This window comes from Vibrio sp. 1-2 (7-a), assembly GCF_013048515.1.
Classification (GTDB): Bacteria; Pseudomonadota; Gammaproteobacteria; order Enterobacterales; family Vibrionaceae; genus Vibrio; species Vibrio diabolicus.
In genome coordinates this window covers 287824-345494 of record NZ_VHSQ01000004.1, presented here as the reverse complement: position 1 = coordinate 345494, position 57671 = coordinate 287824, and the positions used below count along the sequence as shown (strand labels likewise).

Genomic DNA, 57671 nt, shown 5'->3' with positions numbered 1-57671 from the left:
AGTCAAAACCAAATTCATTGTTGGTTCCGTATAGAATGTCAGCTTGGTACGCTTCTTTTTTCTCTTGAGGAGGCATGTTTGGCACGTTTACGCCAACGGTCATACCTAAAAATTCAAATAGAGGGCGGTTCGTCTCAGCATCACGTTTAGCTAGATAATCGTTCACTGTTACGATGTGAACGCCTTTACCAGCAAGAGCATTTAAGTAAGCAGGAAGCGTTGCAGTCAGCGTTTTACCTTCACCTGTACGCATCTCCGCAATTTGACCCGCATTTAGAACCATACCACCGATAAGCTGAACGTCGAAGTGACGCATGCCGTAGACACGCTTAGATGCTTCACGAACCGTAGCAAAAGCTTCAGGAAGTAGTTTATCAAGAGTTTCACCTTTCTCTAGGCGCTCACGGAACTCAACCGTCTTTGCTTTTAACTCTTCATCACTTAGAGCTTCGAATGTTGGCTCGTAGTTATTAATTTCTTTTACAATTTTTCTAAGGCGGCGCAGTGTTCGGTCGTTGCGACTGCCAATCACTTTTGTCAGTAGCTTAGTTATCATTTTTCGTGAATCTCTCTTTAATCAGACCGTTCCCGATCTACTCATAATGCCTTCAGTCTCTGCCAGTTTGGAACTAAGAATACTGAGATAAATCATTTATCAAAGATATTGAGTTCAAACATCCATATTTCAAGGCTAAGTTTCGAAACAATGTGGCTTAGTGTAAGGATTTTTCATCGATACAACCATAAATAGACGTATTTGTTTGAAGCACTCTGAAGTTTTTACTTAAAGTGGTGACTGATTAGACGATATTGCATACCACAATATGTGTAATCTATTCAGAGCAGACTTTGCTTTTTACCTTGCTACATTGTAAAACTGAAGCGAAAGACGTTAATGTAAACTATACCTTGATAGAAAGCTGCTCTAGAATAGCTGATATCTCAACAAAATTAGATTTTACCTATGCGTGATCACCGTCCAACCTCGACTGAAGATGTTATTGCTGAATCACAGTTCAAGCAGATTCAAGAACATGCTGGAGAAATCTTACAGCTTAACCAAGCTTTGCAAGAGATCTTACCCACAGGGACAGCCGATCATTGCCGGGTGGCGAATGTTCGTAACAGCCACCTATTGATCGATGTTTCTAGTGCCGCGATCAAAATGAAGATCGATTACGATCGCCTCATGATCCTAAATAAACTTCGTACTCAAGGCTTTGCCAAACTGATGAGCGTTGAAGTGAGGATCAATCCATCATTATACAGAAATCGTTTCGAACAAGACGACAGACCTAAACGTCCACCATTAACAAAATCTGCAGCAAAGTCATTGATGACGATTGCCGACATGGCACCGCCTAAAATTCAAGAGCGTTTAAAGCGATTGGCCGATATGGCAGAAAAGAAAGACCGTAAGTGATCGTTATTTCAATATGCTGAAAAGCTCGAATGCTATTAATAAGCCCAAGATTAAAGCCAAATAGCAAAAAACCAGGCATAAGCCTGGTTTTTATTAATTTTAATGCCGAGTATTTACGCAAGCACCATATTTGGTTCAGCGAATGCTACTGGTGAGCCGACTTCTTCTTCGAATGTAGTCCACTCCCACGCTTCCTGATCAGCAAGAACTGCTCGCAGAAGTTGGTTGTTCAAACCGTGACCCGATTTAAAGGCGCGAAATTCACCGATGATTGGGTGACCACACATGTAAAGATCACCAATCGCATCCAACACTTTGTGAGTCACAAACTCATTTTCAAAGCGTAGACCTTCTTCGTTAAGAATACGGTAATCATCCAATACGATAGCATTGTCGAAACTACCACCCAATACTAGGTTTTGAGATTGTAGATATTCGATATCACGCATAAAGCCAAACGTACGTGCACGAGAAATTTCACGAACGAAGCCTTTTGAAGAGAAATCAAACAGCAAGCGCTGTTCGTCTGACTCAATAGCAGGGTGATTAAATTCAATTTCGAAGTCCATGCGGAAGCCGTTAAATGGTACAAACTCTGCCCATTTATCGCCATCTTCAAAACGAACTGGCTTTTTAATACGGATGAAACGTTTTGGCGCATTTTGCGTTTCGATACCTGCTTGTTGTAGCAAGTATACAAATGGGCTAGCACTGCCATCCATAATTGGAATTTCAGGTGCGTCTACTTCGACAACAATGTTGTCGATGCCCATACCAGCAAGTGCCGCATTCAAGTGCTCTACAGTTGAAATACGCACACCTTCGTCGTTTACCAAAGCAGTACATAGCATGGTGTCACGAACAGAAGCTGGGTCAGCTGGAAAATCTACAGGTGGGTTTACATCTGTACGACGGTAAATGATACCTGTATTTGCAGCAGCCGGGCGCAGAGTAAGCGTGACTTTACGACCAGAGTGGAGGCCCACACCAGTTGTTTTCACTATTTCTTTCAGAGTACGTTGTCTGATCATCTGCTTGCCTCTCAAAAATTTGCTACAAAACACGGCCGTCTGTAACGTCGACCGTGAATGCTACCATAATTTTGAGCCATGTCAAATTTATGGATTAAAGATTAATCAGCCTGACGACGCAAAAATGCCGGGATATCTAAATAACCACTTTCCTTCTCTTGCTTCGGAGCCGCAGAGCTTTGGCTCGACGATGCTGGAGAAGAAGAAACTGTATTTGTAGGCTGAGGAGTTACCTGTGGCTTCTCTTGCACTTGATTATTTTGCAAGGTTTGTGCCGGTTTCTCTTCAGCTTGCGTTGCCGCCGCTTGCTGTTGTGGTTGAGCCTGCGGCGTCGGAGCCACTTTCGCTTTACCACCCGCAACTAGCGTGATATCTGGTTTTTTCTCATTGCCAATACCTGTCGCTACAACTGTTACGCGGATTTCGTCCGTCATATCTGGGTCTAGAGAAGTACCGATAACAACAGTTGCATTGTCAGAAGCAAATGCTTTCACTGTATTACCAACCGTCTCAAACTCGTCAAGACGCATATCCAGACCTGCAGTAATATTGACAAGAACACCACGAGCGCCCGCTAGATCGATGTCTTCCAGAAGTGGGCTAGAAATTGCCATTTCAGCCGCTTCTTCAGCACGATCTTCGCCTTTAGCAATACCGCTGCCCATCATCGCGTGACCCATTTCAGACATTACTGTTCTTACGTCCGCAAAGTCGACGTTGATCATGCCAGGGCGAGTAATTAGCTCTGCAATGCCTTGAACTGCGTTCTTAAGAACGTCGTTCGCACTTGCAAAAGCTTCTAGTAGCGTGACACCACGGCCAAGTACTTTAAGCAGCTTTTCGTTTGGAATCGTAATCAAAGAGTCAACGTGCTTAGACAGCTCATCGATACCTTGCTCAGCGAACGCCAAACGCTTTTTGCCTTCAAAGCTGAACGGTTTTGTCACTACCGCGACAGTTAGAATGCCAAGCTCTTTAGCTACTTCAGCAATAACAGGTGCTGCACCAGTACCTGTACCGCCACCCATACCAGCTGCGATAAACACCATATCGGCGCCAGTTAGGGAATCTTTAATTCTATCTCTGTCTTCGAGAGCTGCGTCACGGCCAACCTGTGGATTAGCACCTGCACCCAGACCTTTGGTGATATCGCCACCGATCTGAATAACATTGCCAACGCTTGTCTTACGAAGTGCTTGCGCATCAGTGTTGACGCTGATGAATTCCACACCTTCGATGGATTCACGCACCATGTGTTCAACGGCGTTACCACCGCCGCCACCAACCCCAACGACCTTGATTACTGCATCGTCAGACATTTCCATCATCGGTTCAAACATGTGTTGTCTCCGTTTATCCTGCAACTCAGGTTAAAACTCTTTTTGTATCCAGTTACGCAATTTATCGAAAAAGCCAGTAACAGATGAGCGTTTAGGTTCATTATAATCGCTATCGTCGCTAGACTGCATGTCTCTTGCGTAATGAAGTAATCCAACTGCCGTAGAATGGTACGGCTCTTTTACATAGTCAGTTAATCCGCTGACTTCGAGCGGTTTGCCGACCCTTACTTGATTGCGGAATACGCGTTCCGCACATTCTATCACTCCGTCCATTTGCGCAGCACCGCCGGTGAGTACAACTCCCGCAGCTAGATGGTGCTTTATACCCTCTTCGCGCAATTTCGCTTGTACAGAGTCAATAGTTTGGTTAACCAGTCCCATAAGCTCAGAGTAGCGTGGCTCAATCACTTCTGACAACGTTTGACGTTGCAGACTACGTGATGGTCGCCCACCTACGCTTGGTACATTAACCGTGTCATCCTTACTGACCAGTTCACTCAAAGCACAGCCATATTTGACTTTTATTTCTTCAGCATCGCTCACTGGCGTACCAAAAGCAAAAGCAATATCGCTGGTTACAGCATTTCCTGCGTACGAAAATACTTCTGTGTGACGTAACGCACCGCCAGTCCAGATGGCCACATCCATCGTGCCGGCGCCAATATCCACCACACAAACTCCAAGCTCTCTTTCATCCTCGGTGATTACTGCATTACTTGCAGCAAGCCCAGAAAATACGAGTTGCTCTACTTTAAGGCCGCATCGTTCTACCGCCTTAATAATATTGCGTGCCATGTCATTATGGCATGAGATAAGGTGGACACTTACTTCCATTCTTACCCCAGATAAACCAAGCGGATTTTTGATTCCCTCTTGGTAATCAATGGTGAACTCTTGCGGAATCACATGAAGGATTCGCTGTTCATCACCGATTTTAATCGATTTTGCGGTATGGATAGCGCGATCCATGTCTTCTTGAGACACTTCTTCATCTGAAATCGTGCCCATACCTTTTTCAATTCGGCTTGCGATATGCTTACCAGACAACGAAATGAAGACTCGGCTGATCTGGCACTCGGCCATCAATTCAGCTTGATCAATTGCACGTTGTACTGATTTTACAACCGACTCCAAGTCATTCACGCCACCTTTATCCATGCCACGTGAAGGGCTACTACCTGCGCCAATAATATTAATTTGACCGTCTGGTAGAACCTCACCCACTAGAGCCGATACGGTTGCAGTGCCTATATCAAGACCAACAATAATGTTGTCATCAGCGGCCTTAGTCATCTGTACTCTCTTCTAACTCTTGTTCAGGAAACCAACCAACTGCGGCTCCTGTATCGTACCTAAGATCGATATAACTGATTCTTTGCGTGTCACTGCCAAGCTTGTTATAGAGCTTAAAAAATCGCTCTATACGCTCAAGAAGAGACTCTTTACCGAGCTCTAATCGAATACCGTTATCAAGGATGATTTGCCAAGCTCGTCGCTCGTTTAATACCAGAGACGATATCGCTAAACCCAATTGCTGAAACTTAGGACTCAAATCACGGTAAGTCTGTAAGACTTCTGGCCCGCTGTCTTTGGGTCCGTACAGTTTCACTTTTTCTTCTTGTAACAGAGCCACATCGCCATCAAAAACAAACCCATTTTTATCTAACAGTTCGTTGCCATTCCAAATGGCTTCAGGTTGATGCTCTGTCAAAAAAACTTTTACTGTATCCGGCCACTGCTTTCGGATTGCGGCATGCGCCACCCATGGCAGAGCTTCGACACTTTGCTGTAATACATCAATATCCTGAGACATAAATGTACCGATGTGATCTATTCTACTAAATGCAGCCTGCACATCGTCAGCTTGGACATACTCCAGTTTTCCCTGAAGTACTATTTTGGAGAGAGGTAACCTTTGGTCATCCCACATCCAACTGATCGCCGAGTACAAAACAGAACTAATTAAGGTCACAACCACAACGAAAAATAACGCACCCAAGATTTTCTCTTGGCGACCACGGTTATTATCCGTGTTTGGTCGCTCGTCATTCAGTGCAATATTCAACAACGTCTTCGTTTCCTGACTTTTGTCGTGTACTTTTTACCCACATAATTACGCAGAGGTAAAAGTCTTGACTTTAACCTTGGGATTATACTGAGCTCTTGTAAACTATCAAACACTGATAGCAATAAATCACAATGATATTGACGCAAAATCGAGATCTGAGTCTTTATCTGTCCTTCGCGCCAACAATCTGTGTTAACCAAGCATCTTGTTTATATTTAATTCAAGACCTGCCAGTTGTTTCGCCACTTTACCAACATCACCCGCACCTTGCGTTAAGATTAGGTCGCCGTCTTGTATAACGTTAGCTAAAACTGAAGGTAATTGCTCGATTTCTGGAACAAAAATCGGATCTACCTTACCTCGGCTGCGAATTGTGCGACACAATGAACGCCCATCAGCTCCTGCAATTGGCTTTTCACCTGCGGCATAAACATCCAACATGATTAATACATCAACTTGCTCTAGCACATTCGCAAAGTCATCGTACAGATCACGAGTACGGCTATAACGGTGTGGTTGGAAAATCATAACGAGACGTTTATCTTGCCAACCGCTTCGCGCAGCATTAATGGTCACATCAACTTCTGTTGGGTGGTGTCCGTAATCATCCACTAACATGGCATGACCATTACCAGTATCAAACTCGCCAAGGTGATCAAAACGTCGTCCCGTGCCTTGCGTACCGGCCATTGCTTTTAGAATTGCATCGTCTTCAATGTCATCTTCAGTAGCCACTGCAATCGCAGCCGACGCATTAAGTGCATTGTGACGACCTGGAATGTTCAGAGTGATATCTAGGTTGGCACGCCCTTTACGTACTACCGTAAATTTGCCTTGCTGACCTTCTTGACGATAGTTTTCAATGCGTACGTCAGCATCTGCGGAGAAGCCGTAAGTAATCACTTGACGACTAATACGTGGGATTAACTCTCGAACCACAGGATCATCAATACAAACAATAGCTTGGCCGTAGAACGGTAGATTGTGTAGAAAATCAATGAAGGTTTGCTTTAACGTTTCAAAGTCACCACCATAAGTATCCATATGATCGGCTTCGATATTGGTGACAATACTTACCATTGGTTGCAGGTGCAGGAATGACGCGTCGCTCTCATCCGCCTCGGCAATTAGAATACGACTCGAGCCTAAACGAGCATTTGTACCAGCGCTTTTCACCAAGCCGCCGTTTACAAACGTTGGATCAAGGCCTGCTTCAGAATAGATTTGTGTCACGAGTGCCGTCGTCGTCGTTTTACCGTGCGTGCCCGCAACGGCAATACCATGACGGAAGCGCATCAACTCAGCGAGCATCTCAGCACGACGTACAATAGGGATACGTAACTCCCGCGCAGCTATCACTTCTGGGTTTTCTTCGTTGATAGCGGTTGAAACCACAACCACACTGGCTTTTTCAACATTGCTAGCTTGGTGCCCGATAAATACCGTCGCACCTTTTGATACTAAACGCTCTGTCACAGGGTTTTCTGATAGGTCAGAACCCGTGATTTGATAGCCTTCATTCAACAGCACTTCTGCAATGCCGCTCATGCCCGCACCACCAATACCGATGAAGTGGATGGATTTCACGCGGCGCATCTCTGGCACCATGGCGCAAATCTGAGCTAAGTCTTGTGTATGTTGGATTGTCATCAATTCTATTCTCAATAATTCGTTAACGCTTTTCGGTCAAAGCGACAATGGCTTGTGCGACAACTCGGTCGGCATTCAATTTAGCAGCGCCACGCGCTTGCTCAGCCATCGTAAGTAAAGCTTGGCGATCCAATTGTTGGATCTGCTGAGTCAAAGACTCAACGGTTAAATCTGGTTGTTCAATCATTTTCGCTGCGCCGCATTCTACTAGATGATCGGCATTCAGTGCTTGTTGGCGATCTTTATGCATAAAAGGAATAAAGATCGCACCAACGCCAGCAGCAGAAACTTCAGAAACGGTTAACGCCCCTGAACGACAAACTAAAAGGTCAGCCCATGCATAAGCCTCTGCTACGTCGTCAATGAACTCTGTGACTTCTGCATTTACCACACCATTAGCTTGGTATGCGGCGTTCACTTCTTCGGCGGAACCTTTGCCCGCTTGATGACGAATACAGTAATCACCGCCCAACTTTGCCATCACTTCTGGCAGAGTTTGGTTAAGAATGCGTGCACCTTGGCTACCGCCCATCACCAGAATACGAATTGGGCCTTGGCGATCTTGCATTCGCTCTGCAGGCGCTTCTAATCTTGTTAGGTCTTCACGAACTGGGTTACCGACTACCTCAGCATTAGGGAACGCGCCAGGAAAGGCCTGAAAGACTTTCTTAGCAATTTTTGATAGCCATTGGTTTGTCAAACCCGCAACCGCGTTTTGTTCGTGCAGAACAACAGGAATACCGCTCAACCAAGCCGCAATACCACCGGGACCACTCACATAACCACCCATACCTAACACGGCATCGGGCTTCCAATGCTTCATGTGCGCCCGAGCTTGCATGATGGCATTAATAATTTGAAATGGAGCTGCAAGCAGACGCTTTACGCCTTGACCTCGTAACCCTTTCACTTTGATAAAATCGATTTCAATGCCATGTTTTGGCACCAAATCCGCTTCCATTCGATCCGCCGTACCTAACCAACGGATCTCCCAGCCTTGCTCTTGAAGCTGTTTTGCTACCGCCAAACCTGGGAATACGTGACCGCCAGTACCACCAGCCATCACCATCAAACGTTTATTTTGTTTCATTAGCTTGTTGTTCTGATTGTTGTTGCTCGCGTTTCAAGCGGCATTCGTAATCGATACGCAGTAATATGGACACTGCGACGGACATAATTATTAGACTGGAACCACCATAACTGATGAGTGGGAGTGTTAAACCTTTAGTTGGAACAATACCGGCGGCAGCTCCAACATTAACCAAGGTTTGAAACGCAAACCAAATACCAATTCCGAAAGCCAGATAACCACCGAACATTTCGCCTTCTTCAAATGCACGCTTGCCGATGTAAACCGCTTTTAGCACCAAGCTAAAAATCAGCATTAAGACCAACACTACGCCCACGAAACCAAGCTCTTCAGCAAGTACGGCAAACACAAAGTCGGTATGTGCTTCCGGTAGATATTCCAGTTTTTGAATTGAATTACCGAGACCTTGACCGAACCATTCACCACGACCAAACGCCATCAAAGACTGAGTCAACTGATAGCCACTGCCAAATGGGTCTTCCCACGGGTCAAGGAAAGAGGTGACACGTCGCATACGGTATGGCTCGACGAGAATCAAACCAACGACAGCACCGATACCTGCCACCATCAAGGCGAGAAACTGGGTTAGTTTTGCACCCGCGATAAAAAGCATGCCAAACAGTGTTACTAGCATCACGACGACCGTACCCAAGTCTGGCTGACCAAGCAGTAATACTGCGAAGAAAGCAAACACCATGATTGGCTTCATAAAGCCACCAAAGAAGGTTTGTCGTACTTCGTCTTGCTTTCGAACTAAGTAACCAGACATGAAGATAAACAGTGATAGCTTCGCGACCTCTGCTGGCTGAAGGTTAAACAGTCCAAGAGGTATCCAACGAGACGCACCATTGACCGACTTACCCGCCAAGAGCACGATGATTAACAGTGCGAAAGAAGCCCAAAGTAAGTAGTGGCTTTTCTTAAACCACTCTTGCAAAGGCACTTGCAAAATAACAGCGGATGTCCCTAGCGCCAGCACAAGAAACGTCGCGTGACGAAACATAAAGTGAAACGGCTGTTCGGTTAATCGTGAGCTGATTGGAAATGATGCAGAGGTTACCATCACCAACCCCGTCAACATCAAACCCAGTGCAATCCACACTAGCTGACGATCAAACATCGCCTCTGGGGCTGGATGCTTGAGCCAATTGCCAATACTGCGTTTAACGTTACCTAAACCCACGAAGTGTGTAACCTTTAATTATGCATATTTCTGAGCAAGAGCAGCGAAGGCATCGCCCCTTGCCATAAAGTTGTCGAATTGATCAAAGCTAGCACATGCTGGAGACAGCATCACCATATCGCCTGGTTTTAACTGCGAAGATACTTGTTGAATCACATCTTCCATGGTGTCGAAACGTATTGCAGATTCATGCAGTGGCATAAAGTCATCGCCATCAGCGCCAAAGCAGCACAGTTGCAAGTTAAGCGTCGCGAAGATCGGTTTTAATGGCGAGAAGTCAGCACCTTTGCCAACACCACCAACGAGCAAGTAGAGCTTACCTGTCGACTCCAAACCAGATAGCGCAGCCATAGTGCTGGCTATATTAGTTGCTTTAGAGTCATTCACCCATTTTACGCCTTGATTATCCGCAACCACCTGGCATCGGTGTGTCAGTCCCGTGTAATTTTTAAGTGCATTCAATGCGTTGTGATAATCAACGCCCGCAGCCTTTAAGAGCGCTAAAACGACCAATGCATTGGATAAGTTGTGTTTACCAACCAACTTAAGCTCATCACTTGCGACGACTCGTTGACCGTGATCGAGCAGCCAAGTACGGTTGCCATCCACCTCGAGACCAAAGTCCTGATTGTCGCTGCCAAATGTCACCAATGGCACCTCTGCATCTGGGAAGGTTTCTTTATCATCACGGTTCACTACCGCGAGATCAGCATGATCAAAAATACGCAACTTGGCTTGTCGATAGTCAGACATGCCTTGATAACGGTCCATATGATCTTCAGAAAGATTCAGAAACGCAGCGGCTTTGAGCTTTAAGCTTGACGTTGTTTCCAACTGGAAGCTTGAGAGTTCAAGCACATATAGGTCTGCGTCATGTTCTAGTAAATCCAAGGCAGGAATGCCGATATTGCCACCAACGCCAACATCCAAACCCGCGGCCTTGGCCATCACGCCTGTGAGATCGGTGACAGTGCTCTTACCGTTTGAGCCCGTAATCGCAATCACTGGTTTCTGCACCGCCCAGGCGAATAACTCAATATCACCAACTACTGTCGTGCCTTTTGCTAATACGGCTTGGATCTCTGGTGTCGCTAGCGCAATACCAGGGTTGGTCACGATAAGATCCGCGTCAGAAAGCCAGTCTGTATTCCAACCACCACTATGCAGTTGAACATCTTCCGGCAAGCGCTCTGCACCCGGAGGGTTTACGCGAGTATCAATGACTTTGACCACAAGCTGTGGCTGATTTTTTCTTAGGTGTTTAACGACAGAGAGCCCGGTAATACCGAGCCCTACGACGACAACACTATGTATGTTTTGCCAACGTTCCATATTTGATCACACTGTAAATCTTGTTCTTGGAAAGTGCGATTAACGCACTTTCAATGTCGCAAGACCAATCAGAACAAGAACCATAGAAATAATCCAGAAGCGCACGATTACGCGCGGTTCTGGCCAACCTTTCAATTCGTAGTGGTGGTGAATCGGTGCCATACGGAATATCCGCTGACCACGCAGTTTGTATGAACCCACCTGTAGAATTACCGACAGCGTTTCCATCACAAATACACCGCCCATGATCACCAACACCAACTCTTGGCGAACGAGAACAGCAATGGTGCCTAATGCACCGCCAAGCGCTAGTGAGCCAACATCACCCATGAACACTTGTGCTGGATACGTGTTAAACCACAAGAAACCAAGGCCTGCACCGACGATTGCTGTACATACGACAACCAACTCAGAAGCATGTGGTAGGTATGGAATATGAAGGTATTCAGAGAAGTTAACGTTACCCGTCGCCCATGCAATAACCGCGAAGCCTGCAGCAACAAGAACCGTTGGCATGATTGCCAAACCGTCTAGACCATCGGTCAGGTTAACCGCGTTACTCGTACCGACAATCACAAAGTAAGTCAGGATAATGTACATCAAACCAAGTTGCGGCATAATGTCTTTAAAGAATGGCACCACGAGCTGAGTGGCTGCAGTGTCTTTACCGTAAGCGTACAATGCAAAAGCCACGACAAACGCGATCAACGATTGCCAGAAGTACTTCCAACGCGCGATCAAACCATCGGTATTTTTGCGCACCACTTTACGATAATCATCAACAAATCCGACTGCACCGTAGCCAAGCAAGACCGTCAATACCGCCCATACATATGGGTTGGATAAGTCAGTCCAAAGCAAGATTGTGATTGAGATGGCCGCTAAGATCATGATACCGCCCATCGTTGGAGTACCACGCTTACTAAAGTGAGATTCAGGACCTTCGTTACGTACTACCTGACCAATTTGCAGCATTTGCAAACGCTTGATCATGATTGGTCCCATCCATAATGACAGACCCAGAGCGGTTAATACGCTTAGAATTGCTCGAAAAGACAAGTATTCAAACAATCGGAAAAAAGACAGGTATGGCTGTAGCAGCTCGGCAAGCCAAATAATCATTAATAATACTCCTTCAAAGCAGCAGCGACTTCAAACATACGTGCACCGTTCGCTCCTTTCACCAAAATCGTATGGTTTTCAGGAACGGCTTGGTCTAGATGCTGCTTGATGTATTCAATCATCTCTTGGTGCGTCTCAAAATGAATGCCTTGGCAAAGCTCACTGATCACCTTGGCGTCTGCACCATATGTGAGAACATGTTCAAATTTTTGTGGGGCAGCATGTTCCCCGACTTGACGATGAAGTGCAAGACTTTCCTCGCCCAATTCCGCCATATTACCTAAAATCAGCCAGCGCTGACCTGGGAAAGCAGCTAATAAGTCAACCGCCGCTTTCATGGCTGGCACGCTTGCGTTGTAGCTGTCATCAATCAATTTGATTTTTTCGCTCAGCGCTTCAACCTCGACGCGACCTTTCACTTTGTTTAAATGTTTAAGGCCAGCGCGAACCTCTTCTAATGTGGCACCCATTTGTAACGCAATAATAGAAGCAGCGATTGCATTCGCCACGTTGTGTTGACCTATAATACCCAGAGACAGTTCAATTTCTTGTGAGCTTGCTGCGATATGTAGGTTAAAGCTGGCCTCTCCCGCGGCATTCATCACGATATTTGATGCATAGTAATCAGCCGCAGAATTACTTTGTGAGAAGGTGATAACTTCCTTATCCGCCAGCACGCTTTCCCACTTTGTTTCGCCATTGCTGTCTAAATTGACAATCGCAATACTACCTGCAGCAAGACCTTGGTAAATTTCACCTTTGGCTTGTTTCACGCCATCAATAGAACCAAAGCCTTCAAGGTGCGCGGCGGCTACATTATTCACTAACGCGATATCAGGTTTTACTAACTGCGTTGTGTAAGCAATTTCACCGATATGATTAGCACCAAGCTCAATCACGGCATAATCGTCATCCTGCTGTGAGCGCAATAACGTCAACGGAACACCAATATCATTATTGAAGTTACCTGCAGTAAACAGCACTTTGCCTTTCAATTGCAGAATGCTCGCGACCATTTCTTTGACGGTCGTTTTACCACAACTGCCTGTGATGGCAACGGTAGGTGTTTGGCAAGTTTGATGCACCCAAGAGGCTAACTCACCCAGTGCCATTTTGGTGTCCGACACCACGACTTGTGGCACATTCACATCTAGACGTTTTTGTACGAGTAAAGCACCAGCGCCTGCATCCACCGCTTGCTGGCAAAAGTTGTGCGCATCAAAGCGCTCACCCACCAGCGCAACAAATAAAGCACCGTTGTCAATCGCTCGTGTATCAGTAGAAACCGCGTCGATAAGTAGATCATCGCCGAATAGCTCACCGCGGGTGATGTTGGCAATTTGAGATAACGTTACTTTGATCATAAGGACAATCCTAAAAGTTGCATAGCGGATTCGCGGTCGGAGTAATGAATCGTTTCGCCATTCCGAATCTGATAATCTTCATGGCCCTTCCCAGCTAACAAGATAATGTCGTTTGGCGAAGCATTCTCAATGGCATAAGACAGTGCTTTGAAGCGGTCATGCTGCACAATCGCTTCGGCAGGTTTTGACAGCCCAGCTAACATGTCTTTTACAATCTTAGCCGGCTCTTCGCTGCGTGGGTTATCGTCAGTCAACACCACTCTGTCGCCTAGACGCTCTGCAATTTCCGCCATCATTGGGCGCTTACCTGCATCGCGATCGCCACCGCAGCCAAAAATAGCCCATAGCTGGCCTTCACAATGAACTCGTAAAGCTTGCAGCGCTTTTTCTAGTGCATCAGGAGTATGGGCATAATCGACCACGACTTTGGCACGGTCCTCTGTCTGGAATAACTCCATTCGGCCGAGTACAGGTTGCAACTGACCTGCGGTTTCGAGTAACGCTTGTTTATCCTTACCCAAGCTTAATAAGGTCGCAAAAGCGAGCATTATGTTGGTTGCGTTAAACTCACCAATCAGTGGCGCGTGCAATTGACCTGAGCCAAATTTACCATCAAATTGGATAGTAATCCCCGACTCCGCGTAACGGACATCTGTCGCCCAAATTGCGCTTTCAAATTCAGTGTTCGGTTTGAGTGACACCGCAATCGCATTGCTTAACTGCGACGCCCATGCATGACCGACTTCATCATCGATATTGATAATGGCACGTTCACATTGATGTTGTGTAAACAACCCCAGCTTTGCATTGGCGTACTCTTCCATCGTGCCATGATAATCTAGGTGATCACGACTTAGATTAGTAAACACACCCGCCGCAAACGACAACGCCTTGACACGGCCTTGCGTTAAGCCATGAGAAGAGACTTCTAGTGCGGTGTATGCGGCTTGTTGATTTTCGAGAGAAGAGAGCGTTTTCTGAATTTCTACAGCATTCCCTGTTGTATTCGCGGCTTGCTGTAAATTGTCGAGAAAACCATTTCCCGTCGTGCCCATCACTGCCGCTTTGTGGCCAAGTAGCTCTAGCCATTGTGCAATTAGCTGAGTAATGGTGGTTTTTCCGTTGGTGCCGGTGACACCAATCAAATCCATATCTGGGTAAGCATAGAGCTTTCCAGCAATTGCAGATAAACGTTGATCCAACGTATCGAGGTAAATAACGGGAACGTCATCGATGATTTCCACCGTGCCGTGTGCTTTTACATCACAGGCTTGCGCTAGAACCGCATTGGCGCCTTGCTCAATGGCAGAAGCAATGAAGTTACGCCCATCCACAACATGGCCAATCACCGCGACAAACGTGGTTCCAGGTTGAACTCTTCGGCTGTCGAGCTCCAATTCAGAAACAAGAACGGACGATAAGCTAGGGCAATCCACCCAAGGGGAAAGCAGCACGTCCATACTGATGGCTTTAGTCATATTTGTTCTCCGAGCTTTAGCTCAGGTTTTCTTAATTTTGTTTGCTCAGTAAGCCACTCGGCTTACTGCTGGAATTTGTTTTCGTCTGGTGCAACATTGAGTATTTGTAGCGCGCCTTTCATGATTTCAGAGAAGACAGGAGACGCTACCGAACCACCATAATAGTCATCACCTTGAGGCTCATTTACGATCACAACCAATGCAATTCGCGGATCGCTAACCGGAGCAAGCCCTGCCGTATAAGTGATGTACTCATCGCTGTATCCACCTGCAGACGCTTTACGTGAGGTACCCGTTTTGGCTCCCACTCGATAACCAGGAACTGCCGCTCTACGAGCCGAGCCTCCTTTTTGGGTTACGGTTTCCAGCATGTCCAAGACCTGGCGTGCGTACTTTGCACTCACTACTTGGCGCGACATGTCATGATCATTGCTTTCGATAATATGGATTGGCTCGTATTTGCCGAGATTTCCAAGCGTCGCATAGGCATGCGCTAACTGGATTGGCGTTATCGATAGACCATAACCAAACGCAATCGTGGCACGTTCAATAGGAGACCATCGTGTTCGTGTCGGGAAGATACCAGTCACTTCCCCAACGAGGTTCAGACCAGAAAGCTCACCAAAGCCCACAGAGCTGTACAGACCGAGCAGCGCCTCTACTGGCATTTGCATTGCCAGCTTCGTCACACCGATGTTACTCGATTTTTTGAGGATCGTGGTCAAGCTCGCTTTACCCACGCGGGATACATCTCTTACTCGGCTACCACCTAAACGAAGTACACCATTACCGGTATCTACGATGGTATCTTTATCGGCTACCCCATTTTCTAAGGCGGCTAAAATAACGAAAGGCTTAATGGTAGAGCCTGGCTCCATCGAGTCCGTGATCACTCGGTTACGCATTTTATAGCTTTGCCAGTCGCTACGATTGTTAGGGTTGTAGGAAGGCGCATTCACCATGGCCAATACGGCGCCGGTTTTCACGTCCAACATAACAACGGAGCCTGACGTGGCGCGATGGTCCGCTACGGCTTGTTTAATCGCACGATAAGCAATCGCCTGTAGGCGCTGGTCGATTGTCAACTGGAGTGACTTACCTTCTTGCTTGTCTTGCCACGCAATGTTTTCTACGACGCGACCATAACGGTCTTTACGAATGGTTTTCTTACCTGCGGCGCCAGTAAGCCACTCATCGTAGCTACGCTCAACACCCTCTAGACCATGCCCATCAATCCCCGTCACCCCAACTAAGTGAGCACTAACCTCACCGGCAGGATAGTAACGACGAGATTCTGATTTAAGACCCACACCAGGCAGCTTTAGCTCACGAATATAGTTCGCCATGGCCGGACTCACTTGGCGCTGTAAGTAAATAAAGCGGCGCTTTTCATTGTGCTTGATCTTGTCTATCAACCCTTGTCGGTCAACACCAAGAACATCCGCTAGTGCATACCAACTCTTGGTCTGGCTTAAGGCATTTTCTTTAAATATCGTCGCGGGATCCGCCCAAACGGCCTCAACAGGCACACTGACAGCGAGCGGCTCACCATTTCGGTCCGAAATAATACCGCGTGCAGAAGGAATGGATTTCACACGAACCGAGCGTAGGTCACCTTGTTTAATCAGGTTATCCGGTTCAATGATTTGAATATAGGCTACGCGCGCCACCAAAAGTGCAAATGCACAAAAGACAAAAAAAAGTAATAGATGGAAGCGCCAACGAATCAGAAAGGATTCTTCAACCGCCACTTTCACTGCTTTCTTCTCGGTTTTCGTATCCCCCGAAGCGTTTTTTTCTTTCGCGACAGGTTTACGCTTGTTGCTTGGTTTCGTGTTGGTTTTCTTTCTAATCATTTGAGCGTGACAACCACTTCTTTATCGCCATCAGGTCGTTTCATTTCAAGTTCTTTTTTGGCAAGGTCTTGAACACGACTGTGTTCCGCGAGGGCCGTTTCTTCCAACATCAGGTTGCGCCATTCGCTATCTAAACGCTCTCGTTCAACCAAAGTGTGATCTTTTTCGGTGATCGCTTGACGCGCATGGTGGGTAGCAAATACCACTCCCATTGCCGATGCCACGATCAATAGCAACAACAGTAATGGCCAGCGACCAACGCTGATAAGATCCGTTGCAATCAACTTAGCAAGGTTAGGAGTGGGTTTCGTCATAATAATTAAAGCTTTTCTGCAATTCTTAGCACAGAGCTGCGCGAACGAGGGTTCATTTCAATTTCTTGTTTGCTTGGCTTAATCGCTTTGCTCACCGCTTTCATATTCGCACTACCAAGAGCACGAATTTGCTCTTCAGTCATTGGAATGCCATGTGGCACTTCAGGTCCTTTGCTCTCTTTACGGATAAAACGTTTGACCATACGGTCTTCCAGAGAGTGGAAACTGATGACAGATAAACGACCTTCAGGAGCCAGAATACTTGCCGCGCCTTTTAGTGCCGTATCAATTTCTTCTAACTCACTGTTGATGTAAATACGAAATGCCTGGAACGCACGAGTCGCAGGGTGTTTTTTCTCTTTAAAGCTTTTGGGTGCAGCATCTGAGATCAGCTTCGCGAGCTGGCCAGTACGTACCAGTGGTTCATTTTCTTCGTCTTCACGGTAGGCAACAATCGCTTTGGCAATACGGCGCGCGTGTTTGTCTTCACCAAACTCACGAATCACCCAAGTAATATCATCTAAGTCAGCTTCCATTAGCCATTGAGATACGGGAATACCTGATGTTGGGTCCATACGCATATCTAGCGGGCCGTCTTTCATAAAGCTAAAGCCACGCTCTGCGTCGTCTAACTGCGGAGAAGAAACACCTAAATCCAGTAGAACGCCATCAACTTTGCCAACCAAGTCATACTCTTTAGCATACTCAGCAATGCCAGAAAATGGACCATGAATGATGGTGAAGCGAGGATCATTGATTTTGCCTGCTTCAGCTATCGCTTGAGGGTCACGATCGATACTGTACAGTCGGCCGTTTTCGCCGAGTTTAGATAGAATAGTCCGGCTGTGACCGCCACGGCCAAATGTTCCATCGATATAGATACCGTCTGGTTTGATAGCTAAGCCATCAATGGATTCATTTAATAACACGGAAATATGTTGGAAGGTTTCGGTCATAGCTTTCTCGTTGAATGATCTTGAAGCGATTTTAAGATATGTTGCTCTCTCATGCTGAATATTTATAGCAAAAGATCAACCTACCATAGTGTACTGATTTCCCACATCATCGCCACCTCAAGTCTAAAGTCAGACGTGATTTAACGCCAAGTTTATTGGTAATGACAGGGTTTGCGTCAATAAAATGCAAAAAACCCATCACTACAAAAAGTAGTGATGGGTCTCGAATAGTTGGAGTCGACACATAAGCCGGGTTCTGTTCCGCTTGCGCGGCGGTAGCCATTCGTCTAGGCCAGCAATCGCTCACTGGCTCAAGCAACCTACCCGCCTCCTTACGCGAGCAACGCAATGTGGAGGCCTATTTGGTCTTGCTCCGGGTGGAGTTTACCCTGCAACGAACTATTGCTAGTCGTCCGGTGCGCTCTTACCGCACCCTTTCACCCTTACCTGTGCCCTAGGGCCATCGGCGGTCTTCTCTCTGCTGCACTTGTCGTAGGCTTGCGCCTCCCAGGCGTTACCTGGCACCCTGCTCTATGGAGCCCGGACTTTCCTCCCCTTTACCAGTCTCCCGAAGGACGTCAACGTCAGTCTCCCAAAGGACTTCAACGTCAGTCTCCCGAAGGACATCAGTAAAGCAGCGACTACCCAGTCAACTCCGAGGGCGGATTGTATAGAGTTATCTACTCAGAGTCTAGTGAGATCACAGATATGATGAAATGAATGCATTGAGTGGTGTTTTTTTAACCTAACCATCAAACATTGAGCCTAAAAAAGGCCGATATTTTCACATCGACCCGCTTTACCATGTGTCTCGTTAGCAGTGCTTAGTCTAAGTTTTCTAAGCCCCACTTATACAACGCATTCTTCTTCAAGTTATGAATTTCTGCCACCAAAGCCGCTGCTTTTTTCAAAGGCAGCTCTTTGGTCAAAATCCCTAACGTGCGTAAAGCATCATCTGGCAATGAGTCGTCCGCGGTTTCGCGGTGACCATGTACCAATAATACCATTTCACCACGCTGTTGGTTATCGTCACTTTTCACCCACTCAATTAACTCACCTAATGGCATACCTTGAATGGTTTCAAAGGTTTTCGTTAGTTCTCTCGCCAACACGACTTCTCTATCTGGGCCAAGAACGTCTAACATGTCTTGTAGAGAGTCCAAAATACGGTGCGGTGACTCGTAAAAAATACACGTACGCTCTACCGAAGCAATCTCTAGGAATTTATCCTTACGGCCTTTGCTTTTCGGTGGTAAAAAGCCTTCGAAGCTAAAGCGATCGGATGGCAAGCCTGATGCACTTAACGCCGTAATGACCGCGCAAGCACCAGGAAGCGGCACAACTCTAACGCCCGCTTGACGACATTTTGTCACCAAATGGTATCCTGGGTCGCTGATAAGTGGCGTACCAGCGTCAGAAACTAACGCGATAGACTGACCGGAAAGCAGCTTTTCTACCAAAACCTGTGCTTTTTGCTGTTCATTGTGATCATGCAGAGCAAAAGTTTTGGTTTGAATATTGAAGTGAGACAGTAATTTACCCGTATGTCGAGTATCCTCAGCAGCAATGATGTCCACCGTCGACAGAATTTCGATAGCACGTTGGGTGATATCCGCTAAATTTCCGATTGGAGTCGGTACGATATAGAGAGTTGGCCCCTCATTCGGCAACTTATTTTTATCTGTCATTTGTTTACCATCACTTCAACGATTAATATAGAGACAATTTTGTACAAAATTATAGAGAACTCACGGCAATGATTAACCATAAGAGACTCAGTGTACCACGCATACTTACTCCTGTTGCACTAGCAATTACGCTCGCCGCCTGTTCTTCAGGTCCAAGACAGCCTGATGGCGTTGATGTAACACTTGAGCCTACTCAGTCTGTTCAGAACTATATGATCCAAGCTGATAGCACGGAAGGCAGTTTACAAAATGACTGGTTGATCATGGCAACCAAAGCCGCTATTCAAGCGAACCAGTTTGATCAAGCAGAACTGTTGATCAAACGTCTGGCTCGACAACAGTTGACCGAAGTTCAGCAAGCGGAGTGGCAACTGGCGCGTGCGACCATACAGCAAAAGCAAGGTAATTACTCGCAGTTGCTGCAATTGTTAAACTTTAAACCTTGGTGGAAATTGCCAAACGAGCAATGGAAAGACTATTACTTGATGCGTGCCGACGCTTATCAAGGCCTTAACCAAGCGTTTGAAGCAAACCGCCAGCTGGTTGCATTTGGTCAATACGCCTCGTCAGCAGAGCAGAGGGAAATCTCTAGCCGTATTTGGATGAACTTTGGCAGCTACTCAGAATATGAACTCACCTCATTAGAAACAGAGCCGAATGAGGATGTTCTAGACGGCTGGCTTCAGCTGGCTGTTTATGCAAAAACGCTATCGGGCAACCTGTCCCAACTTAAAAATACGCTAGAGCGCTGGTTAAGCGAAAACCCTTCGCACCCTGCTGCTATCTATACACCAGAAGAGATTCAAAACATTCTCTCTCTTGATATCGTGAAGCCAAACAATACTGCTTTATTGCTGCCGCTGACGGGTAAGTTCTCACCACAAGCGCAATTAATTCGTGATGGTTTTGTGTTTGCGATGATGAATGATCGTAATCGAGATCCTAGTGCAACACTTACGGTGATTGACACCAATGCGTATAACGCTGACCAAATTAAACAACGCTTGATCAATGAAAACATCGATTTTGTTGTTGGCCCTCTAGAAAAAGAGAACGTGGAGTTGTTGCACACAACCATGGATGGCTCAGCAAATGGCCCTACCATTCCAGCCCTTGCGCTAAATATCCCCGAGGATGTGCAACCAGATAGCAATATTTGCTACTTGGCATTATCACCGGAACAAGAAGCCGCACAAGCTGCAAAACACTTGTTCAGCGAAGGCTACAACTTCCCTCTTATTCTTGCACCAAAAGGCAGCTTTGGAGAGCGTGTAACTGAGGCTTTCAACAAAGAATGGCGAAAGTACAGCTCTAACAAAGTCGCAGCAAGTTACTTTGGTGACAAGCGCCAACTTCAAAAAGACATCAATGAAGTATTTGGCCTGCAAGAGAGCAAGCAGCGTATCGCCCAGATGCAATCATTAATGCGAATTAAGCTTGAAACACAGCCACGTAGCCGTCGTGATGTTGATGCGGTTTATATCGTAGCTAGAAGCACTGAGCTGACTTTGATCAAGCCGTTTATCGAAGTAGCGATTAACCCTGATGCGAAAGCACCACAAATCTTCTCTAGTTCGCGTAGCAACAGTGGCGGCGCGACATACGAAGATCTAACAGGCATCATCTACAGCGACATTCCATTGCTGATTGACCCAGATCCTAGCGTGACCGCTGAAATGAACGAGCTTTGGTCAGAGCAATCTAACATGGAAAAACGTTTGAAAGCACTCGGTATGGATGCATATAAATTGATCGGTGAACTTCCACAAATGAAGGTCGTTCCTGGTTACTCAGTCGGTGGCCAAACCGGTATTTTAAGTATCGACAACAACTGTGTTGTACAGCGTGAATTGAGCTGGGCTGAGCGTGGGGCTCTTTAGTAAGCGCCAAATCGGAAATCAATATGAAGCTCTGGCGAAGCACTATTTGCAACGCCAGGGCTTGCGCTTTATTGAACAAAATTTCCTGACCAAGGTCGGTGAGATTGATTTAATCTTCCAACAAGGTGAAACTATCGTGTTTGTTGAAGTCAAATATCGTAAGAATGATCACTTTGGCTCAGCAGCAGAAATGGTAACGCACGCAAAAATGCGCAAGCTAATCAAAACTGCACAAGTTTGGCTTAGTCAACAAAAGCGCTTAAAACACAATATCGATTATCGGTTTGATGTCATCGCTATTCATGACAATGGGCGAGATATCAACTGGATAGAAAACGCAATCTCTGAAGGATAAGCGATGCTAGACAGCATTAAAGACAGCTTTACAGAAAGTATTCAAATTCAAATCGCAGCAGCAGAGGCGCTGCCCGATGCCATTACTCACGCGGCCCAAGCGATGGTCTCAAGCTTGCTCAATGGCAACAAAATTTTATGTTGTGGTAATGGCGGCAGTGCTTCAAACGCTCAACAATTTGTTTCTTGTCTTTTAAACCGTTTTGAAACTGAGCGCCCTAGCCTACCTGCAATGGCCTTAACAGCCGATAATACAACCCTGACCGCTGTTGCAAACGACTACCACTACCAGGAAATTTTCTCAAAACAGGTACGAGCGTTTGGCCAGCCAGGCGACATTCTGCTTGCCATGTCGACTAGCGGTAACAGCAAAAATATTATCAAAGCGATGGAAGCGGCCGTAACTCGAGACATGACGATTATCGCGCTAACAGGCAAAGATGGCGGTGAGATGGCAGGACTGCTTGGTGAGAACGACGTCGAAATTCGCATTCCATCACACCGCACTGCACGTATTCACGAAGTACATATGGTGACACTCCATTGTCTTTGTGATCTTATTGACCAGGTGCTTTTCCCTGCTCATGAAGAGTAACCAAGACTGAGGGTCAGAATTATGATACGTAGCTTCGTTATCTTATTAACAGCATTGAGTTTAAGTGGTTGCGCTGGCTTGTTTATCGCTGGCGCTGCAACCACAGCAAATATTGTCACGGACACACGCAGTACAAAACAAATTTGGCAAGACAACAACATCGAATTCGAAGTTGCGGCGATCGGTAACAAGGCGCCGTTTAAAGGTGAAGTTCGTGTGGTTGCCAGCTCCTACAACGGTACGGTTGTTCTTATGGGTCAGGCTCCAACGCAAGACCTTATCCATGCTTTGGAGCGAAGAGCTCGAGAAGTTAGTGGGGTGAAAGTCATACACAATCAAATCAAACAAAAAGAGCCACTCACTGTCACTCAAATTAGCAACGACAGTTGGATCACAACCAAAGTAAAATCAGCCTTGCTGACCGACTCTGAACTCAATGGCGTTAAGGTTAAAGTGATCACCGAAGACGGCGACGTTTTTCTGTTTGGTTATGTCACACCAGAGCAAGGCGAGCGAGCGACAGAAATCGCGCGTAATATCTCTGGCGTAAAACAAGTCATTAAAGGGTTCCAATATGGCGAAATGGAACCTGTTGAAGTGGACTTACCGAGTGACGGTGTACAAACAATAGAAAGTGAGACAAACGCGGAAAATGAAGCCAACGTCGAAGCATTTACGATTGAGTAATTGCGAAACATCACTTGAAAACACGTCAAGACACTAAAAAGAAAAAAAGCAGCGTTACGCTGCTTTTTTATTATTTAATCACTCTTAAGCTTGGTTTGCCTTTTGGTCGAGGAGCATCGTCCTCTTCGGCATCCGAATCAGAGGCTAACTCAGAAGGCTCATCGCTAACCGTTGTAAACGATGGGGATGATTCTTCCTCAGTCATCGCTTCTTCTTCGATGTGAGTGTACGCTTCTTCTGGTTCAAACATAGTACCAGCACCATTCTCACGCGCATAAATAGCTTGGACAGCATACACAGGCACAATTACTGAGTGTGGACGACCGCTAAAGCGAGCATGGAAGGTAATCGCATCATTACCTAACTCAAGATTACCCACCGCACGTGGCGCAATATTCAAAATAATTTGACCATCTTGAATAAACTCAACCGGTACACGTACGCCCGGCATCGTTGCATCCACCACCAAGTGAGGAGTCAAGTCATTGTCTACTAGCCAATCGTAAAATGCACGAAGCATATACGGACGGCGAGCAGTCATTTTTGCAATATCCATAACGTGTTCTAAATCGCTTAGCGAACTAGGCGCATTTCACGTTCAGCTTCAGTTAAAGAAGCAAGGAACGAATCACGTTCAAATACGCGGTTCATGTACACCTTGATTTCTTTTGAACCAGGGCCAACCAGATCGATACCAAGTTGAGGCAAACGCCACAATAATGGAGCTAGGTAACAGTCGATCAAGCTGAATTCTTCGCTCATGAAGTACTCATATTCAGCAAAAATTGGCGCTAACGTCAGAAGATCATTACGCAGCTTTGTGCGTGCTTTTTCTGATTCTTCTGCATTACCTTTCATCACTTTTTCAGCGAGTGAATACCAGTTGCGTTCGATACGGTACATCATCAAGCGGCTGTTGCCACGAGCAACAGGGTAAACCGGCATTAGAGGTGGATGAGGGAAACGCTCGTCCAAGTACTCCATGATGATTTTTGAATCGTAAAGAGCTAGCTCACGGTCAACAAGAGTTGGCACTGATTTATATGGGTTTAGCTCAACAAGCTCAGCAGGAAGGTTTGCTTCGTCAACAAGCTCAACTTCAACACTTACGCCTTTTTCAGCTAGTACAATGCGAACCTGATGGCTATACAAATCTGATGCACTTGAGAAAAGAGTCATCACAGAACGTTTATTGGCAGCTACAGCCATGGAGCCCTCCAGTACACTTACAAATAAAAACAATGGAGGCTAAGCCTCCATTGTACATCAATTAAAATTGGGAATTAGCACGGTATTTTAGCACAATTAATGCACATCGCGCCAATACTCTTTCTTGAGCATCACGACAACGATAGTTAGAAGCACTAAGAAGCCCATTACCCACCAACCTAAAGCATGACGCTCAAGCTGCACTGGGTCACCTGAATAAACCAAGAAGTTCACTAGGTCGCCAACCGCTTTGTCGTATTCGCCTTCGCTCAGCTCACCCGTACCGTCTGTTTCAGTACCAACAACAACTTGTACTTCTTCGCCATCTACGATTTTCGTATCGTAAATCGGCGTCGGGATACCTTGTAACTCTTCGAGCACATGTGGCATACCAACACTCGGGAAGACAATGTTGTTCACGCCGAATGGACGAGATGGATCAACATAGAAAGAGCGTAAGTAAGTGTATAACCAATCAGCACCACGAACTCGTGCAACCAACGTAAGATCTGGTGGTGGAGCACCAAACCAGTTTGCCGCTTGCTTCGGTGGCATTGCGTTGACCATTAGATCACCGATTTTCGCTTCAGGATTGAAAATCAGGTTTTCTTTCATTAAGTCTGTTGGAATTTCCAAGTCTGTTGCTACACGCTCATAACGCTGATACTGCGTTGAGTGACAAGCAAAACAGTAGTTCATGAACAACTTCGCACCGTTTTGTAGCGAAGCTTTATCCGTTAGGTCAACATTCGCTTTATCAAGCGGAACGTTAGCCCCCGCTGCCATCGCTAGTGATGGCAACATAGCAAATAGAATTACAATCCACTTCTTCATTTGAATGTCACCCTCTCTGGTAATGGTTTGGTTGCTTCATTTTTGCTGTAGAAGAACAGCAACACAAAGAACATGAAGTAACACAAGCTAAAGATCTGAGATAGTAGTGTGTACGTTGGTGTTGCAGGTAACGCACCTAAAATACCCAGAGCGATAAAGGCGATAGTGAACTGTACAATATTCAACAGATGAAGTTTGCTACGGTAACGGTATGAACGAACTTTACAACGATCCAACCAAGGTAGAACAAACAGCACTGCAATTGACGCACCCATTAGGATAACACCTAATAGTTTGTCTGGAACCGCACGTAAGATTGCGTAAAACGGCGTGAAGTACCATACCGGAGCAATGTGCTCTGGTGTCTTCAGTGGGTTGGCCGCTTCAAAGTTAGGCGGTTCAAGGAAGTATCCTCCCATTTCTGGGTTAAAGAACAGCACGTAACAGAAGAAGAACAAGAAACCAGCCACACCAACTAAGTCCTTAACCGTACCGTATGGGTGGAAAGGAATAGAGTCGATAATGTCGTATTTCTTCGTGTAGTAATCGTGGAACTTGAACTGTGTCTTGTAATCATCGCCCATTGAACCTTTTGGTAGCTTAGTTTCGATACCATCAGGGTTGTTTGAGCCGACTTCGTGCAGCGCCAATACGTGCAGAACCACAAGAAGAAGCAGAACGATAGGCAGTGCAATAACGTGTAGTGCGAAGAAACGGTTTAACGTTGCACCAGAGATGATGTAGTCACCGCGGATCCAAAGCGTTAGGTCATCACCGATAACAGGAATCGCACCAAACAAAGAAATGATTACCTGTGCACCCCAGTATGACATCTGACCCCATGGCAGTAGGTAACCCATGAATGCTTCAGCCATTAGAACAAGGAAGATCAACATACCGAAGATCCACAGTAGTTCACGAGGTTTTTGGTATGAGCCGTAGATCAGGCCACGGAACATGTGCAAGTACACAACAACGAAAAACGCAGATGCGCCAGTTGAGTGCATGTAACGTAGAAGCCAACCGTACTCTACATCACGCATGATGTACTCGATAGAAGCAAACGCACCGTCACCAGAAGGGACGTAGTTCATCGTTAGCCAAATACCCGTTAGGATTTGGTTAACCAGAACCAGCATCGCCAGAGAACCGAAAAGGTACCAAAAGTTGAAGTTCTTAGGCATTGGGTATTCAGACAAATGCTTTTTATAAGCATTCATTGCAGGAATACGCTTTTCAACCCAGTCTAACATTGCTTGCATTATGCATCCCCCTCATCAACACCCACAATGAGCTTGGTGTCGCTCAAATACATGTGCTTAGGAACGACAAGGTTCAATGGAGCAGGTACCCCTTGGAACACTCGACCAGCCATATCGAACTTAGAACCATGACAAGGACAGAAGAAGCCAGATCTTACGCCCTGGACCTGCTCTGAGAAAGAGTCTGGTAGATAGGTTGGTGAACAACCTAGGTGAGTACAGAAACCAACAGCGACAAAAAACTCTTCCTTAATCGAACGAAACTCATTCTGAGCGTACTCAGGCTGCTGTTCCATTTCAGATTGCGGATCACGAAGCTTATCGCCGATCGTTTTTAAGTTATCTAGAACGCTTTGAGTGCGGCGAACAATCCATACAGGTTTCCCCTGCCACTCGACACGAACCAGCTGACCTGGTTCAATTTTACTTATATCCACTTCCACCGGTGCACCTGCCGCTTTGGCTTTGGCACTCGGATTCCATGATTTGATAAAAGGCACGGCGACGGCGACTGCCCCTAACCCACCAACAACTGCCGTTGTAGCGGTTAGAAAACGCCTGCGACCGTTATTTAAAGGCGCGTTGCTCATCCAAACATTCTCCCATTTGCTCCCTTTGGATCGTTATTATTCCGCTTATAAGAGCATGGCTAACAAATAATGAATTTAGTTCTATTTATTGGAGGGAAATGATAAAGAAAACCCTACTTTTTGACAAGATAAAGCTACCTTTTTGTAACATTTGTGAGGCAAATCGCTCGCGTCGTCACAAAAGCGGCAGAATTATAAAAAATTGATGTGATTTGTAACAAGAAAGCACAACATGGAAGTTCTGCTGAAAGCTATTCAAACCTTTTATCTTGGTAGTTTTCAGTTAATTACACAGCAAAATATTTCTTAGTGCGCATTCAACTTACGTTGTTTGTATTTTCACTTTTGTAGCACGCCGCATACGCAAAAAAGACGAGTAGGCATTTTAAAACATGTTGCAGGGATATTAAGACGTAAAGGCACCCACAGAAGATAAATAAGCTTATGACGTATGGTAAGGAAGAAGCCTTACTCTGAGCCTAGTTATAAGTGAATACAAATGGATATTGATAGGCAGGTATTATTTCTTTAAAAACAAAAAAGCCCGGCATAGAGCCGAGCTTTTGGTACACAGTTTCCAGAATAACTCTGAAAAGCAGAATTTCCAATAAGAGGAAATTAACGCTTAGAGAACTGTGGACGACGACGTGCTTTACGTAGACCAACTTTCTTACGTTCAACGCAACGAGCGTCACGAGTAACGTAGCCAGCTGCGCGTAGAGCAGGACGTAGAGACTCATCGTATTCCATAAGCGCGCGAGTGATACCGTGACGGATAGCACCTGCTTGACCAGAAATACCGCCGCCTTTAACTGTTACGTAAAGGTCTAGCTTTTCAGTTAGTTCAACAAGTTCTAGAGGTTGTTGTACAACCATGCGAGCTGTTGGACGACCGAAGTATTCGTCAAGGTTACGCTTGTTTACTACAATGTTGCCGCTGCCTGGTTTAATAAAAACACGTGCAGCTGAGCTTTTGCGACGGCCAGTGCCGTAGTATTGATTCTCTGCCATTTTCGAAATCCCCAATTAGATGTCTAGTACTTGTGGTTGTTGAGCAACATGGTTGTGCTCAGCGCCTGCGTAAACTTTAAGCTTACGGTACATAGCACGGCCTAGAGGACCACGTGGAAGCATGCCTTTAACTGCAAGCTCAAGAACCATCTCAGGTTTACGATCGATCAACTTTTCAAAAGTGATAGATTTTAGACCACCTGGGAACTCAGAGTGACGGTAGTACACTTTGTTCTTAGCTTTGTTACCAGTTACAGCAACTTTCTCAGCGTTGATAACGATGATGTAGTCACCAGCGTCAACGTGAGGAGTGTATTCAGCTTTATGTTTGCCACGTAGGCGAGATGCAATTTCACTTGCTAGACGACCAAGAGTTTTACCTTCAGCGTCTACAACGTACCAGTCGCGTTTTACAGTTTCTGGTTTAGCAACGAAAGTTTTCATGCTAATAATAACCCGTTAATTAAAATTTAAACTTTAAGGAACACCGTTCTGGTGCTCCCACACTGTCTAAGAGCCCAGTCATCACCCCTTCGAGTCGTTGGTACTCTCGACCTTCAATTTCGAAATAACTTCGATAATCCGGTCTGCAGTAACGGTGGGTCGCAGGATTATAGAGAAGAGCGAAGAAAAAATCACCTTTTTTTGCGCCAAATCACTAATTTTTTCTTCACTTTTTAAGAACACACTAGATTTAGGCCAAATGCTCACGCGCGAGGTACTCATGACTTTGCATCTCAGTGAGCCGAGACAAACAGCGCTTAAATTCAAACTCGAGCTGCCCCTCAGTATATAAGTCTTCCATTGGCACTTCAGCAGAAATAATCAACTTCACATTGCGCTCGTAAAACTCATCGACCAGTGCAATAAAACGTCTCGCTGCATCATCTATTTTACGATTCATCTGTTGAACATCCGCCAGTAATACCGTGTGATAAATACGGGACAACTCAATGTAGTCATTTTGACTGCGAGCGGTTTGGCATAACTGAGCAAAAGACGCATGCAGAACCCCATCACTCGCTTCAATTACCTCAAGCTGACGGTGATTGATTTCGATTTGATGAGCGACGATCTGACGTTCGCCCGTCAGCTGCTGATAATACTTGTTGAGATTAATGTTGGCCTGTTCATCAAGTGGATAATGGTATATTTCGGCCTGTTCAAGCGTTCTTAAGCGATAATCAACGCCACTATCAACATTCAACACGTCACAGCGTGCCAAAATCATATCAATTGCAGGCAAAAAGCGCGCTCTTTGCAAACCGTTACGATATAAGTTCTGCGGCTCGATGTTTGAAGTCGCGACTAGGATCATCTGCCGCTTGAACATTTCTTGAAGTAGCGTTGCAAGGATCATCGCATCAGTAATGTCGGAAACAAAAAATTCATCAAAGCAAACCACATCTGCTTCTTCTTTAAATTTATCCGCCACTTTTGCTAGCGGATTTTCGACATCACCTAACAGCTTCAACTCATCATGTACTCGATACATGAAGCGGTGAAAGTGTACGCGCATTTTTCTTTGGGTTGGTAAAGCATCAAAAAACGCATCCATGAGGTACGTTTTACCGCGTCCGACTCCTCCCCAAAAGTAAAGACCTTTTGGGGGCTCAGGCATGTCGATTTTTTTCCCCATGAGCTTTTGCCATTTGGAAAGCTGAGGCACAGGAGCTGACTGAAATTCAACGATAGCATGGTAAAGCTTATCTAATGCAACGACCGCTTGATACTGAGCTTCATCACGCTGAAACCCGTGTTCTGCTATGTCTTTTTGATATTGTTGTAGTGGTGTCATCGTATTAAGTCGTATAGAGGTACTGGGAAAAGGGTTACCTCGGGGTCAACTTTGAGAATAGAGAGAAGTAGTTATCAGTCCCCGAAGACATACTGCTATTTTTCTTTATCGGCTGTTCAAGCCATAGTAACATGGACTAGCACCGCGTGTAACTAAGTAGTAAAAGACTTGTTAAAACAACTATAAGGAGCAGTTATGCCTTGGATTTATGCCATTGTGGGTTTGCTGGTCGGTACAATCGTAGGCGTAGTCATTAGTAGACTAACCACCCCTGAATACAAGAAACAAAAGTCTGTGCAGAAAGAACTTGAAGCGGCCAAGTTTGAACTAGAGCAACAACGTCAAGAGCTCGTCGATCATTTTGCACAAACCGCAGAAATGTTGGATACACTAGGTAAAGATTACACCAAGCTGTACCAACATATGGCTAAGACCTCTTCTGAGCTTTTGCCAAACTTGCCAGAGCAAGACAACCCGTTTGATAAGAAAACGGCAATGTCTTCTGAAGCTATTGCAGAAGATCAACCAGAGTTTAATGAACAGCCAAAAGACTACGCCAATGGCGCAACGGGTCTTTTAAAGGATCAAGAGAAAGAAATCATTAATGCTCCCGAAGCGGTAACCGCAAAAGCATCATAATCTTCTCTTACCTCTACCTATTAGGGCCGATACATTTGTATCGGCCCTTTTTTGAACTTTTTCTTCTTACCTTTGCTCTAACTTGGATGTGAACTGCCTCCCCCTTTGATTATCCGAACTAGGCCCTATATTAGTTATTAACAAAGTGAACTAACCGTTCGGATATTTCTTTTTGGCAGACATGTTTCAAGAGGAGTTATTGGATGAAAAAACCACTGCTTGCGCTCACCGTTCTATCTCTGAGTTTGGGCTCTATTATTGCGCCAGTTCAAGCCACCGCCGCATTACCTTTAAATGTGGATGGCCAACAGTTACCTAGCTTGGCGCCCATGCTTGAGAAAGTAACCCCTGCTGTTGTGAGTATTGCTGTAGAAGGCAAACAAATACAAACCAGCCGTATTCCCGAACAATTTCAATTCTTCTTTGGACCGGACTTTCCGATGGAGCAAAGGCGCGAGCGCCCGTTCAGAGGTTTAGGTTCTGGTGTCATTATTGATGCGAAAAAAGGGCATATCGTCACTAACTACCACGTAATCAAGGGCGCGGATGATATTCGAGTTCGCCTCTATGATGGTCGCGAGTATGACGCTACGCTCGTTGGCGGCGATGAGATGGCCGATGTTGCGTTGCTTAAATTAGAAAAAGCGAAAAACTTAACGCAAATTAAAGTCGCAGATTCCGACAAACTTCGCGTAGGTGACTTTACGGTTGCGATTGGTAACCCATTCGGACTCGGTCAAACCGTGACGTCGGGCATCGTCTCAGCGTTAGGCCGTAGTGGCTTGAACGTTGAAAACTTCGAAAACTTCATCCAAACCGATGCCGCAATTAACAGCGGTAACTCTGGTGGTGCATTGGTCAACCTTAATGGTGAGCTGATCGGTATTAATACTGCGATTTTAGGCCCTAACGGCGGTAACGTGGGGATTGGCTTTGCGATTCCGTCCAACATGATGAAAAACCTCACCGAGCAAATTCTAGAGTTTGGTGAAGTCAAACGCGGCATGTTGGGTGTGCAAGGTGGCGAAGTAACCTCTGAGCTGGCTGATGCATTGGGTTACGAGTCGAGTAAAGGGGCCTTTATTGGCCAAGTCGTACCAGACAGCGCAGCCGATAAAGCTGGATTGAAAGCCGGTGATGTAATTGTATCGGTAAACGGCAAAGAGATTAATACTTTCTCAGAGCTCCGCGCAAAAGTGGCAACGCTGGGCGCAGGTAAAGAAATCACATTAGGTGTGGTTCGAGATGGTAAGAATAAAACCTTTGATGTAACGCTTGGCGAATCTACAAATATGAAAGCCAAAGCCGAAACATTACACGAAGGGCTCAAGGGTGCGGAATTAAGCAATACGACACCAAGTGATGCAATTCAAGGCGTTAAAGTATCGAGCGTTGCAGATAACTCTCCGGCCGCTCAATATCAATTACAGCAAGGTGACATCATTATCGGTGTGAACCGCCAGCGCGTGAAAAACCTTGCTGAGCTTCGTGCAATAGTGGATAAACACAAAGGCGTATTGGCTCTGAATATTCAGCGTGGCGAACGTACTATTTATCTTGTTATTCGTTAGTCACTTTCAAAGTGATAGGAAATAAGGTTTTCGATGCATAGCACCGATAATAAGCCTCAAATACTTTTCCTTATCGCTCAATAGCTAATGAAAAGGGCAGCACGATTCCGTGCTGCCCTTTTGTTATTTTTCAATGTAATGCTATTCTTCATCTTCTATGCCATTTTGGCGCTCATGTATGGAGAGGATATGCTCAGCTTTTTATTACGTTCTGTCTTTTTAGGCTTGGCTACTGCCGCAGTGGTATTACTGGCGGTGCCATCTTTGCGCAACAACGTAATTCCTGCCGCGCTAGATCCGCAACCTGTTAATATCGCGTCCGTTGAGTTGACATTTAATCAGGCGGTGCGAAGAGCAGCACCTGCCGTAGTAAACATCTACAGCCGTAAATATGTTGAAAATGATCGCAGTAAACTCTCGACTCAAGGTCTGGGTTCAGGTGTCATTGTCAGTGAGAAAGGCTACATCATTACCAACTACCACGTGGTTGCTCAAGCAGACCAAATTGTTGTCGCATTACAAGACGGTAGAGCCGCGGCAGCTCAGCTAGTTGGCACGGATAAACGCACAGATATTGCCGTACTGCGTGTCGAAGGTTCGAACTTACCTGTTATCCCTCTGAACTCTAATTACAAGCCACAAGTGGGTGATGTGGTCCTAGCCATCGGCAACCCATACAACCTTGGTCAAACCACAACGTTCGGCATTATTTCAGCAACAGGACGCTCATCGATTAGCGACGGTCGCCAAGCATTTATTCAGACCGATGCCGCCATCAATGAGGGGAACTCTGGCGGTGCTCTAGTGAACACGCAAGGTGAGCTCGTCGGCATCAATACCGCCTCTTTCCAACAAGCGACTGATTTAGAAACTTACGGTATTTCCTTTGCGATTCCTGCGCCACTAGCCAGCAAGATCATGCAGAAAATCATCGCTGATGGCCGCGTAATTCGTGGTTATATTGGAATCGACGGCCAAGACATTAATGCGGTCACTGCTCGCCTACTTGGAAATGAACACATAGGTGGTATTGTCGTGCTTGGTATTGATCCAAATGGCCCAGCCAATGCAGCTGGCTTCCAAAAGCAGGACATCATTATCAGTATTGATGGCAATAAAGTGCAAGGGCGTCAGAGCGTTATGGATATCGTCACCGATTTACGTCCTGGCACCACCGTGGACGTCGGCATCATTCGCAAAGGAAAAGAGATGACCTTGAAAGTCACGATTGCTGAAGACAAGCAAGAAGCATAAAAAATCCCAGCCATTGGCTGGGATTTTTATTTGTGCGTTACTCGCTATCGCTCGGTGTTTCCGTCGTATCGGAATCATCCAGCTCAACTTCAATGCGAGTGACTCGCTGCAAACCTCTTGGTAGTAACCCGCCTCGGCGACCACGTTCGCCACGGAAGTTATCAAGGTCAGACAGTTTAAGACCCAACTTTCGCTTACCCGCGTACAGCGTTAACGATGCACCTTTTGGTAAAGACATTAAGTGAGATAGTACTTCTTCTCGCTCTTTTGCTTTAGCAGCAGGAATGTTGATGATCTTATTCCCTTTACCTTTCGCCAGTTGTGGCAGGTCTTTGATTGGGAACAGCAGCATGCGGCCTTGGTTAGTGATTGCTAAGATTTCATCAGAATCTAAATCTTCAATCGCTTTTGGCGTCATGACCTCAGAGTTAGCCGGTAAAGTGACTAGAGCTTTACCACTGCGGTTTTTAGACAGCAAGTCAGCGCCTTTACATACAAAGCCGTAACCTGCATCAGAGCCCACCAGCCACAGCTGATCTTCTTCACTCATGATCACTTGGCGAATACTGCTACCAGCCGTAATATTCAAACGACCGGTAATCGGCTCACCTTGACTACGAGCAGAAGGCAGCGAGTGCGATTCCAGAGAGTAACTTCGACCGTCACTACCTAGGAATACCGCAGGCTGATTACTCTTACCTCGTGCGTGCGCTAAGTATTTATCACCCGACTTATAGTTCAGGCCTTCTGCATCTACGTCATGGCCTTTCGCGTGACGAATCCAACCTTTCTCAGAAAGCACAACCGTGATTGGTTCGCTTGGAACAAGATCACGTTCAGTAAGCGCTTTTGCTTCTGCACGCTCAACCAATGGAGATCGACGGTCATCACCGTATTTCTCAGCATCCGCTTTGATTTCTTTTTTCAGTAGTGTGTTTAGACGACGCTCAGAACCGAGTAGCAGTTCTAGCTTCTCACGCTCTTTCTCTAGCTCGTCTTGCTCACCACGGATCTTCATCTCTTCTAGTTTGGCTAGGTGACGAAGTTTGGTGTCTAGAATCGCATCCGCTTGGATATCGGTAATACCAAAACGTGCCATCAATACCGCTTTAGGATCATCTTCAGTACGGATGATCTCAATCACTTCATCTAGGTTTAGGTAAGCAACCAGCAAACCTTCCAAAATGTGTAAGCGAGCCATGACTTTGTCTAGGCGGTGTTGTAGACGGCGACGTACGGTCGTGCGACGGAACTCAATCCACTCTGACAGAATTTGCACCAGACCTTTAACTTGAGGACGATTATCCAAACCAATCATGTTCAAGTTAACGCGGTAGCTGCGCTCAAGATCCGTTGATGCGAACAAGTGGTTCATCAACAAATCACAATCGACGCGGTTTGACTTAGGTACCACAACGATACGCGTTGGGTTCTCGTGATCCGACTCGTCACGAAGATCGTCAACCATTGGTAGCTTCTTCGCACGCATCTGGTTGGCGATTTGCTCAAGCAGTTTTGCACCCGATACTTGGTGTGGCAGAGAGGTGATAACGATATCAGACCCTTCTTTGTGCCATACCGCGCGCATCTTGATGCTGCCGCGACCGTTGCGGTAAATCTTCTCAATATCCGCTTGCGGCGAGATGATTTCTGCTTCTGTTGGGTAATCCGGACCTTTAACATATTGCATCACGTCCGGCAGTTCTGCTTTCGGGTTGTCGATCAAATGAATAGTTGCATCTGCGATTTCACGAACGTTATGCGGTGGGATGTCTGTTGCCATACCAACCGCAATACCGGTTACACCGTTAAGCAGGATATGAGGCAGACGTGCTGGCAACATTTGTGGCTCTTTCATTGTGCCATCAAAGTTAGGTTGCCATTCAACCGTACCCTGGCCCAGTTCGCCTAGCAATACTTCAGCAAACTTAGACAGTTTTGCTTCGGTATAACGCATTGCCGCGAATGATTTCGGATCATCTGGCGCACCCCAGTTACCTTGACCATCCACTAATGGATAGCGGTAAGAGAATGGCTGAGCCATCAATACCATCGCTTCGTAACACGCTGAATCACCGTGCGGATGGTATTTACCTAGCACGTCACCAACGGTACGTGCAGATTTTTTGTATTTTGCTGATGCAGAGAGACCAAGCTCTGACATCGCATAAATGATGCGTCGTTGAACCGGCTTTAAGCCATCACCAATGTATGGCAAGGCGCGGTCCATGATTACGTACATCGAGTAGTTCAGATAAGCGTCTTCAGTGAACTTGCGCATTGGCAACTGTTCGACGCCATCGTAGGTAATTTCTGTAGACATCCGTTACACCTCTGCCAAGTCGCCGTTGTTTTGTAGCCAAGAGCGACGGTCATCTGCACGCTTTTTACCTAGCAGCATGTCCATCATTTCCATGGTCGCCGTAGAGTCGTCAATGGTTAACTGCACTAAGCGACGCGTGTTCGGATCCATGGTGGTTTCACGCAACTGAAGTGGGTTCATCTCACCCAAACCTTTGAATCGTTGCACGTTGATTTTGGCTTTCTTCTTCGACAAGCGCTCTAAGATGCCATCTTTTTCATCGTCATCGAGGGCGTAGAACACTTCTTTCCCGCAATCGATTCGATACAGAGGCGGCATCGCCACGTAGATATGACCCGCTTCAACCAGTGCACGGAAGTGACGAGTGAACAGTGCACAAAGCAGCGTTGCGATGTGAAGACCATCCGAGTCCGCATCGGCAAGGATACAGATCTTACCGTAGCGCAACCCCTCAAGGTTATCGCTGTCAGGATCAATCCCCAAAGCCACTGAAATATCGTGTACTTCTTGAGATGCTAATACTTGGTCAGCAGAGACTTCCCACGTGTTCAAGATCTTACCACGCAGTGGCATCACGGCTTGGAACTCACGGTCACGTGCCTGTTTTGCCGAGCCACCCGCAGAGTCACCCTCCACAAAGAAGATTTCAGTGCGACTTAAGTCCTGTGCTGAACAGTCGGTCAACTTACCTGGCAGTGCCGGGCCGGACGCCACTTTCTTACGTACGACTTTTTTCGCTGCACGCATACGACGGTGCGCGTTAGCGATACAGACTTCTGCCAATTGCTCTGCTAGCTGAGGCTTTTCGTTCAACCAAAGACTGAACGCATCTTTGACTACGCCAGAGACAAATGCCGCAGTTTGACGAGAAGACAGACGTTCTTTGGTCTGGCCTGCAAATTGCGGATCTTGAATTTTAACCGACAACACGTAAGAACAGCGGTCGAAAACGTCATCACCCGTTAGCTTAACGCCACGAGGTAATAGATTACGGAACTCACAGAACTCGCGCATCGCTTCTAACAAGCCTTGGCGTAAACCATTAACGTGCGTACCACCTTGAGCAGTTGGGATCAGGTTAACGTAGCTTTCGGTGATCATCTCACCACCTTCTGGCTGCCAAATTACCGCCCAGTTTGCCGCTTCGGTATCCGCCAAGAACTCACCAGTAAATGGTTCTTCAGGAATAACTGGGTAGCCTTTTACGCCTTCCGCAAGATAGTCTTTAAGACCGTCTTCGTAGTACCACTTATAGTCTTTACCATTAACTTTGTCGGTTAATGTAATTTCTAGGCCCGGGCACAAAACCGCTTTTGCGCGCAGATTATTGACTAGGCGTGTAACAGAGAAGTTAGCCGAATCGAAGTACTTCGCATCAGGCCAGAAATGCACGCTGGTACCGCGATTGCGACGACCACATGTGCCAGTTACGGTCAGGTCAGAGACTTTATCACCGTGCTCAAATGCAATTTCATACACTTGACCATCACGACGAACGGTTACTTCAACGCGTTTTGACAACGCGTTTACTACCGAAATACCTACCCCGTGCAAACCACCAGAGAATTGGTAGTTTTTGTTAGAGAACTTACCACCTGCGTGCAGCTTGCATAGGATTAACTCTACGCCTGACACTTTCTCTTCTGGGTGGATATCAACAGGCATGCCTCGACCATCATCGATCACTTCTAGTGATTGGTCGGCATGTAGGATGACTTGTACTTTTGAGGCATGTCCGGCTAGCGCTTCATCGACACTGTTGTCGATAACTTCTTGGCCCAAATGGTTTGGGCGCGCTGTATCCGTATACATCCCTGGTCGGCGACGTACTGGCTCTAAGCCATTCAGTACTTCAATGGCACCAGCATTATATTGTTCAGTCATAATACGGAATTATTCTCAAAGTTTACTTGTTGCCTGAATATCACCAATGGGTGAACCCATACTCAGGAAACGAAAAAGCCACCCTGTTCACATCACTAAGTGCTTGTAAACATGATGCATAACAAAGTAGCCAGGGTCCTCGACCCTTAAGATCTTTTGGCAAAACATAGTCGGAAAGCATACCGCCCATGTCAAGAAACGGTTGGATATATCAATAAAAACTATGAGCCTTTTCCAATCGCTTTCGAATTACAGTTCTAGAAATTCGATAATCTGTGCAGGATAACGCTCAAAGCCTACAAAACTGTGATCACCGCCTTGTTCTACTGTTTGCTTAGCGTCTGCAAACTTATCTACCGCTTGTCGATAGTCTAAAACCTCATCTTCTGTCTGCTGTAACAACCAGAAAGAATGTGGCGACGCGATGCTTTGTACATCAAGAGCTTTTAACTCGTCAATATGACAAGCTTCAAGTGTATAGGTTTCGTGCGTATAAGGGTTAGTTTGCTCACCCAAATAATCTACTAACAACTCATAGGGCTTAACCGCGGGGTTGACCACAACCGCTTTAAATCCAAACTTGTCATTTAGCCACATTGACATAAAGCCGCCTAATGAGCTGCCCACCAGACCAATGTTATAGTCGTCTTTATATTGCTCGATGATATCCAACAACATTTTCGCCGCTTGTTGAGGATAACAAGGTAACTGGGGAACAATCACTTTGATATCAGGACGATGCTGCTCGCAGTATGCTCTCATCACATTGGCTTTCATTGAGAGTGGGGAGCTGTTAAAACCATGGATATACAGAAGAAGTGAAGGTTTACTCATAGATATCTCGCACAAAAAAGCGAGCCCGAACATAGAGCTCGGGCGCGTTAGTATCCGTTAGAAGAGAAGTCTGGTTGGAACTGACCATCAGGAAGTCGGCCCACTTGAGTCGTAATATCACCACAAGCATGCAGCTGCAGTTCACGCCAACCAGGCGAAGTCGTATCGAGGGCAAAATCATCCGAGTTAGGCTTAAACTGAACACACGTCGAGGGTGTTGCCATCACTCGAATGCCATTATGAAGCACATTCATGTCTTGATGAACATGACCACAGAGAATACCTTTCACGTTATCAAAACGATCGACAACCTGCCAGAACGCTTCGGCATCTTTTAAGGTATGTTGATCAAGCCACGCGCTTCCCACTAATAATGGATGGTGATGCAGCAACACAAGTGTGTGCCTTTCTGGGTGTTCTGCTAACTTTTCTTCAAGTAACGCTAACTGCTGATCACTCAAGCGTCCGTGGGGAACGCCAACAACTTGCGAGTCTAAAAGAACCAACTGCCAATGCGCGCCAAGCAATACATGCTCTGCCGCTTTGATTTGTTGCGAAGGTAATACACTGCCCATATTGGGCTTGTAGTCATGATTACCAGGCAGCCAAAAGCAGTCTTTCTCTAGCGGTTCAATGCCTTCGGCAAAGCGCTGGTAAGATTCTGCACTATGGTCTTGGGAAATGTCCCCTGTCGCCAAGATGTAATCAAACGTCACGTTGCGGCGTAAAACATCAGCAACAACAGCGTTAAAGCTATCGGCCGTTTTTACGCTCAGCAAACTTCCCTCATCGGCAGCAAACAGATGAGTATCCGTAATTTGTAAAAGTTTGATGCTGTCACTAGATGATTGCAAAATGAAAACCTGATTCGTCCACTATATCGTTATTTGTTATTTTCCTTTAGTGACGTGACGATCAATTGAAGGCAAGTGGTGTTCTACTGATACCACTTCGTAAACAAAACGTCAGCCATTCACCGAGGAATGTGTTTAGTTGATGCTTTTCATCTTTCTGCATCAGTTGGTCGTTGGGATAATCATACTTAGCTTTTATGCGAGAGAACTCTCCGCTTGAGCATACTTCGGCTACTCTCGCATCGTGATAAAGCCTGACAGACATCGTCGGTAAAGGAAACACTGGCGTTTCATCACTCTGACATATCTCAACAACTGTGGTGTATTTTGTGATTTCATTCACGGTCAGTTGGTAAACCATGTTCGCCGCTTGATAGCAGCGTACATCCCCAACTTCGGCAGAAGCAGGCAATAAGGCGTTCAATTTAGCGTAGTTGGTCTCATAGGTTCTCATTAGACCCGCTAAATCAACATGATACCTCTGTTTTTCAGCCACTTGTGCCATTACTTACTCTCCACCATTTGGGGTTGCCCCCACTGTGACTTCAACTCTTGATGGTTTAATTGCAACCATTGCAACGCAATAATCGACGCACCATTTTCAAATTTTCCGTCTTTCACCCATTGATATGCTTGCTCACGACTCAAAACATGTACGCGAATATCTTCATTCTCATAGTCTAAACCATGAATGCCGTGCGCTTTAGATGCGTCCACTTCACCAACAAATACGTCCAACTTTTCCGAGCAACCGCCAGCAGAAGGATAATAAGAAGTGACTGGCGCAACACGCCCCACTTGTATCCCCGCCTCTTCGACAGCTTCTCGGCGAATGACGGCTTCAGCTGATTCATCACGGTCAATCATACCCGCGACAATCTCTAGCTGCCATGGGTATTGATGCTCTAAGGCTCCCACTCGAATCTGTTCAATGATAACCACTTGATCCGTATTTGGATCATAAGGAAGCATCGCTGCAGCATGACCACGTTCGAACATTTCTCGTTCGACAACCTCGCTCCAACCTCCAGCAAATAGCTTATGCTGAAAGCGATATTTCACCATTTTGAAAAAGCCTTCAAATAAGGTTTCTTTCGAGATGACTTTTACATCTTGCGAAGTAAAATCCTTTTGTTGTTTGTCACACTGTTGCATTCGACACCTCTCTGAGTGAATCTTGTAGTTTACTCATTGTTATTCGCTTGCTCAAAGGACTTGGCTCAACTTTTTGTACAATAGTTACAAATTAATTTAAGTCTTTGGTGAAAATTTATTGCACAACTGGATAATTACGTGTAAAAAAGTGCAAACTTTAGAGTAAATATCGTGCAAATTGAGTTAAACTACTGAGAATTAACCAATCTATTGACCGCGGGAATAGAAAATGAAAAAATTGCTTCCACTATTTATCAGTGCAGCGCTAGGTAGCATGAGTACGTCTGCGTTCGCAGACTCTTTGGCTGAAATCTACGACTTAGCAAAACAAAATGATCCACAATTGCTCAGTGTAGCAGCACAACGTGACCAAGCTTTCGAAGCAATCACCTCAAGCCGTAGTGCTCTATTACCACAAATTAACCTAACAGCAGGTTACAACTTAACTCGTGGTGATACTGAATACGACTCAAATCTAGTCAATGACGTATCAAACGATGCCAACGCTCTAACCGCTGGTGTTAGCTTTTCACAAGCACTTTACAACCGCGCATCTTGGATCTCGCTAGATACCGCTGAGAAAAGTGCTCGCCAAGCAGACGCAACTTACGCTGCGACTCAACAAGCACTAATTCTTCGTGTTTCACAAGCGTATTTTGAAGTTCTACGCGCACAAGACAACCTTGTTTTCGTCCGTGCAGAAAAAGCCGCAGTGGGTCGTCAACTAGAGCAAACAAAACAGCGTTTTGAAGTAGGTTTATCTGCGATCACTGACGTACACGACGCGCAAGCTCAGTACGACCAAGTACTGGCGGATGAAGTGTTAGCAGAAAACGCACTGACTAACAGCTACGAGTCATTACGTGAAATCACCGGTCAAGAACACAAAGATCTCAACATCTTGGACACTCGCCGCTTCACTGCTAGCCCATCGACCGTGCCTGCTGAATCACTAATTGACGAAGCAAAAACCAAAAACCTGACCTTGCTATCTTCACGTATTCTTCAAGATATCGCACGTGACAATATTTCACTAGCAAGTTCTGGTCATCTACCAACGCTGTCTCTAGACGGTGGTTACAACTACGGTGATACGTCTCATAGCTCTCGTAACAACACCACAGACAACTTCAATATCGGTGTGAACCTTGCGGTGCCGCTATACACGGGTGGTAACGTCACCTCTCAAACCAAACAGGCTGAATACGCGTACGTGGCTGCAAGTGAAGATCTTGAAGCACAATACCGTAGCGTAGTAAAAGATGTTCGCGCACAAAACAACAACATTAACGCTTCTATCGGCGCACTACGTGCTTATGAGCAAGCCGTTATTTCTGCGCGCTCTGCACTAGAAGCAACAGAAGCAGGTTTTGATGTGGGTACTCGTACTATCGTTGACGTGCTAGACGCAACTCGTCGTCTATACGATGCGAATAAAAACCTATCGAACGCTCGTTACGACTACATCTTAAGTGTTCTTCAGCTACGCCAAGCAGTTGGTACGCTAAGCGAACAAGACATCTTAGACGTTGATGCAGGTTTGAAAGCAGCAAAATAATTGCTGACTGAATGCTTCAGTTCTCAATAAATAAAAAACGCCAGTTGATTTATCAGCTGGCGTTTTTTATTGCTTGCAGTTAAGAGACGAAAAGTATCTCAGAACATCAAGTATCAAAAAGGCCGCACTTGGCGACCTTTTACAAACAAATAGCGTTTCAATGCCAACAAATCATAGGCTTAGCCCTTACCACCTTTGATTGCATTGATGATTTCACTGGTTGAGCAACCATCCTCAAAGTTCAATACACGAACTTCGCCACCTGCAGCAATGACTTCTTTACCACCAGCAATCTCTTCTGGTTTGTAGTCACCACCTTTTACTAGCAAGCTTGGCAGAACTTCCGAGATCAAACGTTGCGGCGTATCTTCACTAAATGGTACAACCCAATCCACAGCGCCCAAACCTGCCAATACCGCCATGCGGCGATCGGTTGGATTCACAGGACGACCAGGCCCTTTAAGACGCTTCACTGATTCATCGGTATTCACCGCAACAATCAGGCGATCACCAAGTTCTGCAGCGTGATTGAGGTAAGAAACATGCCCAGCGTGAAGAATATCAAAGCAGCCGTTTGTCATAACGACTTTCTCGCCACGTGCACGTGCTTTTTTCACTGCTTCAATCAGCGCTTTTTCTGAAATCACACCGTAATCCGTGTCTTGGCTGCCATGTACCGCTTCTGCCAGTTCAATTTCAGACAAGGTCGAGGTACCAAGCTTACCAACAACAACGCCTGCCGCAGCATTCGCTAGTGCACACGCTTCTTCGAAGGATTTACCCGCCGCCACTGAAGCTGCAAGTACAGAAATCACCGTATCACCAGCACCTGTCACGTCGTACACTTCTTTCGCTTGAGTCGGAAGGTGGAATGGCTCTTGACCACGGCGGATCAACGTCATGCCGTTTTCACTACGTGTAACCAGTAGCGCTTCAAAATCAAACTCTTCAACAAGCTGAAGTGCTTTTTCAACCAGCTCTTGGTCTGATTTTACTTTGCCAACGACATCTTCAAACTCTTTCATGTTTGGTGTTAAGAGTGTTGCTCCGCGGTAGCGTTCAAAATCCGCACCTTTAGGGTCAATGAAAACTGGAATGTTTGCTGCGAGCGCTTTTTGGATGTATGCCTGAACATGCTCTAACGAGCCTTTTGCGTAGTCAGACATAATCACGGCTTTAACGTTTGGCAGAGCGGCATCCATACGCGATAGCACAGGTGCAGAATCCGTGTTTTCAAACTTATCTTCGAAGTCGAGACGAATAAGCTGTTGTCCACGGCTCATTACGCGAAGCTTCGTGATCGTTGGGTAATCAGGCAGTGCAACGAAATCGCACTTCACATTGAGTGAGCTCAGCGTCTCCGTCAGCACTTTTGCAGGCTCATCTTCCCCTGTTAGACCAACAATGTGAGCATGGCCACCTAGTGATGCGATATTCATCGCAACGTTCGCAGCACCACCAGGACGCTCTTCATTGTTTTCTACTTTTACAACAGGAACCGGCGCTTCAGGAGAAATACGTCCGGTTGGGCCATACCAGTAACGATCTAGCATGACATCACCGATGATGAGCACACCAGCGCTGTTGTAATCAGGTAGAATTGGTTTCATTATTGGTCTCCAAAAATTAAATCGAAGTGAGTTTATCACAGCCCTTATCGAGGCTAAATATATGGTCTTAACTGAACCACTGATTCCAAGCCTGTTTTACCCACTCCCTTTCGGCAACAAACTTATCTTCCACCACATCAGCATCTAAATTGAGTAGATTTCTTCGGTGTATTTCGTTTCGCATTGTCGTGTAGGCACGTATCAACTGCATTGCCTGGTCTTCGTCCATGACATTTTGTGCAATGAGCGTTTCAAAGATACGCACATTATCACACCAACGCGTTAATTTCGGCTTATCGTGACTATAGTTGAGCACTAAGTACTGAGCGAGAAATTCGATATCGGTAATCCCTCCCACATCTTGCTTGAGCATAAAACGGCCGGGCTTTTTCCCCCCAAGATGACCGCGCATTTTCTCTCTCATTTCGACAACGGCTTTTTTCAGTTCCGCCCGATCGCGCGCTTTGCACAACACATCATGTCGCGTATTGTGAAATGCAATGGCAAGGGGTTCATCGCCGTAAATCAAGCGCGCGCGCACAAGTGCTTGATGCTCCCATGTCCAGGCTTCTTGATGCTGATAATCTTCAAACGCATCGGTTGGGCTAACCAACAAACCTGACGCGCCAGATGGGCGCAAGCGGGTATCGACTTCGTACAAAATGCCGGAAGCGGTGCGAGTCGAGAAAATATGGATGATGCGCTGCGCTAGGCGAAGGTAGAACTGACGACCGTCGATTTCCTTTTTGCCATCTGTATAGACATTGACTGGGCAGTCATGCATGAAGACGATATCCAAGTCGGAGTTATAGCCGAGTTCCCAACCACCGACTTTGCCATAGCCAATGACGGCAAAACCCTTGCCTTCACGATCTTTTACATGCGTTGGCTCGCCGTATTTTTCGGACACTTGCAACCAAGCCTGACTGACCACCGCATCAACGATAGCTTCCGCCAAATAGGTTAAGTGATCACTCACTTTCATCACCGGCAATGCACCAGCAATATCCGCCGCCGCAATACGTAAAATGCAGATTTGCTTAAACTGACGCAACGCTTCCATTTGCTGCTCCATATCATCTTCTGGAATACGGGCCAGATAATCACGCAGCTCTGTACGGTAACTGTCTAATGGGATTGGATTGTACAACTGTGCAGGATCGATTAACTCATCGAGTAAGATCGGATACCGAGATAGCTGCTCTGAAATCATTGGGCTTGCGGTACACAAACGCACGAGCTGTACTAGAGCCGCTGGGTGCTCATCCAATAACTCCAGATAAGTCGTACGAGTGCAGATATTGTGCAGTAAATGCAGCACTCGCGGTAAACCAAACTGTGCATCAGGGTGGGAAAACACCGCATCAAACACCTTCGGCATCAAACGGTTTAACACTTCTCGTCCACGCGGTCCTAACGTTTTTTTAGCCAGATCGGTTTTAAAGTTGATGATGGTTTTCGCGCATGAAGCAAAGTCTTCAACCTGAATATCCTGCTGCAAGATATGTTCAAGCACATCTTGTTTGTTCGCCATATCCCATAACTCATGAAAATGACGAGCAACCGTAGTGCCCTCATCTTCTTCATCATCACCAATTAACGACTCAAATACTTGATGGACATTCGCCATGTGCTGCTGAGTTTGCTCAATCAGTTGCTCCCAAGAGGTCATTTGCATCGCGGTAGCGAGCTTTAAGCGTTCGGTTTCGCAATCAGGCAGCGTCTGGGTTTGCTTGTCCGCCATCGCTTGCAACAAGTTTTCTAATTGACGCAAGTACTTGTATGCAGCTTCTAGACTGCTGACTTCTTGCGAAGTGAGTAACGCCAGCTCTTCAATGCCTTGCAGCGTTTCCAACAACCCTCGATTACGAAGAGAAGGCTCGCGACCACCTCGAATTAATTGAAAAACTTGGGCGATAAATTCAATTTCTCGGATGCCACCTGCGCCTAACTTGATGTTGTTGTTCAAACCTCGGCGGCGAACCTCACTACTGATCATCGATTTCATCCGACGCAAAGACTGAATCGCACTGAAATCAATATAGCGACGAAAAACAAAAGGACGCAGCATTTGGCGTAGCTCTTGGTATTGCGGGTACATTTCGCACCCCATCACTCGAGCTTTGATCATCGCGTAACGCTCCCAGTCACGTCCCTGTTCTTGATAATAATCTTCAAGCGCCGCATAGCTCATGACTAATGGGCCACTTTCTCCAAATGGACGCAGTCGCATGTCGACGCGGTAGCAAAAACCATCGAAGGTTTGTTGGTCGAGCGCTTTGATGATGCGTTGACCAAGACGAGTAAAGAACTGGGCATTGGCAATGCTGCGGCGCGCGCCTTGTGTCTCACCGTTTTCTGGATACGTGAAAATCAGATCGATATCGGAAGAAAAGTTTAACTCGCCACCACCCAGTTTCCCCATGCCGATAATCAACATCGGCTGTACTTCACCTTCCTCACTCGTCGGCGTTCCCCACTCCTGACAACACGCTTGATATTGCCATTGATAGGTTTCAAAAATCATCGCTTCAGCCAACTCGGATAAGTGGCTTAAAGACGTTTCTAGCGACCATGCATGCGTGAAATCCTTCCACGAAATGTACACCATTTCTCGGTTGCGAAACTGACGCAACACGCGATGACCAGACATCTCATCCGGGCATTGTCCCAACAGTGCAGCAAGACGTGAGCGGTAAGATTCCTGACGACTTGGTTGCGCTAACATGCTTGGCAACTCACGGGCTAAAACTTCATCGCGATGAATGGCTTCGGTAATAAACTGGCTTAAGCCCGCCACATAGCGAAATTGCTGCGCAATCTCATCTGGCCAAAGGGGAAAATAACCTGCCTCTTGAGCATTTTGTACGGCAGATTCAGCGATAGAAATCAGTGGCGAAGGCAGCTGCATTTTTCTTCCTTGTTTGAAAAGCACGGTAACTCATTCTTTATACCAGACTTAAAGCAAATAAAAACGCCCACAAAAGGTTTGTGGGCGTTTTATCAAAAGTTCTGGATGGAATATTAAACTTGGAAAGATTTGATCTTCTTGTCTAACTCGCCAGCATTATTTTGCATCATTTCAGAAGTTTCTAGCAGCTCTGTCACAACCACAACCGAGGCTTCTACCAGCTCACGTACATTGGTGAGGTTTTGACTCATCTCTTCTGCAACACTGCTTTGCTGACCAGACGCCGTCGCGATTTGGAAGTTCATGTCATTGATTTGCGTCACTTGCCCAACAATACCATCGAGCTCAGATCCAGCATTAGAAACCAGCTCGTTTCCATCGGCCGCTTCCACTACGCTTTTCTCCATGAGTTCTACAGCAGATTCTGCACTGGTTTGCAGCTGCGCAATCATCTCTTGAATTTCTACCGTCGCTTGTTGTGTACGCTGTGCAAGGTTACGAACTTCATCTGCAACCACCGCAAAACCACGACCCGCCTCGCCAGCTCGCGCCGCTTCAATCGCCGCATTCAGTGCAAGCAGGTTAGTTTGTTCAGAGATACCTTGAATCGTACCCACAACACTACCAATGGATTCAACACGTTCTTCGACCTGGTTAACCGCCTGCGCCGATGAAGCGATGTCCGACGAGAGTTCACTCATTTTCGCCATCGTACTTTGCAAAAACTGTTGACCAGAAATCGCTTGTGCGGAAGCTTGCTCTGTAAGAGAAGACGCCGTCTGGGCATGTTCTGCGACGGTTTGCACCGTCGACGACATTTCACTCATCGCCGTCGCAAGTTGATCAATTTCGTTAAACTCTTCTTGCGCCGACTCCTTCGTTTCCGACATGCTCAGCGTCATCACTTCCGTGAGTGTGGATAACTCATCAGAAGCATTAATTTGCATTTGAATCACATCGTGCAATTGGCGACGTGTCTTTTCTAATTCACGTGCCACGTCTCCGTATTCATCTTTACAATCCATACCAAATGGCACGGAGAGGTTCTTGCTCGCCATCAGTTTGATTGCGTCGCTCAGATACTGTGTTTGACGCAGCATCACTCTAGCCGCCGCTAATAAGAGCACGACAAAAACCACAATCAATAAGGCAGTTTGCCAAGCAACTTGCGTTAAGTATGCTTCGTAATGCTGTTGGGCAACTTGCGCGTTTTGTGTCGCCGCTAAAAGTGAATCGTAAAAGGTGTTTGCGTCCCACAGTTGTTTTGCCACTATCAGGACAGTACTGAAGACCATCAACATGACCATTTTAGGAACCAGTCGAATGTCGGATATGACCCTTTCCCATGGCTTAAATGCCAGCTTTTCCATTGTCAGTTCTCCACCGAGTCTTATATAGTCTTTATCTATAATCTTTATATTACTTATAGTTATGTTCGCGTTTAGCGTGGTTACGCGATTTATTTCGAGCTTCGTATGAAAAACAATGATATCAAAGACAGCACACGACCGATGGGCCTGTTGTCACTAATATTGTCTTTTATGGCACTATTTGTGATCTCTGGCTTGTTGTTTTTCCCGATCGATCACGAAACCCGTCAAGTTCTTATCGGTCTGGATTTCATAATCTGTAGTATTTTTCTATTACAGCTCACCATTGATTTGATCCGGTCCACAGATCGGTGGTTATTTCTTAAACGTCATTGGATAGATTTCGTGGCGAGCATCCCATTAATAGAGCCACTGCGCTTTGCTCGTATCTTTCATATTCTTCGAGTGGTATTAGTACTGCGCTCGTCAAAATTCATTTTGCATCAGCTCAAAGAAAACCGCCGCGAAACCACGGTCGCCTCAATATTACTGTTGATGGTGATCCTCATTACGCTCGGTTCTAGTGCAATGCTGTTTATCGAAGCGAAAAACCCAGAAGCGAATATTCGCACTGGCGCCGATGCTTTGTGGTGGGTATTCGTAACGATCTCAACCGTTGGTTACGGCGATCATTATCCGGTGACATCAATAGGAAAGTTTTTAGCCGTCATCATCATTGTTTGTGGTGTGGGGATCTTTGGTATGATTTCGGGTCTTATCACCTCTATTCTTACTGCCCCGACGAAACAACAGACGCACAGCTTAATCAATAAAGAACGTATGCTCGAGCAGCTCCTGAATCAACAAGCCCAAATACTAGAACGACTCGACTTCATAGAAAAAGAACTGCAACAAAGCAAAACAAAGACAAAAAAATAGGACCATGCGGCCCTATTTTTTGTACAGGTAGTCAAGGTGATCATTCACGCCAATAAGGCTGAACTTCCACACTGATCGCTCGGGTTTGATCCATTGCATGCAAAATTGAACGCTCTTGACGGTGCAACCAGCGTTCTAACTGCTCTTTTTCTGCGTCTTCCAACATATCAACCAACGGAAGTAAGTGGTTCAGCATTAGCAGATCATCAATACCATGCACCAGATCCGCCCATGGCAAACGGAAGCTGTTACGCTCATCCGAGTTATATAGACTCGCGAAACCAATACCGGTATAGAGGTTACGCAGCAAGCGATAGCGCTGATCAACGTACTCTTGCGCCGTCAGGTCGCGCTCTGCTGGGAAAGCTTCCATTAGTTCTGCCCAAGTGCGATCGAGCTGAGTGACTGAAAACGGCATGATATTACTTGCCATTTTTTCGCGCGCTTTTTCATCAAGAAACGGCTGCCAGCCACGCGCTAAGATCCAGCGACTAAGATCCAGCAATAACCCGGTGTAACGCGCGGAATTGAGCAACCCTAGCACTTCTTCACGGCTTGGCAGCTCTTGTAACTGCTGAGTCAACTCAGATACTAAGAACTTACGCGCATCCAACTTACGCAGCACATTGCCTTTGTCATCTAAGAGCTCTTCAAGGTGTGCATGCTCATCCAACCAACTCAGTTCTTCTTCCAACCATTTAAGCTCTTGGCGCAGAATCGCACTCGCGCGACGAGGGACAACACCACCAAAAATGGTCAATGTTTGACGAATAAAACGAATGGCATTGCTGATTTCACGTAGCGCTTCCACATTGTCACGCTCAGCATAAATTTGCTCGTGATAATGCCAGTGAGATAGGGCGTGTTCTAAAGAGTTGATCAAGCAGTATTCAACGGTATCCGTCGGGCTACTGTCCACAAGCGCCAACGATTTTACTTCATCACCTGCATAGCCACTTGCAAGTCGATAGCCTTTCGCCGCTTTACTCAAGTTACCCAAACGCATGCCACCTTGCTCGCAAAAGCTACGTGCTAGTGTAAATAGGGCATCGGTTTGGCCCGATTTAAGTTCCAGTTCAACTTCGCAAATCGGTTCTTGTTTCTCTTCCCCATCTTCATCTTTGGCGACGACCATACCTTGGTCAAACGCCACTTCTATTTGGCTACCGTCTGGCATGCCAATCAGCCACTGTTCACGTGTGAAGTTGGTCGAGAATAACGGCATAAGCTCAGATTGCAGCGTTGCTGCGTCTTTACCTGGCGGCCAAATGTCTACAGGATGAAGCGACAGATTAGGCTCGTCGCTAGTGTGCTCAGCATTGTATTCTGGTCTTTGATGTAAGCCTGCGACGACGCGTCCTGCTGTCTTTACGGTTTGGACGAATACATCATCAAAACGGCGAATTCTTAAACCAATGTCGTGCTTTCTCAGCCATTTATCGGCGGTATCAAAGTAGGTGTTACCCAAGTCACGACAACTATGCTGAAGTACTTTTGTCTCAGAAATTTTTTCTTTTAAAGTTTCTGAAAATTCAGGAGAAACAAAAAACTTCAGTTCTATTTCGGTTTCCATAGCTATACCTTTCAAAGCAGATAGAAACAGGATATTGCGTAATTTCTCGCACGGCAAGAGAGAAATATCGCCGGAATGATGATCTAAAACAGTTTTAATGAGCGATTTAATGCGTTACCATGCGCGCCTTTATAGCCATCGTTCAACATTTCGCCAAGCACTCAGAAATGGTGTATGTTTTTTTAAGGTTATAGTTATTAGGTTGAATGACCATGCCAGTAAATACAATTATGGGGTTATTTGCAAAGTCCCCAATTAAGCCTTTGCAACGCCACGTTGTGTGTGTCAACGAATGTTGTTCACACTTGGTGAAATTCTTTGAAGTATCTTCAAAGGGTGACTGGGAAAAAGCATCTGAAATCCGTGCACAAATTTCTCACCTAGAGAAAGAAGCGGACGTGCTGAAACGTGAAATCCGTCTAAAACTGCCTCGCGGTTTGTTCATGCCAGTAGACCGTACTGACATGCTTGAGCTTCTTACTCAGCAGGACAAACTTGCAAACCTGGCAAAAGACATTGCTGGCCGTGTATATGGTCGTCAACTTGTCATTCCTGAGGCTCTCCAACCAAACTTCCTCGCTTACGTTCAACGTTGTCTTGATGCGGCCGATCAGGCGCAAAAGGTAATCAATGAACTTGATGAATTGCTAGAAACCGGCTTCAAAGGTCGTGAAGTGACGCTCGTCGCTGAAATGATTCATCAATTAGATGTCATCGAAGATGATACCGATGCTATGCAGATTGAACTTCGTCAACAGTTGATGGTGATTGAGTCTGACATGAACCCTATCGATGTCATGTTCTTGTACAAGATTCTTGAATGGGTAGGTGGTATTGCCGACCAAGCGCAGCGCGTAGGTGCTCGTTTGGAAGTCATGCTATCTCGATCTTAAAACATAAAGTTAACGACATAACGAAGAGCATAATGAACACGTGTCATAGGGACGATGACTATTTTCATCGTCTTATGGTTTGGCGCGCGTAAAATTTTGTTCCGCTTGTTATAAAACAACTAGGTATTACGATGGATATCCTTGCGAACTACGGCACTGTCCTGATTATTGTTGCAGCGATTTTTGGTTTCATGATGGCGATTGGTATTGGCGCGAACGACGTTGCTAATGCGATGGGTACATCAGTAGGTTCAAAAGCGCTAACCGTAAAACAAGCTATCATCATTGCGATGATCTTCGAATTTGCAGGTGCTTACCTTGCAGGCGGTGAAGTAACCGACACTATCCGTAAAGGTGTAATCGAAACTTCTTTATTTGCTAGTCAACCTGACGTTCTTGTCTACGGTATGATGTCTGCTCTTTTGGCTGCGGGTACATGGTTACTTCTTGCCTCTTACATGGGCTGGCCAGTATCTACGACTCACTCAATCATCGGTGCAATCATTGGTTTTGCATGCGTATCAGTAGGTACTGAAGCGGTTGACTGGGGCAGCGTTCAAGGCATTGTTGGTAGCTGGATTATTACACCAGTGATTTCAGGTTTCTTTGCTTACGTTATCTTTGTCAGCGCACAACGTCTGATTTTTGATACTGAGAACCCGTTATTCAACGCCAAACGTTTTGTTCCTGTTTACATGTTCATCACAACAATGGTGATTGCACTTGTAACTATCAAAAAAGGTCTAAAACACGTTGGTCTTCACCTAACCAATGGCGAAGCTTGGATGTGGGCAGCAGTAGTTTCAGCACTTGTGATGGTTGGCGGCTACGTATACATCCAGAAAAAATTCGCTAATCGCGAAGAAGACCGCAGCTTTTCTGGCGTGGAAGGTATCTTCAGCGTTCTGATGGTTATCACCGCTTGTGCAATGGCATTTGCACACGGTTCAAACGACGTTGCAAACGCCATTGGTCCACTGTCTGCTGTAGTATCGACTGTTGAACACATGGGCGAAATCAGCACGAAAAGCACCATCGCTTGGTGGATTCTACCTCTTGGTGGTATTGGTATCGTGGTCGGTCTTGCGACACTGGGTCACAAAGTAATGGCAACCGTTGGTACAGGTATCACTGAGCTAACTCCTAGCCGTGGTTTTGCAGCTCAGCTAGCAACCGCTTGTACTGTTGTTCTAGCTTCTGGTACTGGTCTGCCAATCTCAACCACTCAAACATTGGTTGGTGCGGTTCTCGGTGTTGGCTTTGCTCGTGGTATCGCGGCACTAAACCTGGGCGTGGTTCGTAACATCGTGGCATCATGGATCGTTACACTACCAGCAGGTGCACTATTGGCCGTTGTATTCTTCTACGGACTTCAAGCGATGTTCGCTTAAGACACTCGTCAATAGAATGTAAGCGCTTTGTCATTATTGACTCAAACGCACAGAAAGGGAGGCTTTGCCTCCCTTCTTTGTTGCACCGAAGTTTGAAACTGCATACTATTCGTCTATTTCCGGCTCCAATCATTCGGTGCCAACGCTGTCTCCAAGAAAAATCGTTAAGGGATTTACTGTGAAAAAACTAATCATCACGGTTTTGTTTACTTTGCTAGCAGCGCCAGCGGCCCTAGCAGCAGACCGTTATATTTCTGATGACCTCTTCACTTTTATGCACTCAGGTCCAAATAACACCTACCGTATTATTGGTAGTGTTAACGCCGGTTCTAAAGTACAACTGATTAAAACCAACCGAGATACTGGCTATACGCAAGTTCGTGATGACCGCGGTCGTACTGGTTGGGTACAAAGCAAGTTTGTGACAAACCAAGAAAGCATGGCGATTCGCCTTCCTCGCATTGAGAAAGAGCTAGCAGAAGTGAAAGAGCAGCTTGCTAACGCTCGTAAAACTTCTGATGCAGAGAAAGCCGGCCTTGTTACCTCTCTAGAAACGCGTAACCAACAAATTTCCGATCTTGAGAATAAATACTCTGAGATCAGCGACCAGCTTACTTCTGTTGAGACAGAAAACCGCGAGCTGCGCGCTAAACTGGATACACAAAAAGACGACATGCTGCTTAAGTACTTCACTTATGGCGGCGGTGTTGCAGGTTTAGGTTTGCTATTTGGTTTGATTCTTCCGCATGTCATGCCTCGTAGAAAACGTTCACCTGCGGGTTGGGCATAAGTCCTTAGCCCTTTTATCTATAAAAAAGAATGCAAAAGCCAGTCGATATTCGACTGGCTTTTTTGTTTGCTTAGTTTTACGGAAATCTGCACTACTCACCCATTGAACTAGACGCTCGACGACGATCCGTTGCGCCATAAAGCTTGCCATCTTTTAGCTCAATTGCATTCAAACCACTTACCACTGGAATAACGTGTACTGGGTAGCCAAGCTCCATAAACTCCGGCACCAACATTTCTGCGAAGGTTTTCTTTTCCACCAGCAAGCCAGTCGGGTCATAAGACTTGGTGCGATCTATCTTGGTACCGTACTGGATGTTTGGTAAGTCAATAGCCTCTTGCGCTGATAACTTCCAATCCAGTACGCCAACCACGGTTTTGAGTACATACCCCGGTATTTGCGAACTTCCTGGTGAACCAACCACCAAACGCAAATTATCATCACTGTCCATCACCATTAATGGCGTAATAGCCGAACGTGGACGCTTGCCCGCTTCAATTGAGTTTTGAGTAGGCTTACCGTTAAGCGTTGGTTGAGGTGAAAAGTTTGCCATTTGTGCATTCAAGATAACGCCATCAACTATGACACCAGATCCCATTCCTGTGCCAACGGTGCTGGTCATAGCAATCGCATTACCTTCCCTATCAACGATAGAAATGTGCCCTGTATCTTTGCTCTCGAAGCCTTGATATTGCGCATACTGAGTTTGCGTTATCTGTCCGGCTTTTGGATTCTCTTTCGAGGTGCCATTATCAGGGATTAAATCACGTCTCTGGTCCAAATAGGTTTTAGATAACAATTGTTCAACTGGTGCTTCCACATAATCCGGATCTCCGGCATACGCAATACGATCAGCTTTTGCTAAGCGCATCGCCTCAGTCATTAAACGCCAAGGCTCTACATCAGTTAATGCCATCTGAGATATATCGTACGGCTCCAGCAATTTCAGACTTTGAGCAACCATCACACCGCCAGAGGCCGGGTAACCAAACGAAACGATTTTGTTGCCTCGATAATCGCTTTCAATAATATCGCGAGATTTCACCTGATAGTTTTTAAAGTCCTCTAACGACAATTTCTCATACTGATCGTTAATACGACTATTCACCGTATCAACAATATGTTGACCAAGTGCACCACCATACAAATAGCGATCGCCTTGCTGAGCTATTTTCTCTAGCGTCTCAGCCATTTTAGGGTTCTTCATTAACGTCCCTGTTGGCTTCACTTCATCATCTTGCCAATACAAGGCTTTAATTTCTGGGTCGCGAGCCAAACGCGTTTGCTCTCGCACGACGATATCATAGGTATAGCTATTCATCGCGTACCCATCACGCGCGAGCTTAATCGCAGGTTGAACCAACTCAGACCATGGTAATTTGCCGTATTGCTCATGAGTGGAATAAAGCAAACGTAAGGTGCCCGGCACTGCAACGGAGCGAGGCCCCAAAATTTCATCGCGGCTGAGTGCTTTCCCATTTTCAATAAACATCTCAGGGTGAGCGCTAGACGGCGCTTCATCTCGCCCATCAAGGGCTAAAAACTTCTGCTTGTCATGTTGATAAAACAGCACGAAAGTACCGCCTCCAATTCCCGTCATATCCGGTTCAACCACAGACATCACCATCTGCATCGCGACCATGGCATCAACGGCGTTCCCGCCCTCTTTCAATATTGAATAACCAGTGCTGCTCACGTAAGGGTTGGTCGCACTGACCATAAAATCTTGTCCGTTATTATCTGGTGTTATAGGGAAAGGGGTCGGCTTTGCTGCGTAACTTAACGACGCAACAACACTTAAAGAAAAAATCAGAATACGCATGTGTCTCTGTGTAGACTCCTGTTATTTCACGGGGTCTAACGTGGACCAGGTCGTGATGACGAAGTTCGTCAATATGGTGCTTTTTTACACAACGCTGACTGGAGTCATTCTACTAATACATGGCTGATATTGATGTAATTTAAACGACTGAGAAAAGCTATATTTAGCTTGTGTGAGTCCCTAAAAATCATCACTCAAATAGATGAAAAAGACCTTATGAGAAACAAAAAAGCCAGCGACATGACCTCGCTGGCTTGATGATTTACTATAAAAAACGGCTACCCTTTCCACTCATACAACGCTGGGATACGAATTTGCTCACCTTGGAACTCGACAATCACCGCTTGCGGTTGTATTTCTCTTAATGTGACCTGCCCATCAACAACGTCTCCTTGATGATATTCAACATTGTTAATTTTCACCCAGCGGCGATTTTCATCACTGGCGTACATGTGGGTTTGCAAATTGAGCGCAGGCAGACGACCTTGCCACTGGTGAGCGTTGCGCTCTAAATCGTTCACGCGCATCGTTTGTGGTAAAGGCGTATCATCTCGGGATAACGCATTTTCGACCTTTCGCGCCAAATCAGGAGATAATGAGGACAAGTCAAGATCATCCAGAGACAAACCTAGGTCCTCTTCAACTACTGAAGTGCCTTGAGTTGATATAGATGTTTCTATCTCATCTTTGTTTGCTGTATTACTCACGTATTCATCAGATGTTGCAAACGTACCAAAATCACGAGACAGCTCTGCACTTGGCCACTCTCTTGGCAATTGCGCCAACTGAGTAGTTTCAGGATAGTCCAATGCTTTGAACGGTTGTTCCGCTTCCATCTTAGCCTTAGGGGCGGAAGTACTAGCTTCAGCATGAGGCGTAAGGAGATCTAAATACCAAGCAACTCCGATTGCAGCAACGGTGATCGGCAACAAGAACAAACCAATATGTTTCATGGCTGACATTATGCGTCCTCCTTCTCGATTCTCGCCAGTTGAGGCGCATCTGGCTGCACGTTTTGTTGAAGACGATCTAGCGTCCGCTTACCTGCAATGCCGTCGACCCCAATACCTTGCCAACGTTGGAATAACTCAACTCGCTCTTTCATCGCACCATCAAAAATAGACGTTTCAAGCAGTGGCTCACTTACCGCTTCTGCTAATAGTCGGTCTAATACTTCGATCGCAGGACCTTCCATGTCTAAACGTAATGTCTCTTTCAACGGCGCTTGCCACAGTTCAATGATATTGCCTTGCCACATCGGCTTTAGCCACGAAATAGGCAGACGCAGACGCTGCTTGCCATTGAGCACTTCGACTTTGTCATTGCCGACGGCGTACAAAATGACATACCCAACATCACCTTGATAATTCAACTCCAAAATCACAGGGCGATTTTGTTGCATCAGCAGCGGCCAGGTCGCCATTTTACGCTCACAACGCATGGTCGATTGGGGTTCTGATAAACAAAGATTGTCGCGAACCGATGCTTGATATCCCCACAAACGATACAAATCATTCACGGCGAGATTCGACTGTTTTTGTGCTAACAATAAGTCACGCTGATCATCGGTCAATTGTTGGTTGACGACTATTGGCGTTGGCTCCTCTCTTGGTGCACTCACTTGCGCTAACACTGACGTTGCTTGAGCTGGCATATAATTCACGACCTCCCACCCCGTACCTAATGCAGCAATAAGACCCACCGTGACTGAGCCCCAAGCAGGCCAACGGAAAGTACGGCGCTCTTTTTTATCTTGCTGATAAATATCTGCCTGAAACTGCATCACCTCTTCACAGGCCTGCTGAACAGTTTGCTTATCCACCACCACATTACCTTGGTGATAACTGATGTTGAGAGATTTATCACAGATAAGATTAATCAAGCGCGGGATGCCGTGACTGTATTTGGCAATGAGTTTACAAGAAGCACGATTAAACAGTTGCTGGTCACCACCTGCCGTATGTAATCGAAACGCGATGTAATCTTCTGTCTCTTTTTCATCCAACGGCAACAAGTGATAACGCCCAGTAATCCGCTGAGCAAGCTGGCGTAGTTGCGTCGTTTGTAATAACCGCTGTAATTCAGGCTGTCCGACCAACAACACTTTGAGCAGTTTTCTGGTATCGGTTTCCAAGTTGGTCAACAAACGTAACTGCTCTAAAACGTCGGCAGCAAGGTGTTGAGCCTCATCAATGACCAGCAATGTCTGCCAGCCTGAGCGATAATTACGCAGCAAGTATTTGTG

Annotated in this window: 50 protein-coding genes and 1 other RNA gene (2 of these 51 only partly in view); 13 read left to right on the top strand and 38 right to left on the bottom strand. The window is 46.0% G+C overall.

What is annotated here, in order from left to right; all coding sequences use genetic code 11:
• On the bottom strand, window positions 1–556 hold the beginning of the coding sequence (gene secA / locus FKN08_RS14125; RefSeq protein ID WP_005396435.1) for a preprotein translocase subunit SecA. 2174 nt of this gene lie to the left of the window's left edge; 556 of the gene's 2730 nt are visible here — the first part of the coding sequence; the start codon lies at window positions 554–556; the stop codon falls past the left edge of the window.
• Window positions 557–964: 408 nt separating this feature from the next.
• Here secA and FKN08_RS14120 point away from each other — a divergent pair, with 408 nt between their 5' ends.
• Complete coding sequence (locus tag FKN08_RS14120) at window positions 965–1423, top strand: DciA family protein (protein WP_170892358.1); 459 nt, start codon at window positions 965–967, stop codon at window positions 1421–1423.
• A gap of 113 nt (window positions 1424–1536) precedes the next feature.
• On the opposite strand, the gene lpxC is transcribed toward FKN08_RS14120, so the two are convergent.
• From lpxC to rsmI, 16 genes are all read right to left on the bottom strand, one after another.
• Window positions 1537–2454 (bottom strand): UDP-3-O-acyl-N-acetylglucosamine deacetylase, encoded by a 918-nt coding sequence (lpxC, locus tag FKN08_RS14115; RefSeq protein ID WP_005381871.1) that lies wholly within the window; start codon window positions 2452–2454, stop codon window positions 1537–1539.
• A gap of 101 nt (window positions 2455–2555) precedes the next feature.
• Window positions 2556–3794: a cell division protein FtsZ gene (ftsZ, locus tag FKN08_RS14110; RefSeq protein ID WP_012842149.1), complete on the bottom strand. Its 1239-nt coding sequence runs from the start codon at window positions 3792–3794 to the stop codon at window positions 2556–2558.
• 30 nt (window positions 3795–3824) lie between these two features.
• A complete protein-coding gene (gene ftsA / locus FKN08_RS14105) occupies window positions 3825–5087 on the bottom strand; it encodes a cell division protein FtsA (RefSeq protein WP_012842150.1) in 1263 nt (420 codons plus the stop codon).
• The gene (locus FKN08_RS14100; protein WP_012842151.1) at window positions 5080–5862 is read right to left on the bottom strand and encodes a cell division protein FtsQ/DivIB; all 783 of its coding nucleotides are present in this window, start codon (window positions 5860–5862) and stop codon (window positions 5080–5082) included. Before FKN08_RS14100 ends, ftsA begins: the two co-directional genes overlap by 8 nt.
• A gap of 192 nt (window positions 5863–6054) precedes the next feature.
• Window positions 6055–7512 carry a UDP-N-acetylmuramate--L-alanine ligase gene (murC, locus tag FKN08_RS14095; RefSeq protein WP_170892357.1) on the bottom strand — a complete coding sequence of 486 codons (1458 nt, stop codon included), beginning with the start codon at window positions 7510–7512 and terminating at the stop codon, window positions 6055–6057.
• 22 nt (window positions 7513–7534) lie between these two features.
• Window positions 7535–8602 carry an undecaprenyldiphospho-muramoylpentapeptide beta-N-acetylglucosaminyltransferase gene (murG, locus tag FKN08_RS14090; RefSeq protein WP_104974500.1) on the bottom strand — a complete coding sequence of 356 codons (1068 nt, stop codon included), beginning with the start codon at window positions 8600–8602 and terminating at the stop codon, window positions 7535–7537.
• On the bottom strand, window positions 8589–9785 hold the full coding sequence (gene ftsW / locus FKN08_RS14085; RefSeq protein WP_005372933.1) for a cell division protein FtsW: 1197 nt from the start codon (window positions 9783–9785) through the stop codon (window positions 8589–8591). Before ftsW ends, murG begins: the two co-directional genes overlap by 14 nt.
• An 18-nt stretch (window positions 9786–9803) precedes the next feature.
• Complete coding sequence (gene murD / locus FKN08_RS14080) at window positions 9804–11117, bottom strand: UDP-N-acetylmuramoyl-L-alanine--D-glutamate ligase (RefSeq protein ID WP_047009075.1); 1314 nt, start codon at window positions 11115–11117, stop codon at window positions 9804–9806.
• A 39-nt stretch (window positions 11118–11156) separates the two neighbouring features.
• Window positions 11157–12239: a phospho-N-acetylmuramoyl-pentapeptide-transferase gene (gene mraY, locus FKN08_RS14075; protein WP_005372931.1), complete on the bottom strand. Its 1083-nt coding sequence runs from the start codon at window positions 12237–12239 to the stop codon at window positions 11157–11159.
• Window positions 12239–13603, bottom strand: coding sequence for a UDP-N-acetylmuramoyl-tripeptide--D-alanyl-D-alanine ligase (gene murF / locus FKN08_RS14070; RefSeq protein WP_047009074.1), 1365 nt, complete (start codon window positions 13601–13603; stop codon window positions 12239–12241). Before murF ends, mraY begins: the two co-directional genes overlap by 1 nt.
• Complete coding sequence (gene murE / locus FKN08_RS14065) at window positions 13600–15081, bottom strand: UDP-N-acetylmuramoyl-L-alanyl-D-glutamate--2,6-diaminopimelate ligase (RefSeq protein WP_170892356.1); 1482 nt, start codon at window positions 15079–15081, stop codon at window positions 13600–13602. The genes murF and murE overlap by 4 nt, the downstream gene beginning before the upstream one ends.
• 62 nt (window positions 15082–15143) lie before the next feature.
• Window positions 15144–16937: a penicillin-binding transpeptidase domain-containing protein gene (locus FKN08_RS14060; RefSeq protein WP_006743237.1), complete on the bottom strand. Its 1794-nt coding sequence runs from the start codon at window positions 16935–16937 to the stop codon at window positions 15144–15146.
• A complete protein-coding gene (ftsL, locus tag FKN08_RS14055; RefSeq protein WP_124008985.1) occupies window positions 16934–17251 on the bottom strand; it encodes a cell division protein FtsL in 318 nt (105 codons plus the stop codon). Before ftsL ends, FKN08_RS14060 begins: the two co-directional genes overlap by 4 nt.
• Before the next feature lie 5 nt (window positions 17252–17256).
• Window positions 17257–18207, bottom strand: a complete 951-nt coding sequence (gene rsmH / locus FKN08_RS14050; RefSeq protein WP_005396452.1) for a 16S rRNA (cytosine(1402)-N(4))-methyltransferase RsmH — start codon at window positions 18205–18207, stop codon at window positions 17257–17259.
• 229 nt (window positions 18208–18436) lie between these two features.
• Window positions 18437–18864: RNase P RNA component class A (gene rnpB / locus FKN08_RS14045), an RNA gene on the bottom strand.
• Between the two features lie 167 nt (window positions 18865–19031).
• Window positions 19032–19895, bottom strand: a complete 864-nt coding sequence (gene rsmI / locus FKN08_RS14040; protein WP_005396454.1) for a 16S rRNA (cytidine(1402)-2'-O)-methyltransferase — start codon at window positions 19893–19895, stop codon at window positions 19032–19034.
• A gap of 68 nt (window positions 19896–19963) precedes the next feature.
• Here rsmI and FKN08_RS14035 point away from each other — a divergent pair, with 68 nt between their 5' ends.
• The 4 genes from FKN08_RS14035 to FKN08_RS14020 are packed head-to-tail and all read left to right on the top strand — an operon-like array spanning window position 19964 to window position 23411.
• Window positions 19964–21775 carry a penicillin-binding protein activator gene (locus FKN08_RS14035; protein ID WP_048626628.1) on the top strand — a complete coding sequence of 604 codons (1812 nt, stop codon included), beginning with the start codon at window positions 19964–19966 and terminating at the stop codon, window positions 21773–21775.
• Window positions 21762–22130, top strand: coding sequence for a YraN family protein (locus tag FKN08_RS14030; protein WP_012842156.1), 369 nt, complete (start codon window positions 21762–21764; stop codon window positions 22128–22130). The genes FKN08_RS14035 and FKN08_RS14030 overlap by 14 nt, the downstream gene beginning before the upstream one ends.
• Window positions 22131–22133: 3 nt before the next feature.
• Window positions 22134–22724 (top strand): phosphoheptose isomerase, encoded by a 591-nt coding sequence (locus tag FKN08_RS14025; RefSeq protein WP_005372901.1) that lies wholly within the window; start codon window positions 22134–22136, stop codon window positions 22722–22724.
• 21 nt (window positions 22725–22745) lie between these two features.
• Window positions 22746–23411 carry a BON domain-containing protein gene (locus FKN08_RS14020; protein ID WP_012842157.1) on the top strand — a complete coding sequence of 222 codons (666 nt, stop codon included), beginning with the start codon at window positions 22746–22748 and terminating at the stop codon, window positions 23409–23411.
• A 70-nt stretch (window positions 23412–23481) separates the two neighbouring features.
• Here the strand turns inward: FKN08_RS14020 and sspB are convergent, their stop codons facing one another.
• From sspB to zapE, 8 genes are all read right to left on the bottom strand, one after another.
• Window positions 23482–23967 carry a ClpXP protease specificity-enhancing factor gene (gene sspB, locus FKN08_RS14015; protein ID WP_031780550.1) on the bottom strand — a complete coding sequence of 162 codons (486 nt, stop codon included), beginning with the start codon at window positions 23965–23967 and terminating at the stop codon, window positions 23482–23484.
• Window positions 23968–23984: 17 nt separating this feature from the next.
• Complete coding sequence (gene sspA / locus FKN08_RS14010) at window positions 23985–24620, bottom strand: stringent starvation protein SspA (RefSeq protein ID WP_005372897.1); 636 nt, start codon at window positions 24618–24620, stop codon at window positions 23985–23987.
• Between the two features lie 96 nt (window positions 24621–24716).
• The gene (locus FKN08_RS14005; RefSeq protein WP_005372881.1) at window positions 24717–25454 is read right to left on the bottom strand and encodes a cytochrome c1; all 738 of its coding nucleotides are present in this window, start codon (window positions 25452–25454) and stop codon (window positions 24717–24719) included.
• Window positions 25451–26716 (bottom strand): cytochrome bc complex cytochrome b subunit, encoded by a 1266-nt coding sequence (locus tag FKN08_RS14000; protein ID WP_005372880.1) that lies wholly within the window; start codon window positions 26714–26716, stop codon window positions 25451–25453. The genes FKN08_RS14005 and FKN08_RS14000 overlap by 4 nt, the downstream gene beginning before the upstream one ends.
• On the bottom strand, window positions 26716–27306 hold the full coding sequence (gene petA / locus FKN08_RS13995) for a ubiquinol-cytochrome c reductase iron-sulfur subunit (RefSeq protein ID WP_005396462.1): 591 nt from the start codon (window positions 27304–27306) through the stop codon (window positions 26716–26718). The genes FKN08_RS14000 and petA overlap by 1 nt, the downstream gene beginning before the upstream one ends.
• 618 nt (window positions 27307–27924) lie before the next feature.
• Complete coding sequence (gene rpsI, locus FKN08_RS13990; protein ID WP_005372876.1) at window positions 27925–28317, bottom strand: 30S ribosomal protein S9; 393 nt, start codon at window positions 28315–28317, stop codon at window positions 27925–27927.
• 15 nt (window positions 28318–28332) lie between these two features.
• The gene (gene rplM, locus FKN08_RS13985) at window positions 28333–28761 is read right to left on the bottom strand and encodes a 50S ribosomal protein L13 (protein ID WP_012842158.1); all 429 of its coding nucleotides are present in this window, start codon (window positions 28759–28761) and stop codon (window positions 28333–28335) included.
• Window positions 28762–29011: 250 nt separating this feature from the next.
• Window positions 29012–30115 (bottom strand): cell division protein ZapE, encoded by a 1104-nt coding sequence (gene zapE, locus FKN08_RS13980; protein WP_161444858.1) that lies wholly within the window; start codon window positions 30113–30115, stop codon window positions 29012–29014.
• Window positions 30116–30310: 195 nt separating this feature from the next.
• On the opposite strand from zapE, the gene zapG reads away from it, so the two are divergent.
• From zapG to degS, 3 genes are all read left to right on the top strand, one after another.
• Window positions 30311–30754, top strand: coding sequence for a Z-ring associated protein ZapG (gene zapG, locus FKN08_RS13975; RefSeq protein WP_005395919.1), 444 nt, complete (start codon window positions 30311–30313; stop codon window positions 30752–30754).
• 203 nt (window positions 30755–30957) lie between these two features.
• Window positions 30958–32325, top strand: coding sequence for a Do family serine endopeptidase (locus tag FKN08_RS13970; protein WP_170892355.1), 1368 nt, complete (start codon window positions 30958–30960; stop codon window positions 32323–32325).
• Window positions 32326–32514: 189 nt separating this feature from the next.
• On the top strand, window positions 32515–33579 hold the full coding sequence (gene degS, locus FKN08_RS13965; protein ID WP_017633606.1) for an outer membrane-stress sensor serine endopeptidase DegS: 1065 nt from the start codon (window positions 32515–32517) through the stop codon (window positions 33577–33579).
• A gap of 37 nt (window positions 33580–33616) precedes the next feature.
• Here degS and parC read toward each other — a convergent pair whose 3' ends face one another.
• The 6 genes from parC to nudF all read right to left on the bottom strand — a co-directional run bounded on the left by parC (window position 33617) and on the right by nudF (window position 40629).
• The gene (parC, locus tag FKN08_RS13960) at window positions 33617–35902 is read right to left on the bottom strand and encodes a DNA topoisomerase IV subunit A (protein ID WP_170892354.1); all 2286 of its coding nucleotides are present in this window, start codon (window positions 35900–35902) and stop codon (window positions 33617–33619) included.
• Window positions 35903–35905: 3 nt separating this feature from the next.
• Window positions 35906–37786, bottom strand: coding sequence for a DNA topoisomerase IV subunit B (parE, locus tag FKN08_RS13955; RefSeq protein WP_006743361.1), 1881 nt, complete (start codon window positions 37784–37786; stop codon window positions 35906–35908).
• Window positions 37787–38035: 249 nt separating this feature from the next.
• Window positions 38036–38620 carry an esterase YqiA gene (gene yqiA, locus FKN08_RS13950; RefSeq protein ID WP_046874000.1) on the bottom strand — a complete coding sequence of 195 codons (585 nt, stop codon included), beginning with the start codon at window positions 38618–38620 and terminating at the stop codon, window positions 38036–38038.
• Window positions 38621–38667: 47 nt separating this feature from the next.
• The gene (cpdA, locus tag FKN08_RS13945; protein WP_046874001.1) at window positions 38668–39474 is read right to left on the bottom strand and encodes a 3',5'-cyclic-AMP phosphodiesterase; all 807 of its coding nucleotides are present in this window, start codon (window positions 39472–39474) and stop codon (window positions 38668–38670) included.
• 61 nt (window positions 39475–39535) lie between these two features.
• Window positions 39536–39979, bottom strand: coding sequence for a DUF1249 family protein (locus FKN08_RS13940; RefSeq protein ID WP_005395930.1), 444 nt, complete (start codon window positions 39977–39979; stop codon window positions 39536–39538).
• Window positions 39979–40629, bottom strand: a complete 651-nt coding sequence (nudF, locus tag FKN08_RS13935; RefSeq protein WP_170892353.1) for an ADP-ribose diphosphatase — start codon at window positions 40627–40629, stop codon at window positions 39979–39981. The genes FKN08_RS13940 and nudF overlap by 1 nt, the downstream gene beginning before the upstream one ends.
• Before the next feature lie 229 nt (window positions 40630–40858).
• Here nudF and tolC point away from each other — a divergent pair, with 229 nt between their 5' ends.
• On the top strand, window positions 40859–42187 hold the full coding sequence (tolC, locus tag FKN08_RS13930) for an outer membrane channel protein TolC (protein WP_170892352.1): 1329 nt from the start codon (window positions 40859–40861) through the stop codon (window positions 42185–42187).
• A gap of 179 nt (window positions 42188–42366) precedes the next feature.
• Here the strand turns inward: tolC and hldE are convergent, their stop codons facing one another.
• From hldE to FKN08_RS13915, 3 genes are all read right to left on the bottom strand, one after another.
• Window positions 42367–43797 (bottom strand): bifunctional D-glycero-beta-D-manno-heptose-7-phosphate kinase/D-glycero-beta-D-manno-heptose 1-phosphate adenylyltransferase HldE, encoded by a 1431-nt coding sequence (hldE, locus tag FKN08_RS13925; protein WP_170892351.1) that lies wholly within the window; start codon window positions 43795–43797, stop codon window positions 42367–42369.
• A gap of 67 nt (window positions 43798–43864) precedes the next feature.
• A complete protein-coding gene (gene glnE / locus FKN08_RS13920; RefSeq protein ID WP_170892350.1) occupies window positions 43865–46708 on the bottom strand; it encodes a bifunctional [glutamate--ammonia ligase]-adenylyl-L-tyrosine phosphorylase/[glutamate--ammonia-ligase] adenylyltransferase in 2844 nt (947 codons plus the stop codon).
• 113 nt (window positions 46709–46821) lie between these two features.
• The gene (locus FKN08_RS13915; protein WP_005395942.1) at window positions 46822–48078 is read right to left on the bottom strand and encodes a methyl-accepting chemotaxis protein; all 1257 of its coding nucleotides are present in this window, start codon (window positions 48076–48078) and stop codon (window positions 46822–46824) included.
• A gap of 105 nt (window positions 48079–48183) precedes the next feature.
• On the opposite strand from FKN08_RS13915, the gene FKN08_RS13910 reads away from it, so the two are divergent.
• Complete coding sequence (locus FKN08_RS13910; protein ID WP_006743197.1) at window positions 48184–48957, top strand: potassium channel family protein; 774 nt, start codon at window positions 48184–48186, stop codon at window positions 48955–48957.
• Window positions 48958–48997: 40 nt separating this feature from the next.
• On the opposite strand, the gene FKN08_RS13905 is transcribed toward FKN08_RS13910, so the two are convergent.
• Window positions 48998–50530: an inorganic triphosphatase gene (locus tag FKN08_RS13905; protein ID WP_047009064.1), complete on the bottom strand. Its 1533-nt coding sequence runs from the start codon at window positions 50528–50530 to the stop codon at window positions 48998–49000.
• A 212-nt stretch (window positions 50531–50742) separates the two neighbouring features.
• Here FKN08_RS13905 and FKN08_RS13900 point away from each other — a divergent pair, with 212 nt between their 5' ends.
• The 3 genes from FKN08_RS13900 (at window position 50743) to FKN08_RS13890 (ending at window position 53604) form a co-directional block, all read left to right on the top strand.
• On the top strand, window positions 50743–51423 hold the full coding sequence (locus FKN08_RS13900) for a TIGR00153 family protein (RefSeq protein ID WP_047009129.1): 681 nt from the start codon (window positions 50743–50745) through the stop codon (window positions 51421–51423).
• Window positions 51424–51554: 131 nt separating this feature from the next.
• Window positions 51555–52814, top strand: coding sequence for an inorganic phosphate transporter (locus FKN08_RS13895; RefSeq protein ID WP_139060083.1), 1260 nt, complete (start codon window positions 51555–51557; stop codon window positions 52812–52814).
• A 178-nt stretch (window positions 52815–52992) separates the two neighbouring features.
• Window positions 52993–53604 (top strand): TIGR04211 family SH3 domain-containing protein, encoded by a 612-nt coding sequence (locus FKN08_RS13890; protein WP_031780509.1) that lies wholly within the window; start codon window positions 52993–52995, stop codon window positions 53602–53604.
• A 91-nt stretch (window positions 53605–53695) separates the two neighbouring features.
• Here the strand turns inward: FKN08_RS13890 and ggt are convergent, their stop codons facing one another.
• The 3 genes from ggt to FKN08_RS13875 form a co-directional block, all read right to left on the bottom strand.
• Complete coding sequence (gene ggt, locus FKN08_RS13885) at window positions 53696–55426, bottom strand: gamma-glutamyltransferase (RefSeq protein WP_047009062.1); 1731 nt, start codon at window positions 55424–55426, stop codon at window positions 53696–53698.
• Between the two features lie 278 nt (window positions 55427–55704).
• Complete coding sequence (locus FKN08_RS13880; RefSeq protein WP_139060084.1) at window positions 55705–56388, bottom strand: general secretion pathway protein GspB; 684 nt, start codon at window positions 56386–56388, stop codon at window positions 55705–55707.
• A protein-coding gene (locus FKN08_RS13875) for an ExeA family protein (protein ID WP_170892349.1) crosses the window boundary here: on the bottom strand, window positions 56388–57671 show its 3' portion. It continues 333 nt past the right edge of the window; only the last 1284 of its 1617 coding nucleotides appear in the window; its start codon lies off the right edge, out of view; it ends in the stop codon at window positions 56388–56390. The genes FKN08_RS13880 and FKN08_RS13875 overlap by 1 nt, the downstream gene beginning before the upstream one ends.

Excerpts from the sequence above, each read along its gene's own strand:
- FKN08_RS14120 (WP_170892358.1), top strand. The coding sequence starts at position 965 with ATGCGTGATCACCGTCCAACCTCGACTGAAGATGTTATTGCTGAATCA.
- lpxC (WP_005381871.1), bottom strand. The coding sequence starts at position 2,454 with ATGATCAGACAACGTACTCTGAAAGAAATAGTGAAAACAACTGGTGTG.
- ftsZ (WP_012842149.1), bottom strand. The coding sequence starts at position 3,794 with ATGTTTGAACCGATGATGGAAATGTCTGACGATGCAGTAATCAAGGTC.
- ftsA (WP_012842150.1), bottom strand. The coding sequence starts at position 5,087 with ATGACTAAGGCCGCTGATGACAACATTATTGTTGGTCTTGATATAGGC.
- murC (WP_170892357.1), bottom strand. The coding sequence starts at position 7,512 with ATGACAATCCAACATACACAAGACTTAGCTCAGATTTGCGCCATGGTG.
- murG (WP_104974500.1), bottom strand. The coding sequence starts at position 8,602 with ATGAAACAAAATAAACGTTTGATGGTGATGGCTGGTGGTACTGGCGGT.
- murD (WP_047009075.1), bottom strand. The coding sequence starts at position 11,117 with ATGGAACGTTGGCAAAACATACATAGTGTTGTCGTCGTAGGGCTCGGT.
- mraY (WP_005372931.1), bottom strand. The coding sequence starts at position 12,239 with ATGATTATTTGGCTTGCCGAGCTGCTACAGCCATACCTGTCTTTTTTC.
- murF (WP_047009074.1), bottom strand. The coding sequence starts at position 13,603 with ATGATCAAAGTAACGTTATCTCAAATTGCCAACATCACCCGCGGTGAG.
- murE (WP_170892356.1), bottom strand. The coding sequence starts at position 15,081 with ATGACTAAAGCCATCAGTATGGACGTGCTGCTTTCCCCTTGGGTGGAT.
- FKN08_RS14060 (WP_006743237.1), bottom strand. The coding sequence starts at position 16,937 with ATGATTAGAAAGAAAACCAACACGAAACCAAGCAACAAGCGTAAACCT.
- ftsL (WP_124008985.1), bottom strand. The coding sequence starts at position 17,251 with ATGACGAAACCCACTCCTAACCTTGCTAAGTTGATTGCAACGGATCTT.
- rsmH (WP_005396452.1), bottom strand. The coding sequence starts at position 18,207 with ATGACCGAAACCTTCCAACATATTTCCGTGTTATTAAATGAATCCATT.
- rsmI (WP_005396454.1), bottom strand. The coding sequence starts at position 19,895 with ATGACAGATAAAAATAAGTTGCCGAATGAGGGGCCAACTCTCTATATC.
- FKN08_RS14035 (WP_048626628.1), top strand. The coding sequence starts at position 19,964 with ATGATTAACCATAAGAGACTCAGTGTACCACGCATACTTACTCCTGTT.
- FKN08_RS14025 (WP_005372901.1), top strand. The coding sequence starts at position 22,134 with ATGCTAGACAGCATTAAAGACAGCTTTACAGAAAGTATTCAAATTCAA.
- FKN08_RS14020 (WP_012842157.1), top strand. The coding sequence starts at position 22,746 with ATGATACGTAGCTTCGTTATCTTATTAACAGCATTGAGTTTAAGTGGT.
- sspB (WP_031780550.1), bottom strand. The coding sequence starts at position 23,967 with ATGGATATTGCAAAAATGACTGCTCGCCGTCCGTATATGCTTCGTGCA.
- sspA (WP_005372897.1), bottom strand. The coding sequence starts at position 24,620 with ATGGCTGTAGCTGCCAATAAACGTTCTGTGATGACTCTTTTCTCAAGT.
- FKN08_RS14005 (WP_005372881.1), bottom strand. The coding sequence starts at position 25,454 with ATGAAGAAGTGGATTGTAATTCTATTTGCTATGTTGCCATCACTAGCG.
- FKN08_RS14000 (WP_005372880.1), bottom strand. The coding sequence starts at position 26,716 with ATGCAAGCAATGTTAGACTGGGTTGAAAAGCGTATTCCTGCAATGAAT.
- petA (WP_005396462.1), bottom strand. The coding sequence starts at position 27,306 with ATGAGCAACGCGCCTTTAAATAACGGTCGCAGGCGTTTTCTAACCGCT.
- rpsI (WP_005372876.1), bottom strand. The coding sequence starts at position 28,317 with ATGGCAGAGAATCAATACTACGGCACTGGCCGTCGCAAAAGCTCAGCT.
- rplM (WP_012842158.1), bottom strand. The coding sequence starts at position 28,761 with ATGAAAACTTTCGTTGCTAAACCAGAAACTGTAAAACGCGACTGGTAC.
- zapE (WP_161444858.1), bottom strand. The coding sequence starts at position 30,115 with ATGACACCACTACAACAATATCAAAAAGACATAGCAGAACACGGGTTT.
- zapG (WP_005395919.1), top strand. The coding sequence starts at position 30,311 with ATGCCTTGGATTTATGCCATTGTGGGTTTGCTGGTCGGTACAATCGTA.
- FKN08_RS13970 (WP_170892355.1), top strand. The coding sequence starts at position 30,958 with ATGAAAAAACCACTGCTTGCGCTCACCGTTCTATCTCTGAGTTTGGGC.
- degS (WP_017633606.1), top strand. The coding sequence starts at position 32,515 with ATGCTCAGCTTTTTATTACGTTCTGTCTTTTTAGGCTTGGCTACTGCC.
- parC (WP_170892354.1), bottom strand. The coding sequence starts at position 35,902 with ATGTCTACAGAAATTACCTACGATGGCGTCGAACAGTTGCCAATGCGC.
- parE (WP_006743361.1), bottom strand. The coding sequence starts at position 37,786 with ATGACTGAACAATATAATGCTGGTGCCATTGAAGTACTGAATGGCTTA.
- yqiA (WP_046874000.1), bottom strand. The coding sequence starts at position 38,620 with ATGAGTAAACCTTCACTTCTTCTGTATATCCATGGTTTTAACAGCTCC.
- FKN08_RS13940 (WP_005395930.1), bottom strand. The coding sequence starts at position 39,979 with ATGGCACAAGTGGCTGAAAAACAGAGGTATCATGTTGATTTAGCGGGT.
- nudF (WP_170892353.1), bottom strand. The coding sequence starts at position 40,629 with ATGCAACAGTGTGACAAACAACAAAAGGATTTTACTTCGCAAGATGTA.
- tolC (WP_170892352.1), top strand. The coding sequence starts at position 40,859 with ATGAAAAAATTGCTTCCACTATTTATCAGTGCAGCGCTAGGTAGCATG.
- hldE (WP_170892351.1), bottom strand. The coding sequence starts at position 43,797 with ATGAAACCAATTCTACCTGATTACAACAGCGCTGGTGTGCTCATCATC.
- glnE (WP_170892350.1), bottom strand. The coding sequence starts at position 46,708 with ATGCAGCTGCCTTCGCCACTGATTTCTATCGCTGAATCTGCCGTACAA.
- FKN08_RS13915 (WP_005395942.1), bottom strand. The coding sequence starts at position 48,078 with ATGGAAAAGCTGGCATTTAAGCCATGGGAAAGGGTCATATCCGACATT.
- FKN08_RS13910 (WP_006743197.1), top strand. The coding sequence starts at position 48,184 with ATGAAAAACAATGATATCAAAGACAGCACACGACCGATGGGCCTGTTG.
- FKN08_RS13905 (WP_047009064.1), bottom strand. The coding sequence starts at position 50,530 with ATGGAAACCGAAATAGAACTGAAGTTTTTTGTTTCTCCTGAATTTTCA.
- FKN08_RS13900 (WP_047009129.1), top strand. The coding sequence starts at position 50,743 with ATGCCAGTAAATACAATTATGGGGTTATTTGCAAAGTCCCCAATTAAG.
- FKN08_RS13895 (WP_139060083.1), top strand. The coding sequence starts at position 51,555 with ATGGATATCCTTGCGAACTACGGCACTGTCCTGATTATTGTTGCAGCG.
- ggt (WP_047009062.1), bottom strand. The coding sequence starts at position 55,426 with ATGCGTATTCTGATTTTTTCTTTAAGTGTTGTTGCGTCGTTAAGTTAC.
- FKN08_RS13880 (WP_139060084.1), bottom strand. The coding sequence starts at position 56,388 with ATGTCAGCCATGAAACATATTGGTTTGTTCTTGTTGCCGATCACCGTT.